The organism is Pseudomonas sp. LARHCG127, from assembly GCF_052871455.1.
Genome location: NZ_JBIXJT010000002.1, coordinates 82700 through 138556, shown reverse-complemented (window position 1 = coordinate 138556; position 55857 = coordinate 82700). Strand labels below are relative to the sequence as shown.

Annotated in this window: 53 protein-coding genes (2 of these 53 only partly in view); 29 read left to right on the top strand and 24 right to left on the bottom strand. The window is 62.3% G+C overall.

Features of this window, described 5'->3' with window-relative positions; genetic code table 11:
- Positions 1-13: the start of a type VII toxin-antitoxin system MntA family adenylyltransferase antitoxin gene (gene mntA / locus ACIPQ1_RS04040; RefSeq protein ID WP_446533637.1), read on the bottom strand. 383 nt of this gene lie to the left of the window's left edge; 13 of the gene's 396 nt are visible here — the first part of the coding sequence; the start codon lies at positions 11-13; its stop codon lies beyond the left edge, outside the window.
- Positions 14-347: 334 nt separating this feature from the next.
- On the opposite strand from mntA, the gene ACIPQ1_RS04035 reads away from it, so the two are divergent.
- The 7 genes from ACIPQ1_RS04035 (at position 348) to ACIPQ1_RS04005 (ending at position 5960) form a co-directional block, all read left to right on the top strand.
- Positions 348-986, top strand: a complete 639-nt coding sequence (locus ACIPQ1_RS04035; RefSeq protein ID WP_024617266.1) for a peroxiredoxin — start codon at positions 348-350, stop codon at positions 984-986.
- A 316-nt stretch (positions 987-1302) separates the two neighbouring features.
- Positions 1303-1896 carry an NADPH-dependent FMN reductase gene (gene ssuE / locus ACIPQ1_RS04030; RefSeq protein ID WP_446533636.1) on the top strand — a complete coding sequence of 198 codons (594 nt, stop codon included), beginning with the start codon at positions 1303-1305 and terminating at the stop codon, positions 1894-1896.
- A gap of 91 nt (positions 1897-1987) precedes the next feature.
- Positions 1988-2953: a sulfonate ABC transporter substrate-binding protein gene (locus tag ACIPQ1_RS04025; RefSeq protein WP_411385905.1), complete on the top strand. Its 966-nt coding sequence runs from the start codon at positions 1988-1990 to the stop codon at positions 2951-2953.
- 24 nt (positions 2954-2977) lie between these two features.
- Positions 2978-4126 (top strand): FMNH2-dependent alkanesulfonate monooxygenase, encoded by a 1149-nt coding sequence (gene ssuD / locus ACIPQ1_RS04020; protein ID WP_109752544.1) that lies wholly within the window; start codon positions 2978-2980, stop codon positions 4124-4126.
- A 7-nt stretch (positions 4127-4133) separates the two neighbouring features.
- On the top strand, positions 4134-4916 hold the full coding sequence (ssuC, locus tag ACIPQ1_RS04015; protein ID WP_411385904.1) for an aliphatic sulfonate ABC transporter permease SsuC: 783 nt from the start codon (positions 4134-4136) through the stop codon (positions 4914-4916).
- Entirely contained in the window at positions 4913-5719 is an 807-nt protein-coding gene (ssuB, locus tag ACIPQ1_RS04010; RefSeq protein WP_446533635.1) for an aliphatic sulfonates ABC transporter ATP-binding protein, read from the top strand. Before ssuC ends, ssuB begins: the two co-directional genes overlap by 4 nt.
- Positions 5720-5744: 25 nt before the next feature.
- Complete coding sequence (locus tag ACIPQ1_RS04005) at positions 5745-5960, top strand: TOBE domain-containing protein (RefSeq protein ID WP_003177394.1); 216 nt, start codon at positions 5745-5747, stop codon at positions 5958-5960.
- A gap of 135 nt (positions 5961-6095) precedes the next feature.
- Here ACIPQ1_RS04005 and ACIPQ1_RS04000 read toward each other — a convergent pair whose 3' ends face one another.
- Together ACIPQ1_RS04000 and ACIPQ1_RS03995 are read right to left on the bottom strand one after the other, a co-directional pair.
- On the bottom strand, positions 6096-6731 hold the full coding sequence (locus tag ACIPQ1_RS04000) for a TetR/AcrR family transcriptional regulator (protein ID WP_250965443.1): 636 nt from the start codon (positions 6729-6731) through the stop codon (positions 6096-6098).
- Positions 6732-7018: 287 nt separating this feature from the next.
- Positions 7019-8395, bottom strand: a complete 1377-nt coding sequence (locus ACIPQ1_RS03995) for a glutamine synthetase family protein (RefSeq protein WP_025216023.1) — start codon at positions 8393-8395, stop codon at positions 7019-7021.
- Positions 8396-8673: 278 nt separating this feature from the next.
- Here ACIPQ1_RS03995 and ACIPQ1_RS03990 point away from each other — a divergent pair, with 278 nt between their 5' ends.
- The 8 genes from ACIPQ1_RS03990 (at position 8674) to ACIPQ1_RS03955 (ending at position 17855) form a co-directional block, all read left to right on the top strand.
- Positions 8674-9450 carry a gamma-glutamyl-gamma-aminobutyrate hydrolase family protein gene (locus ACIPQ1_RS03990; RefSeq protein ID WP_250964360.1) on the top strand — a complete coding sequence of 259 codons (777 nt, stop codon included), beginning with the start codon at positions 8674-8676 and terminating at the stop codon, positions 9448-9450.
- A 40-nt stretch (positions 9451-9490) separates the two neighbouring features.
- A complete protein-coding gene (locus ACIPQ1_RS03985; protein WP_053126367.1) occupies positions 9491-10849 on the top strand; it encodes a glutamine synthetase family protein in 1359 nt (452 codons plus the stop codon).
- A gap of 58 nt (positions 10850-10907) precedes the next feature.
- Positions 10908-12272, top strand: a complete 1365-nt coding sequence (locus ACIPQ1_RS03980) for an aspartate aminotransferase family protein (protein ID WP_446533634.1) — start codon at positions 10908-10910, stop codon at positions 12270-12272.
- Positions 12273-12469: 197 nt separating this feature from the next.
- Complete coding sequence (locus ACIPQ1_RS03975; RefSeq protein ID WP_250964363.1) at positions 12470-13567, top strand: polyamine ABC transporter substrate-binding protein; 1098 nt, start codon at positions 12470-12472, stop codon at positions 13565-13567.
- Positions 13568-13753: 186 nt separating this feature from the next.
- A complete protein-coding gene (locus tag ACIPQ1_RS03970; RefSeq protein ID WP_411385900.1) occupies positions 13754-14851 on the top strand; it encodes a polyamine ABC transporter substrate-binding protein in 1098 nt (365 codons plus the stop codon).
- Positions 14852-14911: 60 nt separating this feature from the next.
- Positions 14912-16054 carry an ABC transporter ATP-binding protein gene (locus tag ACIPQ1_RS03965; RefSeq protein ID WP_122567462.1) on the top strand — a complete coding sequence of 381 codons (1143 nt, stop codon included), beginning with the start codon at positions 14912-14914 and terminating at the stop codon, positions 16052-16054.
- Positions 16051-16971, top strand: coding sequence for an ABC transporter permease subunit (locus ACIPQ1_RS03960; protein WP_411385899.1), 921 nt, complete (start codon positions 16051-16053; stop codon positions 16969-16971). Before ACIPQ1_RS03965 ends, ACIPQ1_RS03960 begins: the two co-directional genes overlap by 4 nt.
- Positions 16968-17855, top strand: coding sequence for an ABC transporter permease subunit (locus ACIPQ1_RS03955; protein ID WP_186707565.1), 888 nt, complete (start codon positions 16968-16970; stop codon positions 17853-17855). Before ACIPQ1_RS03960 ends, ACIPQ1_RS03955 begins: the two co-directional genes overlap by 4 nt.
- Before the next feature lie 487 nt (positions 17856-18342).
- On the opposite strand, the gene ACIPQ1_RS03950 is transcribed toward ACIPQ1_RS03955, so the two are convergent.
- From ACIPQ1_RS03950 to ACIPQ1_RS03940, 3 genes are all read right to left on the bottom strand, one after another.
- Positions 18343-18684: a carboxymuconolactone decarboxylase family protein gene (locus tag ACIPQ1_RS03950; protein ID WP_014340738.1), complete on the bottom strand. Its 342-nt coding sequence runs from the start codon at positions 18682-18684 to the stop codon at positions 18343-18345.
- Between the two features lie 103 nt (positions 18685-18787).
- Positions 18788-21193 carry a penicillin acylase family protein gene (locus ACIPQ1_RS03945; RefSeq protein WP_446533633.1) on the bottom strand — a complete coding sequence of 802 codons (2406 nt, stop codon included), beginning with the start codon at positions 21191-21193 and terminating at the stop codon, positions 18788-18790.
- A gap of 106 nt (positions 21194-21299) precedes the next feature.
- On the bottom strand, positions 21300-21887 hold the full coding sequence (locus ACIPQ1_RS03940; protein ID WP_411385897.1) for a DUF6436 domain-containing protein: 588 nt from the start codon (positions 21885-21887) through the stop codon (positions 21300-21302).
- A 108-nt stretch (positions 21888-21995) separates the two neighbouring features.
- On the opposite strand from ACIPQ1_RS03940, the gene ACIPQ1_RS03935 reads away from it, so the two are divergent.
- Positions 21996-22943 (top strand): alpha/beta hydrolase, encoded by a 948-nt coding sequence (locus tag ACIPQ1_RS03935; RefSeq protein WP_446533632.1) that lies wholly within the window; start codon positions 21996-21998, stop codon positions 22941-22943.
- 107 nt (positions 22944-23050) lie between these two features.
- On the opposite strand, the gene ACIPQ1_RS03930 is transcribed toward ACIPQ1_RS03935, so the two are convergent.
- The gene (locus tag ACIPQ1_RS03930; protein WP_411385896.1) at positions 23051-23794 is read right to left on the bottom strand and encodes a DUF2059 domain-containing protein; all 744 of its coding nucleotides are present in this window, start codon (positions 23792-23794) and stop codon (positions 23051-23053) included.
- Between the two features lie 152 nt (positions 23795-23946).
- On the opposite strand from ACIPQ1_RS03930, the gene ACIPQ1_RS03925 reads away from it, so the two are divergent.
- Both ACIPQ1_RS03925 and ACIPQ1_RS03920 read left to right on the top strand, forming a co-directional pair.
- Entirely contained in the window at positions 23947-24579 is a 633-nt protein-coding gene (locus ACIPQ1_RS03925) for a 2OG-Fe(II) oxygenase (RefSeq protein WP_446533631.1), read from the top strand.
- 2 nt (positions 24580-24581) lie between these two features.
- Positions 24582-25073, top strand: a complete 492-nt coding sequence (locus tag ACIPQ1_RS03920; protein ID WP_250964346.1) for a DUF523 domain-containing protein — start codon at positions 24582-24584, stop codon at positions 25071-25073.
- 227 nt (positions 25074-25300) lie between these two features.
- Here the strand turns inward: ACIPQ1_RS03920 and ACIPQ1_RS03915 are convergent, their stop codons facing one another.
- Both ACIPQ1_RS03915 and ACIPQ1_RS03910 read right to left on the bottom strand, forming a co-directional pair.
- Positions 25301-26674: a GTPase/DUF3482 domain-containing protein gene (locus tag ACIPQ1_RS03915; RefSeq protein ID WP_446533630.1), complete on the bottom strand. Its 1374-nt coding sequence runs from the start codon at positions 26672-26674 to the stop codon at positions 25301-25303.
- A complete protein-coding gene (locus ACIPQ1_RS03910; RefSeq protein WP_446533629.1) occupies positions 26667-28034 on the bottom strand; it encodes a DUF2868 domain-containing protein in 1368 nt (455 codons plus the stop codon). Before ACIPQ1_RS03910 ends, ACIPQ1_RS03915 begins: the two co-directional genes overlap by 8 nt.
- 86 nt (positions 28035-28120) lie before the next feature.
- Here ACIPQ1_RS03910 and ACIPQ1_RS03905 point away from each other — a divergent pair, with 86 nt between their 5' ends.
- Positions 28121-28633, top strand: a complete 513-nt coding sequence (locus tag ACIPQ1_RS03905) for a dihydrofolate reductase (RefSeq protein WP_446533628.1) — start codon at positions 28121-28123, stop codon at positions 28631-28633.
- Positions 28634-28752: 119 nt separating this feature from the next.
- Here ACIPQ1_RS03905 and ACIPQ1_RS03900 read toward each other — a convergent pair whose 3' ends face one another.
- A complete protein-coding gene (locus ACIPQ1_RS03900; protein ID WP_446533627.1) occupies positions 28753-30144 on the bottom strand; it encodes an L-cystine transporter in 1392 nt (463 codons plus the stop codon).
- Between the two features lie 242 nt (positions 30145-30386).
- Between ACIPQ1_RS03900 and ACIPQ1_RS03895 the strand changes: the two genes are divergently transcribed.
- Positions 30387-31442, top strand: coding sequence for a haloacid dehalogenase-like hydrolase (locus ACIPQ1_RS03895; RefSeq protein ID WP_250964341.1), 1056 nt, complete (start codon positions 30387-30389; stop codon positions 31440-31442).
- 358 nt (positions 31443-31800) lie between these two features.
- Here the strand turns inward: ACIPQ1_RS03895 and ilvD are convergent, their stop codons facing one another.
- From ilvD to ACIPQ1_RS03875, 4 genes are all read right to left on the bottom strand, one after another.
- Entirely contained in the window at positions 31801-33642 is a 1842-nt protein-coding gene (ilvD, locus tag ACIPQ1_RS03890; protein WP_053126275.1) for a dihydroxy-acid dehydratase, read from the bottom strand.
- A 266-nt stretch (positions 33643-33908) separates the two neighbouring features.
- Entirely contained in the window at positions 33909-35114 is a 1206-nt protein-coding gene (locus tag ACIPQ1_RS03885) for an MFS transporter (protein WP_446533626.1), read from the bottom strand.
- 207 nt (positions 35115-35321) lie between these two features.
- Positions 35322-36518, bottom strand: a complete 1197-nt coding sequence (locus ACIPQ1_RS03880) for a class I SAM-dependent rRNA methyltransferase (RefSeq protein ID WP_003206543.1) — start codon at positions 36516-36518, stop codon at positions 35322-35324.
- Positions 36519-36755: 237 nt separating this feature from the next.
- Positions 36756-37295 carry a type 1 glutamine amidotransferase domain-containing protein gene (locus ACIPQ1_RS03875; RefSeq protein ID WP_446533625.1) on the bottom strand — a complete coding sequence of 180 codons (540 nt, stop codon included), beginning with the start codon at positions 37293-37295 and terminating at the stop codon, positions 36756-36758.
- Positions 37296-37528: 233 nt separating this feature from the next.
- On the opposite strand from ACIPQ1_RS03875, the gene ACIPQ1_RS03870 reads away from it, so the two are divergent.
- From ACIPQ1_RS03870 to ACIPQ1_RS03860, 3 genes are read left to right on the top strand one after another with little or no spacing between them, the layout of a single operon-like run.
- Positions 37529-38344: an HDOD domain-containing protein gene (locus ACIPQ1_RS03870; RefSeq protein ID WP_186730240.1), complete on the top strand. Its 816-nt coding sequence runs from the start codon at positions 37529-37531 to the stop codon at positions 38342-38344.
- 30 nt (positions 38345-38374) lie between these two features.
- A complete protein-coding gene (gene mutM, locus ACIPQ1_RS03865; RefSeq protein ID WP_053188961.1) occupies positions 38375-39187 on the top strand; it encodes a bifunctional DNA-formamidopyrimidine glycosylase/DNA-(apurinic or apyrimidinic site) lyase in 813 nt (270 codons plus the stop codon).
- Between the two features lie 54 nt (positions 39188-39241).
- A complete protein-coding gene (locus ACIPQ1_RS03860) occupies positions 39242-39562 on the top strand; it encodes a multidrug transporter (protein WP_250964335.1) in 321 nt (106 codons plus the stop codon).
- A 163-nt stretch (positions 39563-39725) separates the two neighbouring features.
- On the opposite strand, the gene ACIPQ1_RS03855 is transcribed toward ACIPQ1_RS03860, so the two are convergent.
- The 5 genes from ACIPQ1_RS03855 to ACIPQ1_RS03835 form a co-directional block, all read right to left on the bottom strand.
- A complete protein-coding gene (locus ACIPQ1_RS03855; protein ID WP_003195146.1) occupies positions 39726-39977 on the bottom strand; it encodes a YfhL family 4Fe-4S dicluster ferredoxin in 252 nt (83 codons plus the stop codon).
- 133 nt (positions 39978-40110) lie between these two features.
- Positions 40111-40590 carry a pantetheine-phosphate adenylyltransferase gene (coaD, locus tag ACIPQ1_RS03850; protein ID WP_003177462.1) on the bottom strand — a complete coding sequence of 160 codons (480 nt, stop codon included), beginning with the start codon at positions 40588-40590 and terminating at the stop codon, positions 40111-40113.
- 239 nt (positions 40591-40829) lie between these two features.
- Entirely contained in the window at positions 40830-42425 is a 1596-nt protein-coding gene (locus tag ACIPQ1_RS03845) for a GMC family oxidoreductase N-terminal domain-containing protein (protein WP_446533624.1), read from the bottom strand.
- Between the two features lie 149 nt (positions 42426-42574).
- Positions 42575-43120, bottom strand: coding sequence for a twin-arginine translocation pathway signal protein (locus ACIPQ1_RS03840; RefSeq protein WP_250964332.1), 546 nt, complete (start codon positions 43118-43120; stop codon positions 42575-42577).
- 27 nt (positions 43121-43147) lie between these two features.
- The gene (locus ACIPQ1_RS03835; protein WP_250964331.1) at positions 43148-44578 is read right to left on the bottom strand and encodes a coniferyl aldehyde dehydrogenase; all 1431 of its coding nucleotides are present in this window, start codon (positions 44576-44578) and stop codon (positions 43148-43150) included.
- Positions 44579-44725: 147 nt separating this feature from the next.
- On the opposite strand from ACIPQ1_RS03835, the gene ACIPQ1_RS03830 reads away from it, so the two are divergent.
- Together ACIPQ1_RS03830 and ACIPQ1_RS03825 are read left to right on the top strand one after the other, a co-directional pair.
- The gene (locus ACIPQ1_RS03830) at positions 44726-45397 is read left to right on the top strand and encodes a TetR/AcrR family transcriptional regulator (protein WP_046063227.1); all 672 of its coding nucleotides are present in this window, start codon (positions 44726-44728) and stop codon (positions 45395-45397) included.
- Between the two features lie 34 nt (positions 45398-45431).
- Positions 45432-46286: a sulfurtransferase gene (locus tag ACIPQ1_RS03825; RefSeq protein ID WP_250964329.1), complete on the top strand. Its 855-nt coding sequence runs from the start codon at positions 45432-45434 to the stop codon at positions 46284-46286.
- Positions 46287-46447: 161 nt separating this feature from the next.
- On the opposite strand, the gene ACIPQ1_RS03820 is transcribed toward ACIPQ1_RS03825, so the two are convergent.
- From ACIPQ1_RS03820 to ACIPQ1_RS03805, 4 genes are read right to left on the bottom strand one after another with little or no spacing between them, the layout of a single operon-like run.
- Positions 46448-47446 carry a hydrolase gene (locus ACIPQ1_RS03820; protein WP_446533623.1) on the bottom strand — a complete coding sequence of 333 codons (999 nt, stop codon included), beginning with the start codon at positions 47444-47446 and terminating at the stop codon, positions 46448-46450.
- Positions 47447-47477: 31 nt separating this feature from the next.
- Positions 47478-48089, bottom strand: coding sequence for a 16S rRNA (guanine(966)-N(2))-methyltransferase RsmD (gene rsmD / locus ACIPQ1_RS03815; protein ID WP_122567412.1), 612 nt, complete (start codon positions 48087-48089; stop codon positions 47478-47480).
- A complete protein-coding gene (locus tag ACIPQ1_RS03810; RefSeq protein ID WP_250964327.1) occupies positions 48089-49579 on the bottom strand; it encodes a M16 family metallopeptidase in 1491 nt (496 codons plus the stop codon). The genes rsmD and ACIPQ1_RS03810 overlap by 1 nt, the downstream gene beginning before the upstream one ends.
- Positions 49572-50927 (bottom strand): M16 family metallopeptidase, encoded by a 1356-nt coding sequence (locus ACIPQ1_RS03805; RefSeq protein WP_446533622.1) that lies wholly within the window; start codon positions 50925-50927, stop codon positions 49572-49574. The genes ACIPQ1_RS03810 and ACIPQ1_RS03805 overlap by 8 nt, the downstream gene beginning before the upstream one ends.
- A gap of 344 nt (positions 50928-51271) precedes the next feature.
- Here ACIPQ1_RS03805 and ftsY point away from each other — a divergent pair, with 344 nt between their 5' ends.
- The 4 genes from ftsY to rpoH all read left to right on the top strand — a co-directional run bounded on the left by ftsY (position 51272) and on the right by rpoH (position 55365).
- Positions 51272-52711 (top strand): signal recognition particle-docking protein FtsY, encoded by a 1440-nt coding sequence (ftsY, locus tag ACIPQ1_RS03800; protein ID WP_411385885.1) that lies wholly within the window; start codon positions 51272-51274, stop codon positions 52709-52711.
- The gene (gene ftsE / locus ACIPQ1_RS03795; protein WP_060740190.1) at positions 52708-53379 is read left to right on the top strand and encodes a cell division ATP-binding protein FtsE; all 672 of its coding nucleotides are present in this window, start codon (positions 52708-52710) and stop codon (positions 53377-53379) included. The genes ftsY and ftsE overlap by 4 nt, the downstream gene beginning before the upstream one ends.
- Positions 53376-54398, top strand: coding sequence for a permease-like cell division protein FtsX (gene ftsX / locus ACIPQ1_RS03790; RefSeq protein ID WP_250964324.1), 1023 nt, complete (start codon positions 53376-53378; stop codon positions 54396-54398). The genes ftsE and ftsX overlap by 4 nt, the downstream gene beginning before the upstream one ends.
- 112 nt (positions 54399-54510) lie before the next feature.
- Complete coding sequence (gene rpoH / locus ACIPQ1_RS03785) at positions 54511-55365, top strand: RNA polymerase sigma factor RpoH (RefSeq protein ID WP_003177476.1); 855 nt, start codon at positions 54511-54513, stop codon at positions 55363-55365.
- Positions 55366-55560: 195 nt separating this feature from the next.
- Here the strand turns inward: rpoH and mtgA are convergent, their stop codons facing one another.
- Positions 55561-55857, bottom strand: the 3' end of a protein-coding gene (gene mtgA / locus ACIPQ1_RS03780; protein ID WP_411385884.1) for a monofunctional biosynthetic peptidoglycan transglycosylase. Its footprint extends 426 nt past the window's final position; only the last 297 of its 723 coding nucleotides appear in the window; its start codon lies off the right edge, out of view; the stop codon is at positions 55561-55563.

The following is a 55857-nucleotide window of genomic DNA, read 5'->3' as shown; positions in this document are numbered from 1 at the left end:
CTTGAGTGTTCATGCTGCCTATCCTAGCCGCTCGTCCTGAAATCGCGTCAATAATTTCCGTAGTGTGGGTACAAAACAAAAAAAGCCCCGCCCGGCAACACGCCGGGCGGGGCTTTGCGTTTTCGAGTCGGGCCCACCCCTGTAGCCTTCCTCGAATTTCTCCTCTTTTCAGCAAATCGAGGCCTTCTCGAACCTCGCTGGCGATCTTGTGCCGGTATGCGGAATGGCGCCAGTGAACAGTTTTTTATATTCACTAATGATCTAGATAAATGGATATTCATTCTTTTTAAAGCAATCGAAACCGGTGCAAAGTTTGGGCTCACAACAACTCATCCAGGAGCCGCACCATGAGCCTCAGACTCGGCGACATCGCCCCCGACTTCGAACAGGATTCCAGCGCCGGCAAGATTCGCTTCCACGAATGGCTCGGTGACAGCTGGGGTGTACTGTTTTCCCACCCGGCGGATTTCACGCCGGTATGCACCACCGAATTGGGCCTCACGGCCAAGCTCAAGGACGAGTTCGCCCAGCGTGGGGTCAAGGCCATTGCCCTCTCGGTGGACCCGGTGGACTCGCACCACAAGTGGATTGAGGACATCAACGAGACCCAGAACGCCGTGGTCAACTTTCCGATCCTGGCCGACGCCGACCGCAAGGTCTCTGACCTGTACGACCTGATCCACCCCAACGCCAGCGACACCTTGACCGTGCGCTCGTTGTTCGTGATCGACCCGAACAAGAAGATTCGCCTGACCATCACCTATCCGGCCAGCACTGGTCGCAATTTCAACGAGATCCTGCGGGTGATCGATTCCCTGCAACTGACCGACAACTACAAGGTCGCCACCCCGGCCAACTGGCAGGACGGCGATGAAGTGGTGATCGTGCCGTCGCTCAAGGATGAAGAGGAACTCAAGCAGCGCTTCCCCAAGGGCTACCGCGCGGTGAAGCCTTACCTGCGCCTCACACCGCAGCCTAACCGTTGACGCAACACCTGAACTGATCTGTAGGAGCGAGCTTGCTCGCGATGGCGGTATATCAGTCGACATGGATGCCGGCAGATCCAACGCTATCGCGAGCAAGCTCGCTCCCACAGGAGAGATGAGAACACGGTGCACCAAGGGTTTTGGCCGTTTCGACGGCCTTTTTTATTGCGCCAAGGAAAGTGAATTGCATATCCCTTAATCGCATAACCAAATGAACAAATATGATTTAAAGATATATAAATCCCCTGTTATGGTTTGCCCCATGCAGCGAGATCGCCCGCCGCGAATCGCAAGTGACAGTTAAGGAAGGGTAGGCATGTTGGTCGTCTCACTCGGTGGCAGTCCCAGCCAACGCTCCCGCTCCGGGGTGCTGCTGGAGCGCTCGCAACGTTGGTTGCAACAGCAAGGTGTGGAGGTGGTGAGCTATCAGGTGCGCGATTTCCCGGCCGAAGATCTGCTCCATGCCCGTTTCGACAGCCCGAAGGTTATCGACCTGCTCCAGCAGATCGAAAACGCTGACGGCCTGGTAATCGCCACGCCGGTGTACAAGGCGTCTTTTTCCGGCGCGCTGAAGACCGTGCTGGACCTGCTGCCTGAACGAGCCCTGGCTCACAAAGTGGTGTTGCCCATGGCCACCGGCGGCAGCATCGCCCATATGCTGGCGGTGGATTACGCCCTTAAACCGGTGTTGTCGGCGCTCAAGGCCCAGGAAATGCTCCATGGGATTTTTGCCGAAGACAGTCAGATCGCTTATGGCGAAGGCAGTGCCCAGGCGCAATTGACGCCGGCCCTGCAGCAGCGCCTGGACGAGGCGCTGGAACAGTTTTACAGCGCCATGGCCCGTCGGCCCAGGCCGTTGGACCCTCATGTATTGAACGAACGTTTGCTGAGTGCTCGCTGGAGCATTTGAACCCCGGACACCATTGATTCAACTCACCTTACTCAGCCGCTAACGGCCCAGCAGGTGCAGCCAAAACCCCACAGCAAAAAGGAGAGGCGCCATGCGCACTGTCATTTTGCGTCGCGGGCTGGTCGCTCTGTTTGCTGCGGCTGTGTCCCTCGGCGTCATCACCCAAGCTCAAGCCGAGACCTTGCGGATCGGTTATCAGAAATACGGCACCCTGGTGCTGCTCAAGGCCAAGGGCTCGTTGGAGAAGCGCCTCGCCGCCCAAGGCGTGGACGTGCAATGGACCGAATTCCCCGGAGGTCCGCAGTTGCTGGAAGGCTTGAACGTCGGTTCCATCGACTTTGGCGTGACCGGTGAAACGCCGCCGGTGTTTGCCCAGGCCGCGGGCGCCGACCTGCTCTATGTCGCCTACGAACCGCCGGCGCCCACCAGTGAAGCCATCCTCGTGCCCAAAGGGTCGGCGATCCAATCGGTGCAAGACCTCAAGGGCAAGAAAGTCGCGCTGAACAAAGGTTCCAACGTCCACTATCTGCTGGTGCGGGCGCTGGAAGACGCCGGCCTCAAGTATTCCGACATCCAGACGGTTTTCCTGCCGCCAGCCGATGCCCGTGCCGCGTTCGAACGGGGCAGCGTAGACGCCTGGGTGATCTGGGACCCGTACCAGGCGGCCGCCGAACAACAGTTGCAGGCCCGCACCCTGCGTGACGGCAAAGGCATTGTCGATAACCACCAGTTCTACCTCGCCACAAAACCTTATGCGCAAAAGAATCCCCAGGTCATTACCGCCCTGGTGGAAGAGGTGCGTGCCGTAGGGGAGTGGTCCAAGGCCAATCCTGAAGACGTGACCAAACAGGTGTCGCCGCTGCTCGGCCTGCCGGCGGACATCACCCTGACCTCGGTGAAACGCCAAGGCTACGGGGCGCTGTTCCTCACGCCGGAGGTGGTGGCGGCGCAGCAGAAAATCGCCGACAGCTTCTACCAGCTCAAATTGATTCCCAAGCCCTTGAGCATCAAGGACGTGATTTGGACGCCGCCGGCGGCCGTTGCGAACGCGCAGTAATTCGATCCCTTAGGAGACCACTCCATGAGCCTCAATATTTTCTGGTTCCTGCCTACCCACGGCGACGGCCATTACCTTGGCACTGCCGAAGGCGCCCGCGCCGTCGATCACGGATACTTGCAGCAGGTCGCCCAAGCGGCGGATCGACTGGGTTTTGGCGGTGTGTTGATCCCCACCGGGCGTTCCTGCGAGGACTCCTGGCTGGTGGCCGCTTCATTGATTCCCGTGACCCAGCGCCTGAAATTCCTCGTCGCCCTGCGCCCCGGGATCATTTCCCCGACGGTGGCGGCACGGCAGGCCGCGACCCTCGACCGGTTGTCCGGCGGGCGGGCGCTGTTCAACCTGGTGACCGGCGGCGACCCGGATGAATTGGCCGGTGACGGCCTGTTCCTTGACCACGAGCAACGCTACCAGGCCTCGGTGGAATTCACCCGGATCTGGCGCCGCGTGCTGGAAGGCGAGACCGTGGATTACGACGGTGAGCACATCAGTGTGAAGGGCGCCAAGCTGCTCTATCCGCCGATCCAGCAACCGCGTCCGCCGCTGTATTTCGGTGGTTCGTCGGAAGCCGCCCAGGACTTGGCGGCCGAGCAAGTGGAAATGGTGCTGACCTGGGGCGAGCCGCCGGCAGCCGTTGCGCAGAAAATCGAGCAGGTACGCGCCAAGGCCGCGAAGCTGGGCCGTACCGTACGCTTTGGCATCCGTCTGCATGTGATCGTGCGGGAAACCAACGCTGAAGCCTGGCAAGCGGCGGATCGGCTGATTTCCCACCTGGACGACGACACCATCGCCCGGGCCCAGGCTTCCCTGGCGCGCTTCGATTCGGTGGGCCAGCAACGCATGGCCGCCCTGCACGGTGGCAGTCGCGACAAACTGGAAGTCAGCCCCAATCTGTGGGCCGGTGTCGGCCTGGTACGCGGCGGTGCCGGCACGGCGCTGGTGGGCGATGGCCCGACCGTGGCGGCGCGGGTCAAGGAATACGCCGACCTAGGCATCGACACCTTTATATTTTCCGGTTATCCCCACCTGGAAGAGTCCTATCGCGTGGCGGAACTGCTGTTCCCACACTTGGACGTCGAGCGCCCGGAGCTACCGAAAAGCCAGGGCTATGTGAGCCCGTTCGGTGAAATGGTCGCCAACGACATCCTGCCCAAAGCCGCGTCCCAGAGCTGAGGCGGCCATGAAGAAAATCATCCACAACCTCGCGCCCTGGGCGGTGCCGCTGCTGTTGCTGGCGGTCTGGCAACTGTCAGTGTCGGCCGGTTGGTTGTCCACGCGGATCCTGCCAGCACCCGTGGCGGTAATCGAAGCCGGGGTCAGCCTGGTGCGCAGCGGCGAGATCTGGACGCACCTGGCCATTAGCGGTTGGCGCGCAGCGGTCGGTTTCTTGATCGGCGGCGGCATCGGCCTGGCCCTGGGCTTCATCACCGGCCTGTCAAAATGGGGCGAGCGCCTGTTGGACAGTTCGGTGCAGATGATCCGGAACGTCCCGCACCTCGCGCTGATTCCGCTGGTGATCCTGTGGTTCGGCATCGATGAGTCGGCGAAGATTTTCCTGGTGGCCCTGGGCACGCTGTTTCCGATCTACCTCAACACCTACCACGGTATCCGCAACGTCGACCCGGCGCTGGTGGAAATGTCCCGCAGCTACGGATTGTCCGGCTTCAGCCTGTTTCGCCAGGTGATCCTGCCGGGCGCCTTGCCTTCGATCCTGGTGGGCGTGCGCTTTGCCCTGGGTTTCATGTGGCTGACGCTGATCGTGGCGGAAACCATCTCGGCCAGCTCCGGTATCGGTTATCTGGCGATGAATGCCCGTGAGTTCCTGCAAACCGACGTGGTGGTGCTGGCGATTCTCCTGTACGCCGTGCTGGGCAAGTTGGCCGACCTGGCCGCCCGTGGGCTTGAGCGGGTCTGGCTGCGCTGGCATCCGGCGTACCAAGTGAACAAGGGAGGTGCCGCATGACCGCCCAACAACCTCCGCGCCTGCTACGTGGCATTCCGCTGGCGGTGCGCAACCTGCAAAAAACCTTTGGCACGCGCCAGGTATTGCGTGACATCGACCTGCATATCCCGGCCGGGCAGTTCGTGGCCGTGGTCGGTCGCAGCGGTTGCGGCAAAAGTACCTTGCTGCGGTTGCTGGCGGGCCTCGATCAGCCCACCGACGGCCAACTGCTGGCGGGCTCGGCGGCCTTGAGTGCGGCGCAACAGGACACGCGGTTGATGTTCCAGGAGGCGCGTCTGCTGCCCTGGAAAAAAGTCATCGACAACGTTGGCCTCGGGCTCAAGGGCGACTGGCGTCCGCAGGCCTTGCAGGCGCTGGAAGCCGTCGGCTTGGCCGACCGTGCCCATGAGTGGCCGGCGGCACTGTCCGGCGGCCAGAAACAACGGGTGGCCCTGGCCCGCGCGCTGATTCATCAGCCACGGCTGTTGTTGCTCGACGAACCCTTGGGCGCATTGGACGCCTTGACCCGTATCGAGATGCAGCAACTGATCGAAAACCTCTGGCAGCAGCACGGTTTCACCGTGTTGCTGGTAACCCACGACGTCAGCGAGGCGGTGGCGATTGCCGACCGGGTGATCCTGATCGAGGACGGCCAGATCGGCCTCGACCTGCCCATCGACCTGCCACGCCCACGGGTTCGCGGCTCTCATCGCCTGGCGAGCCTGGAAACCGAAGTCCTCAACCGTGTGCTGTCCTTGCCCGGCCAACCGCCGGAACCCGAACCCGTTTCACCCTTGCCTACGCAATTGCGTTGGGCGCAATAACTTCATCCAGACAGGAATCGACACCATGACCATCAAAGCCATCAACGTACGCAACCAGTTCAAAGGCACCATCAAGGAAATCGTCGAGGGCGACGTGCTGTCGGAGATCGACGTGCAGACCGCCTCCGGCATCGTCACGTCAGTCATCACCACCCGTTCGGTCAAGGAACTGGAACTGGCGATCGGCAGCGAAGTGATTGCCTTCGTCAAATCCACCGAGGTGTCTATCGCCAAGTTGTGAACGATGCTTGAGCCACAGCCCCGGACGGCGAGAGCCCTTCGGGGCTTTTGGGTTTTAAGGCAGCGCACGCATGCACTTTGTTGAGGTGAGGAGGGGGCCTTTGTGGCGAGGGGATAAATCCCCTCGCCACATGGATCAGGAAGCTTCGCGCTTGGGCAGGTACGGCGGCAGGTACAGCCCCAGGTACGCATCGAACACCCGCATGCCTTCTTCGGCCATGCGTGGGGTGATCTGGCCGTGTTGTTGGACCGACCGGGCGTAGACGCGGTCGCCCAGTTCCATGGCCAGGGCGAACACATCGACGTCGTCGGGCAGGGGCGGCAGGGCGAAATGGTGAGCGAAGACCTTGTGCAGCAAGTCGCTCAGCTCGAGGTCGTGCTGGCGGTCGGCCTGGGTGACTTCGGTCAGGCCGTGCTGGGCCAGGATCAACTGGCGAGCGGCGGCGTCCTGGCTGTAGATGGCGAGCATGCGTTGTTCCACCAGCCTGGACAGGTCGTGCCAATGGTTCAGCGCGGCATGATCGATCGGTGCTTGCAGGCCCGCGCGGAAGGCGGCGTGGACGTCGGCGGTCAGGGCTTCGAGCAGGGCCGGGACGCTGGCGAAGAAGTGGTACACGGAAGAGGGCGGGATCCCGGCGCGCTCGGCGACGCTGTAGATCGACAGGCTGGCCACGCCTTCGGCGGCAAGCAGCGTACGGGCGGCATCGAGAATGGTGTCGATCCGGGCCTGGCTGCGTGCGCGGGGTTTGCGGGGTGTGGCGATGCGCGTCATGGACGTCTCCTGCGGGGCTGCCGGGCATTGTACGCAGAGCGAGCGGATGGTCCATACCCGGACTTGTGAGCAGAGCAACTCCTGTGGCGAGGGAGCTTGCTCCCGCTGGGCTGCGAAGCAGCCCCGAAACCAGCCGCCGCCGTGGTTCAGGTTGACCGCTTCAGCATTTTTGGGGCTGCTGCGCAGCCCAGCGGGAGCAAGCTCCCTCGCCACAATGTTCGGCGGCAGACATAAAAAAAACGCCGCAGGCCATAAGGCCTGCGGCGTTTCTTTTTGACCGCAACCGCTTACACGGTATGCAGGTACCAGTTGTACTCAAGGTCGGAGATGGAGTGTTCGAACTCCTCCAGCTCGCTTTCCTTGCAGGCCACAAAGATATCGATGTATTTCGGGTCGATGTACTTGGCCATGACTTCGCTGTCGTCCAGCTCACGCAGGGCATCGCGCAAGTTGTTCGGCAGGCTTTGCTCGTTCTGCTCGTAGCTGTTGCCTTCCACCGGCGCACCGGGCTCGATCTTGTTGACCAGGCCATGGTGCACGCCCGCCAGCACGGCGGCCATCAGCAGGTAGGGGTTGGCATCGGCGCCGGCGACGCGGTGTTCCAGGCGTACGGCATCGGCCGAGCCGGTGGGTACGCGCAAGGCCACGGTGCGGTTGTCCAGGCCCCAGGTCGGCGAGTTCGGCACGTAGAACTGTGCGCCGAAACGACGGTAGGAGTTGACGTTCGGGCAGAGGAAAGCCATCTGCGCGGGCAGGGTCTCGAGCACACCGCCGATCGCGTGACGCAGTGCGGCGTTCTGCTCGGGATCCTCGCTGGCAAAGATATTCTTGCCGTCTTTATCCAGAATCGAAATGTGGACGTGCAAACCATTGCCTGCCTGGCCCGGATACGGCTTGGCCATGAAGGTGGTGTCCATTTCATGGTCGTAGGCGATGTTCTTGATCAGGCGCTTGAGCAGGACCGCGTAGTCGCACGCCTTGATCGGATCGGCCACGTGGTGCAGGTTCACTTCGAACTGCGCCGGGGCACTTTCCTTGACGATGGCGTCGGCGGGAATGCCTTGCTCCTTGGCCCCTTCCAGAATGTCCTGGAGGCAATCGACGTATTCGTCGAGGTCATCGATCAGGTAGACCTGGGTCGAATGCGGGCGTTTGCCGGAAATCGGCGAGCGGGGCGGTTGTGGGCGTCCATTCACGTTCTCCTGGTCGATCAGGTAGAACTCCAGCTCGAATGCGGCGCAGATGGTCAGGCCCAGTTCATCGAACTTGGTCACGACCTGGCGCAGGACTTCACGCGGGTCGGCGAAGAAAGGTTCGCCTTCGAGTTCGTGCATGGTCATCAACAGTTGCGCGGTAGGGCGCTTCTGCCAAGGCTCATTGCACAGGGTGTCAGGGATTGGATAGCAGATCCGGTCGGCATCACCGATGTCCAGGCCCAGGCCGGTGCTTTCCACCGTAGAGCCATTGATATCCAGAGCAAATAGAGAGGCCGGCAGGTTGATGCCTTTCTCGTAAACCTTGTGGAGGCTGGTGCGTTCTATGCGCTTGCCGCGCACCACACCATTCATATCCGCAATCAGAAGGTCAACGTACAGAACCTCAGGATGTTCCTTAAGGAACGCGTTCGCTTCGTTAAGCTGAACGGCACGCGGGGGTACCGACATGATGCAACACCTTTGTTGTTAAAAATATCAATCATTGATCTCTTCGAAAGCCAGTCAACCCGAACGGCATGCCGAAGTCAAGCAGGGCCTTTTTTGCCCTAAAAAAGCACCTGCGAGGCTTTTTTGGGGCAATTTAGGGCGTTTTTTTCCCTTTAGGGGCCTTGGCGCCCGCAGGCTTGAGCGGGCCGTGTTGTATTTTTTACGGGGGTGTTGTGTAAAAAAATGAACAAGGCTAAGCTCGATTCAAACCCATAACAGCAATAATACCGGGGTGCTTCATGTCTCGCCTGCCGTTAATCGGCGTCACCACCTGCTCCAAGCAGATCGGTCTGCATGCTTATCACACCAGTGGCGATAAATATTCCCGGGCTGTCGCGACAGCCGCCAAGGGCTTGCCAGTGCTGCTTCCGTCCTTGGCGGATCTGTTCCAACCGTCCGATATTCTGGACGCCCTGGACGGTATTCTCTTTACCGGCTCTCCTTCCAATGTAGAACCTTTTCACTACCAGGGCCCAGCCAGTGCGCCAGGCACTGCCCATGATCCTGCACGGGACGCCACTACCCTGCCGCTGATCCGCGCCGCTGTCGAGGCGGGCATCCCGGTGCTGGGCATTTGCCGTGGTTTCCAGGAGATGAACGTAGCCTTTGGCGGCAGCCTGCATCAGAAAGTTCATGAAGTCGGAACCTTCATCGATCATCGTGAAGACGAGACTCAAGCGGTGGAGGTCCAATACGGTCCTGCCCATGCCGTGCATATCCAGCCCGGCGGTGTACTGGCAGGCCTGGGATTGCCTCAATCGATAGAGGTCAACTCGATCCACAGCCAGGGTATCGAGCGCCTGGCGCCAGGGCTGCGGGCCGAAGCAGTGGCGCCGGATGGCTTGATCGAGGCGGTTTCGGTGTCAGAAGGCAAGGCTTTTGCTTTAGGTGTGCAATGGCACCCCGAATGGGAGGTAAGCTCTAACCCGTACTACCTTGCGATTTTCCAGGCATTTGGCGATGCCTGCCGAGCAAGGGCAACACAACGCGACGCGGATGCGTCAAACAACGCCTGACGATTAATAGCAGTCAGGAAACTCACGCCTAGAGGCATTTATGAGTAACAACCTCGACCAGCTCACCGATTGGTTGAAAGACCACAAGATCACAGAAGTCGAATGCATGATTGGCGACCTGACCGGTATCACCCGGGGCAAGATCTCGCCGACCAACAAGTTCATCGCCGAAAAAGGCATGCGCCTGCCCGAGAGCGTGCTGCTCCAGACCGTGACGGGCGACTATGTCGAAGACGACATCTATTACGAACTGCTCGACCCGGCTGACATCGACATGATCTGCCGCCCGGACGAGAACGCCGTGTTCCTTGTGCCTTGGGCCATCGAGCCCACCGCCCAGGTCATCCACGACGCCTACGACAAGCAGGGCAACCCCATCGAGCTGTCACCGCGCAATGTGCTCAAGAAAGTGCTCAAGCTCTACGCCGACAAAGGCTGGCAGCCCATCGTCGCGCCGGAAATGGAGTTCTACCTGACCAAGCGCAGCGACGACCCGGACTTCCCGCTGCAGCCGCCCATTGGCCGCTCCGGCCGCCCGGAGACCGGTCGCCAGTCCTTCTCGATCGAAGCGGCCAACGAATTCGACCCACTGTTCGAAGACGTCTACGACTGGTGCGAATTGCAGGAGCTGGACCTCGATACCCTGATCCACGAGGACGGCACGGCGCAGATGGAAATCAACTTCCGTCACGGCGATGCCCTGTCCCTGGCCGACCAGATCCTGGTGTTCAAGCGCACCATGCGCGAGGCGGCACTCAAGCACGACGTGGCCGCCACCTTCATGGCCAAGCCCATGACCGGCGAGCCGGGCAGTGCGATGCACCTGCACCAGAGCATCATCGACAAGGAAACCGGCAAGAACGTCTTCTCCAATGAAGACGGGACCATGAGCGATCTGTTCCTGCACCACATCGGTGGCCTGCAGAAATTCATCCCCGAGCTGTTGCCGCTGTTCGCTCCCAACGTCAACTCGTTCCGCCGCTTCCTGCCGGATACGTCGGCGCCGGTGAACGTGGAGTGGGGCGAAGAGAACCGCACCGTGGGCCTGCGCGTGCCAGATGCCGGGCCGCAGAACCGTCGGGTGGAAAACCGCTTGCCGGGCGCCGACGCCAACCCGTACCTGGCGATTGCCGCCAGCCTGCTGTGTGGCTTCATCGGCATGGTCGAAGGCATCAGCCCGAGCGCGCCGGTGGTGGGCCGCGGCTACGAACGCCGCAACCTGCGTTTGCCGTTGACCATCGAAGACGCCCTGGAACGCATGGAAAACAGCACCACTATCGAGAAATACCTGGGCAAGAAATTCATCACAGGCTACGTCGCGGTCAAGCGGGCCGAGCATGAAAACTTCAAGCGCGTCATCAGTTCGTGGGAGCGGGAATTCCTGCTCTTTGCCGTCTGAAGCGCCGGGCGGGGCTGCTTCAGGCAGCTTCGCCCTCACCGATTACAGGAGAATTCGCATGACCCGCAATAACCCGCAAACCCGTGAATGGCAGGCCCTGAGCAACGATCATCACCTGGCGCCGTTCAGCGACTTCAAGCAGCTCAAAGAGAAAGGCCCGCGCATCATCACCCACGCCAAGGGCGTCTACCTTTGGGACAGTGAAGGCAACAAGATCCTCGACGGCATGGCTGGCCTCTGGTGCGTGGCCGTCGGTTACGGTCGCGAGGAGCTGGCCGATGCCGCCAGCCAACAGATGCGCGAACTGCCGTACTACAACCTGTTCTTCCAGACGGCCCACCCGCCGGTGCTGGAACTGTCCAAAGCCATCGCCGACATCGCCCCTGAAGGCATGAACCACGTGTTCTTCACCGGCTCCGGCTCCGAGGGCAACGACACCATGTTGCGAATGGTCCGCCACTATTGGGCGATCAAGGGCCAGCCGAACAAAAAAGTCATCATCAGCCGCAAGAACGGTTATCACGGCTCGACCGTCGCGGGCGCGAGCCTGGGCGGCATGACCTATATGCATGAGCAGGGCGACCTGCCGATCCCGGGCATTGTCCACATCGCCCAGCCTTACTGGTTCGGTGAAGGCGGCGACATGAGCCCCGAAGAGTTCGGCGTGTGGGCGGCCAACCAGTTGGAAGAAAAGATCCTGGAGATCGGCGTGGACAACGTCGGTGCGTTCATCGCCGAACCGATCCAGGGCGCCGGTGGCGTGATCGTGCCGCCGGACAGCTACTGGCCACGCATGAAGGAAATCCTCGCCAAGTACGACATCCTGTTCGTGGCCGACGAAGTGATCTGTGGCTTCGGCCGTACCGGTGAGTGGTTCGGTACCGACCATTACGGGTTGAAACCGCACATGATGACCATCGCCAAGGGCCTGACCTCCGGCTACATCCCCATGGGTGGGCTGATCGTGCGCGACGACGTGGTTGCGGTGCTCAACGAAGGCGGCGACTTCAACCACGGCTTTACCTACTCCGGTCACCCGGTGGCCGCGGCGGTGGCCCTGGAAAACATCCGCATCCTGCGCGACGAGAAGATCATCGAGCGTGTCCACAGCGAAACGGCACCCTATTTGCAACAACGCTTACGGGAACTGAACGATCATCCGTTGGTGGGTGAAGTACGTGGGGTCGGTTTGCTGGGGGCGATCGAACTGGTCCAGGACAAGGCCACGCGCAAGCGCTACGAAGGCAAGGGCGTGGGCATGATCTGCCGGCAGTTCTGCTTCGATAACGGGCTGATCATGCGCGCGGTGGGCGACACCATGATCATTGCGCCGCCGCTGGTGATCAGCAAGGCCGAGATCGATGAGTTGGTGAGCAAGGCGCGGCAGTGCCTGGACCTGACCCTCAGTGCGTTGCAAGGCTAAGTGCTAGGCTCTGAGCGAGGTGCCTGCGAGGGCCTCGCCCAGCGTGAACAAAAGGCTGGGCTTGTGTTGAAAGCCTGGCCTGTAACTTGCCAGACTACCGCCTGTTCAAGTTGCCAGAGAGCCGGCTACTGAACTGTGGCTAAGAAGAATAACTGGAGCACTTTTTCATGAAGGCATTAGGCATGAAGACATTAGGTATGAAGATAGCTGGCAAGACCCTCCTCGCCATGTCCCTGATGGGCATGATGGCGGGCGCCGTCCAGGCGGACGACAAAGTGCTGCACGTCTATAACTGGTCCGACTACATTGCGCCGGACACCGTTGCCAAGTTCGAGAAGGAAACGGGGATCAAAGTTGTCTACGACGTGTTCGACAGCAACGAAACCCTGGAAGCCAAGTTGCTGGCTGGCAAATCCGGTTATGACATCGTGGTGCCGTCGAACAACTTCCTGGCCAAGCAGATCAAGGCCGGCGTCTACCAGGAGCTGGACAAGTCCAAGCTGCCGAACTGGAAGAACCTGGACACCGACCTGCTCAAGGCCGTCGGCGATGCCAGCGACCAGGGCAACAAACATGCCTTCCCCTACATGTGGGGCACCATCGGCATCGGTTATAACCCCGAGAAGGTCAAGGCCGCATTGGGCGTCGACAAGATCGATTCCTGGGACGTCCTGCTCAAGCCCGAGAACATCGCCAAGCTCAAGAGCTGCGGCGTGAGCTTCCTCGATTCGCCAACCGAAATGATTCCGGTGGCCCTGCATTACCTCGGTTATCCGACCGACAGCCAAGACAAGAAGCAACTGGCCGAGGCCGAGGCGCTGTTCCTCAAGTTGCGTCCATCGATCGGTTACTTCCACTCGTCCAAGTACATTTCCGACCTGGCCAACGGCAACATCTGCGTCGCCGTGGGTTACTCGGGTGATATCGAGCAATCCAAGAGCCGCGCTGCCGAAGCTGGCGGCAAAGTGAAGGTGGCCTACACCATTCCGAAGGAAGGTGCCGGTTCGTTCTATGACATGGTCGCCATTCCCAAGGATGCCGAAAACGTCGAGGCCGCTTATAAGTGGATGAACTTCATCATGCAGCCGGAAGTCATGGCGGAGATCACCGACAACGTGCGTTTCCCTAACGGCAACAAGGCCGCCACCGCTCTGGTGGACAAGGAAATCTCCGGTGACCCGAGCATCTATCCATCGGACGAAGTGAAGGCCAAGCTGTACGCCATCGCCGACCTGCCAGCCGCGACCCAGCGGATCCTGACCCGCAGCTGGACCAAGATCAAATCCGGTAAATAAGCCGGCCTGAAGCACCCTCCTGTTGTCGCGGCCAGCGCGGCGGCGGCAACAGGAACCCATAAATAACTAAAAGTTTTGCGGGATCGGTTTATCGAGGGTAAGTTGCGCGCCGGTTTTGTTGCAGGGCCCCAGCAAGGGTCACGTAACGGGGGCAACTTGGGCCCAACTATTTAAGAGGACCTCCACGTGCCAGTCTTTTCTTTGTTACGCAACGCCTTGCTGGTGGGCGCCGGCCTGACGCTCGCCGTCAGTGCCCAGGCTGCCTCCACTGTGCATATTTATAATTGGTCGGACTACATCGGCGGGACCACCCTGGCGGATTTCGAAAAAGCCACGGGCATCAAGCCGGTGTATGACGTGTTTGACTCCAACGAAACCCTGGAAGGCAAGTTGCTGGCCGGGCGCACCGGTTACGACGTGGTCGTGCCGTCCAACCACTTCCTCGGCAAGCAGATCAAGGCCGGGGCGTTCCAGAAGCTCGACAAGACGCAGTTGCCCAACTACGCCAACCTCGACCCGGTGCTGCTCAAGCGCCTGGAAAAGAACGACCCGGGCAACCAGTACGCGGTGCCTTACCTGTGGGGCACCAACGGCATCGGCTATAACGTCGAGAAAATCAAGGCAGTCCTGGGTGTCGACAAGATCGATTCGTGGGCCATGCTGTTCGAACCGGAAAACATCAAGAAGCTGTCCAGCTGCGGCGTTTCGTTCCTCGACTCGGGTGACGAGATGATCCCGGCGATGCTCAACTACCTGGGCTTGAACCCCAACAGCGAAGACCCTGAAGACTACAAGAAGGCCGAGGCTCAACTCCTCAAGATCCGGCCTTACGTGACCTACTTCAATTCCTCCAAATACATCTCCGACCTGGCCAACGGCGAGATCTGCGTGGCCGCCGGTTTTTCCGGGGACATCTTCCAGGCCCGCGAACGTGCCAGCGAAGCCGGCAAGGGCGTCGACATCGCCTACGTGATTCCCAAGGAAGGCGGCAACCTCTGGTTCGACATGCTGGCGATTCCCCGTGATGCCGGCAACGTCAAGCAAGCCCATGCCTTCATCAACTATGTGCTCAAGCCTGAGGTCATCGCCCAGGTCAGCGACGTTGTCGGTTATGCCAACCCGAACCCCAAGGCTGGCGAACTGATGGACCAGAAAGTACGCACCGATGAAGCGGTTTATCCACCGCAAGCGGTCGTCGACAAGCTCTACGTCAACTCCGAGTTGCCGCCCAAGATCCAACGACTCATGACCCGCAGCTGGACCAAGGTCAAGTCGGGTAAATAAACGTCAACACTCTTGTTCGCCTCCGTGGGGCGAACTGCAAATTCTGTGGGAGTTTCGTAAATGGCAGTTGCCTCCGGCGCCTATAAGAAAGCCCTCGAGGGCGACCAGACACCCAAGCAGGTGCTGGTCAAAATCGACCGGGTCACGAAGAAGTTCGACGAGACGATTGCCGTGGACGATGTGTCCCTGGAAATCAAGAAAGGCGAGATCTTCGCCTTGCTCGGCGGTTCGGGATCGGGCAAATCCACTTTGCTGCGCATGCTGGCCGGTTTCGAGCGGCCCACCGAGGGGCGGATTTTCCTCGACGGCGTGGACATCACCGACATGCCGCCCTACGAGCGGCCGATCAACATGATGTTCCAGTCCTACGCCTTGTTCCCCCACATGACCGTGGCGCAGAACATCGCCTTCGGCCTGCAACAGGACAAGATTCCGAAAGCCGAGATCGATGCCCGCGTGGCGGAGATGCTCAAGCTGGTGCAGATGAGCCAGTACGCCAAGCGCAAGCCGCACCAACTGTCCGGCGGCCAGCGCCAGCGGGTGGCCTTGGCCCGTTCCCTGGCCAAGCGGCCCAAGCTGTTGCTGCTCGACGAGCCGATGGGCGCCCTGGACAAGAAGCTGCGTTCGCAAATGCAGCTTGAGTTGGTGGAGATCATCGAGCGGGTCGGCGTGACCTGCGTCATGGTGACCCACGACCAGGAAGAGGCCATGACCATGGCCGAGCGCATTGCGATCATGCACTTGGGCTGGATCGCCCAGATCGGCAGCCCGATCGACATCTACGAAACCCCGACCAGCCGGCTGGTCTGCGAGTTCATCGGCAACGTCAACATCTTCGAGACCGAAGTGGTGGACGACGCCGAAGGCCATGCGGTGCTGACCTGCAAGGACCTGGACCGCAACATCTACGTGGGCCACGGCATCAGCACCTCGGTGCAGGACAAGTCCGTGACCTACGCCATTCGCCCGGAAAAACTGCTGGTCACCTCCGAGCAGCCGACCTGCGAGCACAACTGGTCCAGCGGCAAGGTCCATGACATCGCCTATTTGGGCGGTCACTCGGTGTTCTATGTCGAGCTGCCGAGCGGCAAGCTCGTGCAATCCTTCGTCGCCAACGCCGAACGCCGTGGCCAGCGCCCGACCTGGGGCGACCAGGTGTTCGTCTGGTGGGAAGACGACAGCGGCGTGGTGCTTCGCTCATGAACATGCGCAAACTCAAACGCCGACTCGATCGAATAACGCCCGGTGGCCGCCAACTGGTCATCGGGGTGCCTTTCATCTGGCTGTTCCTGTTCTTCATGCTGCCGTTCTTCATCGTCCTGAAGATCAGCTTCGCCGAAGCCGACGTGGCCATTCCGCCCTACACCGAGATCTACAGCTACGTCGACCAGAAGCTGCAGGTGCTGCTCAACCTCGCCAACTACGTGATGCTGAGCGAGGACGAGTTGTACATCGCCGCCTACCTCGGCTCGCTGAAGATGGCCTTGATCAGCACGGTCCTGTGCCTGCTGATCGGTTACCCGATGGCCTACGGCATCGCCAATGCCCGCAAAGAGATGCAGACGGTGCTGGTGCTGCTGATCATGATGCCGACCTGGACCGCGATCCTGATCCGCGTCTATGCGTGGATGGGCATCCTCAGCAACAACGGCTTGCTCAACGGCTTTCTGATGAGCATGGGTTGGATCAGCGAGCCTCTGCAGATCCTCAACACCAACCTGGCGGTGTATATCGGGGTCGTCTACTCCTATCTGCCGTTCATGATCCTGCCGTTGTACGCCAACCTGGTCAAACACGACCAAAGCCTGCTGGAGGCCGCCTCCGACCTGGGTTCGAGCACCTTCAACAGCTTCTGGAAAATCACCGTGCCGCTGTCCAAGAACGGCATCATCGCCGGCTGCATGCTGGTGTTCATCCCCGTGGTGGGTGAGTTCGTGATCCCGGAACTGCTGGGTGGCCCGGAAACCCTGATGATCGGCAAAGTGCTGTGGCAGGAATTCTTCAATAACCGAGACTGGCCGGTGGCGTCCGCCCTGGCGGTGGTGATGCTGGCGATCCTGATCGTGCCCATCATCCTGTTCAACCGCAGTCAGGCCAAAGAAATGGAGGGCAAGGAATGAAGCGCTTCAGTTTTTCAAGCCTGATGCTGGTGCTGGGTTTGCTGTTCATCTACGCGCCGATGCTGATTTTGGTGATCTACTCGTTCAACGCCTCGAAACTGGTGACGGTGTGGGGCGGCTGGTCGGTCAAGTGGTACGTCGGTCTGCTGGACAACAGCCAGTTGATGGGCTCGGTAATGCGCTCGCTGGAAATCGCCTGCTACACGGCGATTGCCGCGGTGGCCCTGGGGACGCTGGCGGCCTTCGTGCTGACCCGCATCACCCACTTCAAGGGCCGCACGCTGTTCGGCGGCCTGGTCACCGCGCCGCTGGTGATGCCGGAAGTGATCACCGGCCTGTCGCTGTTGCTGCTGTTCGTGGCCATGGCGCAGATGATCGGCTGGCCCCAGGAGCGTGGCATTGTCACGATCTGGATCGCCCACACCACGTTCTGCGCGGCCTATGTGGCGGTGGTGGTTTCGGCACGCTTGCGTGAGCTGGACCTGTCCATCGAAGAGGCGGCCATGGACCTCGGTGCGCGGCCGTGGAAGGTATTCTTCCTGATCACCATCCCGATGATCGCGCCGTCACTGGCGGCGGGGGGCATGATGTCCTTTGCGTTGTCCCTGGACGACCTGGTGCTGGCGAGCTTCGTTTCCGGTCCGGGTTCGACGACCTTGCCGATGGAAGTGTTCTCGGCCGTGCGCCTGGGGGTGAAACCGGAAATCAACGCCGTGGCGAGCCTGATCCTGCTGGCGGTGTCGCTGGTGACTTTCCTGGTCTGGTACTTCAGCCGCCGCGCCGAAGAAAATCGCAAGCGCGCGATCCAGCAAGCCATCGAAGAAAGCGCCGCCGATTCCTGGAAACAACCGGAAGTCCGCCGGGCCGAGACCGCGCCGGTCTGACCCGACGCTGGGCCTGCATGTGGGAGCGAGCCTGCTCGCGAAAGCGGTGTGACAGCCAGCGAAGATGCTGAATGTCAGATCGCCATCGCGAGCAGGCTCGCTCCCACAGGTGTTTTTGTCGCCTGCAAATCCATGGTCAAACGCAGTTCCCCTTGTGGGAGCGAGCCTGCTCGCGAAGACGGCAGTACATTCAACACTTATGTTGGCTGATACACCGCCATCGCGAGCAAGCTCGCTCCCACAGGTGTTTTTTGTCGCCTGCAAACCGTGGTCGAACGCAGTTCCCATTGTGGGAGCGAGCCTGCTCGCGAAGACGGCAGTACATTCAACACTTATGTTGGCTGATACACCGCTTTCGCGAGCAAGCTCGCTCCCACAGGTGTTTTTTGTCGCTTGCAGAACCGTGGATCGAACACAGATCCCTTGTGGGAGCGAGCTTGCTCCGGGCGGCGATCCGACGATAGCGGACTGTGCGGTTATTCGTCCGTCACTTCTTCAACGCGTCATGAGCCTCCAGCGCTCGCAGGGAGTAGATGTACGCCGCGCCCGCGTTCAGGGACACCGCGGTGGCCAGGGTGGCGGCGATTTCTTCGCGGGTGGCGCCGGCCTTGATGGCGGCGTCGGTGTGTACGCCGATGCAGCCGTCACAGCGGGTGGTGATGGCCACGGCGATGGAGATCAGTTCCCGGGTCTTGGCATCGAGCACATTGTTCTCGGCCGCGGCTTCGTCCAAGGCCATGTAGGCCTTGACCATCTTCGGATTGCTTTTGCCCAGGGCACCAAAGGCGCTCTTGATGGTGGGCAGCAGCTCGGACCAGTTGTTGAACATAGCGTTGACTCCTGTGGAAGAGACGGGCAAGTGTGCCCCTGTAGTCTTGACCATCCATGACGATCAAGCCCGGTTAACGATAAAAAAGTCCTGCACGCCCGATTCAGGGCGCCCGGGCCGGCAACAGCTTCAAGGTGCCATGGGTGTTGGCCGTCACTTCCTCCTCTGCCAGATGCGCCTGGTGATACAGCCCCTCGATGTACGCCTCGGCCTGATCCTCGTAATGCTTGTCGAACGGCACGCCGCTCTGGCCAACGGGATTGATGGTGACACTGTGGCTCGGGTCGGCGAAGTCGATGATGCGCCGAGTCGAAGGCCCGTAGGTCACCGGCCACGGCGCCGGTCCGATCCGGGCGGAGAGATTGTTGGGCACTTCGTGGGTGCCGGGCGCGGCGAACGGGCCGACGTTGAAGATCCGGTCCAGCGGCTTTTGCAGGCCCAGCGGGTGGCCGTGGGTCAGGGTGTGGGCCTTGCCCCATTGCCATTGCGTGGCGTCTTCGCCGAGGGTGGCCTTCAGATGGGCGAGGCTCTTGTCCCAGGCCTTTTTAACGGTGTCGGCACGGGTCTCGGTGCCGAGTGTCGTGCGGTCATCCCACCACGGTGAGTCTTCGGAGGCTGCCAGGCGTGGCAGGGCCGCGTCGATCACCCGGGTCGACAGGGCCGTTTCGAAGAACCCGTCGCCCAGTTCATCGTGCAGGGCGGCATCGGCCAGGTTGAACAGGAACTGGTTGAACAGCGTGGCGCTGATGGAGTCCAGGGGGTAATCGCCCGGCCATTGGGCCAATTGTTCCACCCATTTGCGTTGCTGCGGGTCACTGACCACCTCACGCAGCACCGGCAACAGCGGCGCAAGTAGGCGAGGGCCGTAGGCGGTGGTGGTGCCCAACTGCAGTTTCTGGGTGCTTTCCAGATCCCACTTCGCCTGCTTGTCGCTGAGCTGGTGGTTGAGTTGCTGGCCACGGTCGGCAAGGTTGTAGTAGCCGGGGATCTCGATGCCGCTGGCCGGCACCGGTTGGAAATTGGCCGAGACGATGTAACCCCGCGCCGGATTTTCTTCCTGCGGGTTGCTGCTGAACGGATAAAAACCTTCCTTTTCCGCCTCCGGGCTGCTGCCATCGAGAATGAAGCCTGGCTTCACGCCGGCGGGGCGCTTGGGCAATTGCGCGGCGGCCCACCAGCCGATATCCCCCTTGGCATTGGCCCAGACCACGTTCAGCCCCGGTGCGTGGATCTTGGCCGAAGCGCCGCGGGCCTTGGCGAGGGTGTCGGCGCGGTTGAGCTGGTAGAAGGCGTCGAGGATCGGATTGCGACTTTCCAGGAACCCCCACCACATGGCGACCGGGGTCTTGCCGGCGTTGGCGCCGAGGGCATCGTTGACGATCGGACCGTGGGGCGACTGGCGCAGCACCAGCGTCACCGGCGCCTGGCCCTTGACCGCGATCTGCTGCTCGCTGCGGGTCATGTCCACCCATTTATCGCGATACCAGACCTGCTCGGGATTGTCCGGGTTGACCTTCTCGGCGATCAGGTCCAGGTCGTCGTTCTGGAACATGGTGACGCTCCAGCCGAAATCCTTGTTCATGCCCAGCGTCGCAAACGGCATCAGTGCCTGGTAATGCCCGTAGAGCTCGAAGCCGGGAGCCGACAAGTGTGCCTCGTACCACACCGACGGCGTGGAAAAACGAATGTGCGGGTCGCCCGCCAGCAACGGCTTGCCGCTGCGGGTACGGCTGCCGGCGACCGCCCAGGCGTTACTGCCTTCGAACTGCGGCAAGCCATTGTCGGCCAGGGCTTGCTCGCTCAGGCGGGCCAGGGCGTTGAGGTCTTTCCAGTCGGCGGCGGCCAGGGGCAGGCCAGCCTTGCGTCCTTCAGCCAGCACGCCCTGGGGCTGCCAGTCGAGGTCGAAAATATTCAGGTAGTTGGCACCCAGCACATCGCGCACATAGGTCAGCAGGGGTTCGGTGCGAAAGGCCGCGGCGAAGCTGTAGGCCATGTAGCCGGTGATGCTCACGGTGTCTTCGACGGTGAACGGGCGCTTGGGAATGCCCAGCACGTCGAACTCCACGGGACGGGTGTGGCTGTCCTGGTAGGCGTTGATCCCGTCCAGGTAAGCCTGCATGGCGACCCAGGCCGGGGATTGCGGGTCCTGCTCGGTGATGTAGGTCGCGGCACGCTCGCGGATACGCAGGCTGCGCATCAGCTTGTCGGTGTCCAGCAGCTTCGGCCCCAGCACCTCGGCCAGCTCGCCCCGGGCGAGGCGGCGCATGATCTCCATCTGGAACAGCCGGTCCTGGGCATGGACATAACCGAGGGCGCGGTGCAGGTCGGCTTCGTTCTCGGCGCGAATATGCGGCACACCGCGTTCGTCGTAGCGCACCGTCACCGAGCCCAGCAGCCCTTGCACCTGCATCGTGCCTTGGCGGGTGGGCTGCTTGCTGTAGAGATAGCCGCCCGCGACGATGATCGCGGTGACGATCAATGAGAGGAAGGCGATGAGGGTGCGTTTCATGGTGAGTCCTTATTCTGGTGACAGCGCTGCCATGGCCTCGCTGTTCGTTCCCTGTTTAACATGCCGCTGCGCGACTTCGCATCGCTCCTCGGGAGGATTTCCCGTCTTATTCCTTGCCTGATGTGTCCTGGGCCCAAGGACAATAGCAACCCACCGCCATCGTATGCGTCGCATTGACCGCCCGACCGCTGCTCAACGCTTCAAGAATCGGCTCGATGAAGCTGTTGCTCGAATTACAGGTCAGGCCTTCGCTGTAGGGGCCGAAATACGCGAGCTGACCGCTGCGATCCCAGATCGCCACAGCCGGGCTGGCGGGGATCTGGCTGGAGCCGGGCAGGCTTGGGAGCGGCTTGAGGTTGTTCAGGGTGGCCGGTAACTGACCCTGGCTGCCGGGCTTTTGTACCGCATAGAACTCGACGCCTTGCGGTACGTATTTATCCACCAGTTCGGAAAGGTGCTGCTGATTGCCGACGTTGCACGGGCACGCCGGGTCCCAGAAATGCACCAGGCGGATCGCGCCGGGGCCGGCCAGGTCGGCGGGCAGGCGCAGAGGGTCGCCGGAAAATATCGCGGTGTGTTGGCTGAAGGCCCGCAGGAAACGGCCCTGGAACCAGTCGTAGGCCACCCACAATACGACGGCGCATCCGAGGGCGAGCAGGCTGGCAAGCAAGGTCGTGCGGTGGGGCGGGCGCATGGAGTCGATCCTCTGAAGCCGCGTAGCTTGCCATGCTTGCCGCGACAGATGAATATCGCAGGCCTGTAAAGTCTGTTTCGCGCGCTGCGCCCATGCCTGGAAATCTTGATGCCTGCCACTTTCGATCCCGATCACCTGCGTGCCAGCCTGCAACCGTTGGCCCAGTGGCAAGCCCTGTCCGAGCAGGCCCAGGCCTACCAGCGGTTCTATGGGCTGGATTTCCCCCAGCGCAGTGTGCGCAAGGGATTAGGGCGCTTCGAGGTGGGCGGGTATGAAGTGGTCAGCCAGGTCTGGTGGCCGGAAAAAGCCGTGGCGACGTTGTTTGTGTTCCACGGTTACTACGATCACATGGGGCTGTACCGGTACTTGATCGAGTGGGCTCTGGAGCAGCAATTCGCGGTGATTGCTTGCGACTTGCCGGGCCACGGCCTGTCCAGCGGCGAACGCGCCAGCATCGGGGATTTCGCCGAGTACCAGGCCACCTTGCAGGGCCTGTTGGCCGAGGCCGCGACGCTGGACCTGCCGCATCCCTGGCACTTGTGTGGGCAAAGCACTGGCGGCGCCATCGTGGTCGATCATGTGCTCAACCACGGCGCGCAGAGCCCGGCCCAGGGTCAGGTCATCCTGCTGTCGCCCCTGGTGCGGCCGCGGGCCTGGGGCTGGTCGCGCCTGAGTTATTACCTGCTCAAGCCCTTCGTGACCGGCATCGCCCGGCGTTTCAGCGAGAACTCCACCGACCCGCAGTTCCTGCCTTTCTTGCAAGCCGACCCGTTGCAACCGCTGCGCCTGCCCACCGCCTGGGTGGGGGCATTGGGGCAATGGATCAAGCGTATCGAAGCCGCCCCGAGCAGCCCGCGCCAGCCCTTGATCGTGCAGGGGCAGGCGGACATGACGGTGGACTGGGTGCACAACCTGAACGTGCTGCGCAGCAAGTTCGACCGGCCGCAGGTGTTGATGTTGCCTGAGGGGCGGCATCACTTGGCGAACGAGGCGCTGGCGATGCGGCAGGAGATGTTTGGGTTCTTGACGAAGCGGATGAGCAGAGTCAGGCGGTGACTGGGCTATTGCTATCGCGAGCAAGCTCGCTCCCACACAGGATCTTCGGCGATCACAAAACCTGAGTTCACTGTGGGAGCGAGCTTGCTCGCGATAGCGGTGCCGAACTACTGCCCCAGCGTTTGCCCTACCGCCAACCCTGCCCGAATCGCCGCCAGGGCCGCCTGATAATAAGCCTGGCCCTCGGTCGATTCGGCGAAGGTGGCGAATTCTTCCAGCTCGGTATCCGTCAGGTCACGGTAGACGTACAGCAGCGTGTTGTTCAGGTCCGAGCCAATCTGTTCCATCAGTCGCTGGCGCTGGCCGTTGAGCATGCCCTGGGCCTGGCCGGCACCCAAGAGTCCCGGGATCATCGAACTCAGGCTGTCGGCCGCCACGCCGGCGATCGCCAGGCTGACTTCGGCGCCGGCTTCGCGGGCGGGGAGGGCCTGGGCCAGGTGGCCGATGATCAACAGGCGGTTGTCGCTGGCTTGCATCTTAGGCAGGCCCTTGGCGTTTTTCGCCAATTGGTCGCGCCGGGTCGCCAGCAATTCGGCCGCCACGACCTTGCGGCCCAGGGGCGACTGGAAAAAGGCCAGGGCCGGGTTCGGGTCGCGAAGCTTGCTGCGTATTTGCGCCTCGGCCCGCTGGTCCATGGCCTGGGGGGCGAAACGTTGATTGCTGTTGTTCACCAGCGCCTGGAACACCGCCGGCGGCAGGCTGCTCTGGTAGCGTTGCTGGGCGGCGCTCAAGGCATCATTGAAATGCGCCCGCTGTTCCGGCCAGCCGGCGACCTTGTACAACTGGTCGTAGCTGTCTGCCCAGGCGGGCAAAACGCAGAACATCAACAGTGAGAAAAGCAAACGGCGCATAGGGACTCCTGTCAGCAGCCGACTATTCTCCGTGGGGTGTGGAGTCTTGTCGAGAATTCGTATCAAGTTCGTACGGCGGTGCTCTTGGAGGTAAAGAACCGACGCAGCGAACCGCTGCGTGGCGCTGTCGGTTTTGCAGGCGCCGGCATACTATGCGCGCCATGCAAATACCTTCTGATCACCCGCTGCTGTTACGTATCGTCGACGACCTGGCCGAGCGCGGCTGGTCGCAGCAGAACCTCTTCCTGCCGGACGCGCTGACCCGCGCCCTGGCGGCCGAATGCCGCCAGCGTGCCGCCGAGGGTGAGTTGGCCCCGGCGGCGGTCGGACGCGGGCCGTTCTCGGAGATTCGCGAAGGGATCCGGGGTGATCGCATCCAGTGGATCGAGCCCGGCCAGGCGCAAGCCTGCGACCAATACCTGACGCTGATGGACAGCCTGCGAGAGGCGATGAATCGCGGGTTGTTCCTGGGCCTGGAAGACTTCGAAAGTCACTTTGCCCTGTATCCACCCGGCGCGTTCTACCTCAAGCATGTCGACCGCTTTCGCGACGACGACCGGCGAATGGTGTCGGCGGTGCTTTATCTCAACGACGATTGGTGGCCGGAACACGGCGGCCAGTTGCGCATGTACCTGGAGGACGGCGTGGAGCGTGACGTGGTGCCCATCGGCGGTTGCCTGGTGGTGTTCCTGTCGGGAGACATCCCCCACGAAGTGCTGCCGGCCACGCGGGATCGCCTGTCTTTGACCGGTTGGTTCCGCCGTCGCGGCAACGAGTTGTTCTGAATATGGAAAAAATCCTGGTCAGCCGCTGCCTGCTCGGCCATCGCGTGCGCTACGACGGCGGTGCCAGCGGGCCGTTCGATCAACTCCAGCAGTGGCTTGATCAAGGCCGGGTCGTACCGCTGTGCCCGGAAGTCGCTGGCGGCTTGCCCACCCCGCGTGCGGCAGCGGAGATTCCTGGGGGGCAGGGCGGGCAAGTGCTTGACGGTCAGGCCGCGGTGATCACCACCGATGGCGAAGATGTGAGCGCGCAATTTCTGTCAGGCGCGTATCAAGCGCTGGAACAGGTGCGAGTACATGGCATCCGCATCGCGGTGCTCAAGGCCAACAGCCCGTCGTGCGGCAACCTGCTGACCTATGACGGGACGTTCAGCGGTGTGAAAGTCAGCGGCGAAGGGGTGACGGCGGCGTTGCTCAAGCGCCATGGCGTGCGGGTGTTCAATGAGTTGGAGTTGCCTGAAGCGGCGGCGGCCCTGAAGGCCTTGAGCAACGACTGATTGCCCAGGCGTTGATTGCTTTTGTGGCGAGGGAGCTTGCTCCCGCTGGGCCGCGAAGCGGTCCTGAAACCTGACACCCCGGTGTGTCAGGCCAATCGCGTTCCGGCATTTTGGGGCCGCTTCGCAGCCCAGCGGGAGCAAGCTCCCTCGCCACAGGTGTTAACCATGTCCTCGGACCAAACAGTTTTGTGTACTGCCAAAGGGTACTTGGCCAGACCTTGTGTCGCTCAGAGCTGCTCGGCCAACTGCTCTATCTGCTCCTGCCGCTCCGCCTGGCTCAACCGCGGCTGGGGATTGAGGGATGACCATTGCGGATGCGCCCGGGCCTTGTTCAGGGCTTCGGGCAGCTTGCCCTCTCGCCAGGTCTTGTCCTGGGGCGTGGCGATGCGGATGCTGTCCAGCGCCGCGTGGCCGCGCAGGTTGAGGGCTTGCAGCAACTGTCCTTGGCGCAGGGCCAGCAGGCGCAGCACGCTGTCGTCGACCGTCAGCTCCCGTTGCCCCTTGAGTTTGCCCATCAGCCGGTTGCCGTAGCTGCGGGCGGTTTGCAGGGTGCCGCCGACAATCGCCCCAGCCAGGGCGGCGGCGCCTAGGGTCAGGCCACCTACCAGCAAGTCCACCCCGGCACCGGCCGCCGCGCCCGCCGCGATCCCGCCGCCGACGCGTACACCCAGTTGCTTGAGGGTTTCGGGGTTGAACAGGTCATCGCCCCAGCGCCCGTCGAGCAGCGGCAGGTCGCTGGCGGCGGCGTCCTGGGGGCGGAACGCGTAGAGCTTGAGCAGGGCTTCGACACAACGCTGTTCGCGTTGACGCACCGCGTTGCGCAACTCGCCAATGGCCTGGCGTTCCAGTTCGGTATCGCTGGCGACGCTGCGTCGGCAGGCGGCGCAGTCGATCAGCAGTTCGGCGATCAAGCGCGCCGCGCTCTGCTGGCGGGCCAGGCGTTGGGCCTGTTGGTCGGCGACCAGTCGCTCCAGTTGCCCACGGGCGCTTTCCAGCAACAACGCGAGGCTTTCATACAGGCGTCGCTCGCCGTCCTCGGGCGGGGCGACGCTGTCAAAGCGTACCAGGGCGTGCAACCCCAATCGCGCCAGGGCTTCGCGCCAGTCGGGTTCGCGATGCTGGGCGCTGCTGACGAAATTCAGCACCGGCAGCAGCGGTTTGCCACAACTGGCGAGGACTTCCAATTCATCGCGGTACTTGGCCAGCACCGGTTCCCGGGCATCGATCACATACAAACCGGCGTCGCTGGCGAGCAATTGCCGCAGCACCTTGGCTTCCTGTTCGAAGCGTTGTCGCGCCTCGCTACCCTCGAGGAAGCGAGCCAGGCGCGCCGGGCCGTCGAGGCGTTCGCCAGGACGCTCCAGGCGCTCGAGGTAATCGAGCAGGGCGATGGCGTCTTCCAGGCCCGGCGTGTCGTACAGCTCCAGCAACGCTTCACCGTCCACCGACAGGCGCGCACCTTCGACATGCCGGGTGGTGCTTGGGCGGTGGGACACCTCGCCGAAGCCGACGTCGCGGGTCAAGGTCCGCAGCAACGAGGTCTTGCCCACGTTGGTGTGGCCGACCACGGCCAGTTTCAGCGGCTTCACGGGGTCAGTCATGACCGCTCTCCAGCCAGTTCAAGGGCATGCAATCGGCAAAGGGCAACTGCAGCTGTTGCAGCGCGGTGTGCCAGTCGCCCAGGCGCTCGGCGTCCAGCGCTTCGCCGGGCGGCGCCTGCAACAGCCAGACGCGGGTGGCGTTGGCGCTGCGGGCCAGCTCGGCGATCAGCGCCAGGCTGCCACGGTCCGGCGAGCGACGTGGGTCGCAGGCAATCGCCAGGCGTGCCGGCGGAAAACGCGACAGCTGTTCGAGGAGTTTGTGGCGTGACTCGCGGCTGTCGAGGATGCCGGCGCTCTTCACGGTCTCGGGCAGCTTGGGCGGCCAGGGCCGATCATCCAGTTCGATCGCCACCAACAGCGCGCCGTCGCTGTCCATCGCACTGACGGCACTTTCGACTCGATGCAAATGCGCGGGAGCGGCGTCGTTGACGCCCAGGCGTTCGCTGCTGGGCATTAAGCGCTCACGTAGCTGTGCGTAGCCGGGCAGGTTCAAGTCCAGGCGCAGCGTGGCGCGACCGCGTCGCCAGCGCCATAGGCACAGCAACGCCAGGCCCAGGCGCGGCAGCACGCCATAGGCCAGCAGCACGCCGACCAGCCAGGCGGCCCAGGCCTGGCGGGCGCTTTCGATGTTCAGCGCGGCGTCGCCACTGGCGCGGATCATGTCCTCGGTCGGCACGCTGAAGCCCAGCAGTGCCGGCAGCGTGCCGAGGGCCTGGGTCATGGCGACGAAGGTTTCGCTGCCCAGCAGGGTGGTTTCCCAGACGAAGCCATAGCGCCGGGTCGCCATCAGCAGCAGGACGATGACCAGCGCGCTGAGCATCGCCAGCAGCCACAGGCCATTGACCAACACACCGAGGGCCCAGCGATTGAGTTTGTGCCGTTGCAACAACAGCAGCAGGGCTGGCGCCAGTTGGGCGGCCTTGGCGTCGCGGGCGAGTTTTTCGCTGAGCCACAGCCACAGGCGTCCCAGTGCGGCACCTTGCTCACCGGCAAAGACCAGGCCCATGGCCCAAGCGATGAGCAGCACCAGATTCAACCCCAACAGGCTGCCCAAGGCCCAGAACACATTGACCGGTGCCTGGCCGTCACCGAGGGCGGCCAACCCGAGGCCGGCGCCGCTGATGACGGCGAGCAGCGCCAAGGCGATCAGCGCCAGGCGCGCCCCTTGCAGCCAATGGCGCAGGGCTTGCGTGAGGCCATCGCGCTCGGCCAGCCAACGGGCGCGCTGATGGATGCGGGCGGATAGATCGCCGCCTGACGCACGGGCCAGGCGATTGGCTTCCTGGTCTTGGAGCGGGCCGGCGTGCTCTTCACGCAGGCGGATCGTCTCGGTCAACCAGAGGTTCTGCAGTACTGTCACGGGGGCTTCCGTTGCTCGAATGAGGGTTGAGCATAACCGCTGTGATGCCTGTCGGGGTACGCCGGGCCTCTGGTATCCTCGCGGCCATGAACAAAACTCTCCCCCTAAGCCTGATCGCAGCCCTCGGTGAAAACCGTGTGATCGGCGTCGACAACAGCATGCCCTGGCACCTGCCGGGGGATTTCAAATACTTCAAGGCCACCACCTTGGGCAAGCCGATCATCATGGGGCGCAAGACCTGGGATTCCCTCGGTCGACCGCTGCCGGGGCGGCTGAACATCGTCGTCAGTCGCCAGCCGGGTCTGGTGCTGGAAGGTGCCGAGGTGTTTTCCACCTTGGAAGCAGCCGTGGCGCGGGCCGAGGCCTGGGCGCTGGAGCAGGGTGTCGACGAATTGATGTTGATCGGCGGCGCCCAGCTCTATGCCCAGGCCCTGGAGCAGGCGGATCGACTGTACCTGACCCGCGTGGCGCTGAGCCCTGAGGGAGATGCGTGGTTTCCTGAGTTCGATTCGAGCCAGTGGCAGCGGGTCTCGAACCAGCCGAACCCGGCTGAAGGCGACAAGCCGGCCTACAGCTTTGAGGTGTGGGAAAAGCGTTAAAAGCATCGCGAGCAAGCTCGCTCCCACAATGGATTTCTGGCGAACACAGAATCTGTGATCACTGCCGATCCCTGTGGGAGCGAGCTTGCTCGCGATAGCTATCCATCAGGCGCCACCCATCAAGCGTGCACCAACTCCCCATGCTCCTGGGCATCAAGCAATGCCTTGTCCGTCTGCTGCATCACCTGGCTGGTGATCGCCCCGGCGGTGATCGAGCCGCTGACGTTCAACGCCGTACGGCCCATGTCGATCAAGGGCTCGACGGAAATCAGCAAGGCCACCAGCGACACCGGCAAGCCCATGGCCGGTAGCACGATCAGCGCGGCGAACGTCGCGCCGCCACCGACCCCGGCCACCCCGGCCGAACTTAACGTCACGATCGCCACCAGTGTCGCGATCCAGACCGGGTCCAGCGGGTTGATGCCTACGGTCGGTGCGACCATCACCGCCAGCATGGCCGGGTAAAGGCCGGCACAACCGTTCTGGCCGATGGTGGCGCCGAACGAGGCGCTGAAGCTGGCAATCGCCCGGGGAATGCCGAGGCGGCTGGTCTGGGCTTCGATGCTCAACGGGATGGTGGCCGCGCTGGAGCGGCTGGTGAAAGCGAAGGTCAACACTGGCCAGATCTTGCGGAAGAAGCGCAATGGGTTGATGCCGGCAGCGGACACCAGTAGGCCATGGATCACGAACATCAGGCCCAGCCCCAGGTATGACACCACGACAAAGCTGCCGAGCTTGATGATGTCCTGCAGGTTGGAGCCGGCCACGACTTTGGTCATCAGCGCCAGCACACCGTATGGCGTCAGCTTCATCACCAGGCGCACCAGGCGCGTCACCCAGCTTTGCAGGGTGTCGATCGCGTTGATCACTTTCTGGCCTTTCTCCACGTCATCCTTGAGCAACTGCAACGCCGCGACGCCGAGGAACGCGGCGAAGATCACCACGCTGATGATCGACGTCGGCTTGGCCCGCGCCAGGTCGGCAAAGGGGTTTTGCGGAATGAACGAAAGCAGCAGTTGCGGGATGTTCAGGTCGGCGACCTTGCCGGCGTAGTCGTTCTGGATCACTTGCAGGCGCGCCAGCTCCTGGGTTCCGGCCACCAAGCCTTCGGCGGTGAGGCCGAACAGGTTGGTCAGGCCGATGCCGATCAGCGCGGCGATGGCGGTGGTGAACAGCAGCGTGCCAATGGTCAGGAAGCTGATCTTGCCCAGGGACGAGGCGTTATGCAGGCGGGCCACGGCGCTGAGGATTGAGGCGAAGACCAGTGGGATCACGATCATCTGCAGCAACTGCACGTAACCGTTGCCCACCAGGTCGAACCAGCCGATAGAGGCCTTGAGCACCGGATTGCCGGTGCCATAAATCGTGTGCAGGGCGATACCGAACATCACGCCCAGCACCAGCGCCAGCAGCACTTTCTTGGCCAGGCTCCAGGTGCGGTGACGGGTTTGCGCCAGGCCGAACAGCAAGGCGAGGAACACCAGCAGGTTGAGGATCAGCGGCAGATTCATCAAAAGAGACTCCGATAAGACGTGCCAGTCGCCCGAAGCCGCGACTGTGAGCCGGGAAGCCTAACAGCCTGATATCTAATGAATTAATACTAAAAAGGCATGTTGATTGTCGTTTATGGAATAAGGACTTGGCGTTTGCGGGTATGTCGCTGGCGTGATCAGGACGCAAGCGGTCGCGGCTGGGCGAGGACTGTCATACGCATTTGTTAGCGTCGAGTTCTTTGATCCCGGGAGAAATACCGATGAAGCTCGCACCTCGTTTTCTCGCTGTCGCCTTGAGTCTTGGCCTCGTCGGCCAGGCACTTGCCACCGAACTCAAGCACTGGCCAGCGGAGCAGGCCAAGGCCTTGGACGCGATGATCGCCGCCAACGCCAACAAGGGTAACTACGCGGTGTTCGACATGGACAACACCAGTTACCGCTACGACCTTGAGGAATCGTTGCTGCCGTTCATGGAGAACAAGGGCCTCATCACCCGGGAAACCCTTGACCCGTCCTTGAAGCTGATGCCGTTCAAGGACACGGCCGACCATAAGGAAAGCCTGTTCAGCTATTACTACCGTTTGTGCGAAGTGGACGACATGGTCTGTTACCCGTGGGTGGCCCAGGTGTTCTCGGGCTTCACGCTCAAGGAGCTCAAGGGCTATGTCGATGAGCTGATGGCGTCCGGCAAGCCGGTGCCGACCACTTATTACGATGGCGATAAGGTGGTCCAGTACAACGTCAATCCACCGAAGATCTTCACCGGCCAGGCCGAGCTGTACAACAAGCTGATGGAAAACGGCATCGAGGTCTATGTCATGACCGCCGCTTCCGAAGAACTGGTGCGCATGGTCGCCGCGGACCCGAAATACGGCTACAACCTCAAGCCGCAGAACGTGATCGGCGTGACCACGCTGCTCAAGGACCGCAAGACCGGCGAGCTGACTACCGCGCGCAAGCAGATCACCAACGGCAAATATGACGAGAAAGCCAACCTTGGCCTGGAGTACACGCCGTACCTGTGGACCCCGGCAACCTGGATGGCCGGCAAGCACGCGGCGATCCTGACGTACATCGACGAATGGAAAAAACCGGTGCTGGTGGCGGGTGACACACCGACCAGTGACGGCTACATGCTGTTCCACGATGTGGACGTGGCCAAGGGCGGGATTCATCTGTGGGTCAACCGCAAGGACAAGTACATGACCCAGATCAACGGCATGATGGCCAAGCACGCCGCGGCCCAAGCCAAGGAAGGGTTGCCAGTGACGGCGGACAAGAACTGGGTGATCGTCAAGCCTGAAGACATCCAGTAATCCCCCAGGTTCTGGAAAAATGCACAAACCTGTGGGAGCGAGCCTGCTCGCGATTGCGGTGTGTCAGCCAGCAAAAATGTTGCTGATCCGCCGCTATCGCGAGCAAGCTCGCTCCCACAGGGATCATCAGAGATTCGAAAGGGGATGAACCCGTGGCGAGGGAGCTTGCTCCCGCTGGGCTGCGCAGCAGCCCCAAGGTCGTCAGCCCACGCATTGAGGTGAGGGACGAATTATGGGGGCCGCTTCGCGACCCAGCGGGAGCAAGCTCCCTCGCCACAAAAGATGACTTGGCTCAAAGGGTCGAACTGAAGCCCAAAAAAATGCCCCGCACTTGGCGGGGCTTTTTTATGGGTAGCGTTTACAGGCCGTCAAGCATCGCCTTGTTACGCACCGCGCCCTTGTCGGCGCTGGTGGCGAGCAGGGCGTAGGCCTTGAGGGCCGTGGTGACTTTGCGTGGACGCACTTCCACCGGTTTCCAGCCCTTGTTGTCTTGTTCGATGCGGCGCCCGGCCAGTTCTTCGTCGCTGATCAACAGGTTGATCGAGCGGTTCGGAATGTCGATCAGGACCTTGTCGCCATCGCGCACCAGGCCGATGGCGCCGCCCGCCGCCGCTTCCGGCGAAGCGTGGCCGATGGACAGGCCCGAGGTGCCGCCGGAGAAGCGGCCATCGGTCAGCAAGGCGCAGGCTTTGCCCAGGCCCTTGGATTTCAGGTAGGACGTTGGGTAGAGCATTTCCTGCATGCCCGGGCCGCCTTTCGGGCCTTCGTAGCGAATGATCACGATGTCGCCGGCCTTCACTTCGTCAGCGAGGATGCCGCGCACGGCGCTGTCCTGGCTTTCGAAAATCTTCGCGTTGCCTTCGAACACATGGATCGACTCGTCGACGCCGGCGGTCTTCACCACGCAGCCGTCCAGGGCGATGTTGCCGTACAGCACGGCCAGGCCGCCTTCCTGGGAGTAGGCATGCTCGACGCTGCGGATGCAGCCGTTTTCACGGTCGTCGTCCAGGGTTTCCCAACGGGTCGACTGGCTGAACGCGGTTTGCGTCGGGATGCCCGCCGGGCCGGCCTTGAAGAAGTGATGCACGGCCTCGTCGGTGGTCTGGGTGATGTCCCACTTGGCGATGGCCTCGGCCATGCTCTTGCTGTGCACGGTCGGCAGGTCGGTGTGCAGCAGGCCGCCACGAGCCAGGGAGCCGAGGATGCTGAAGATCCCGCCGGCACGGTGCACGTCTTCCATGTGGTACTTCTGGATGTTCGGCGCGACCTTGCACAGCTGCGGTACGTGACGGGACAGACGGTCGATGTCGCGCAGGTCGAAATCGATCTCGGCTTCCTGGGCCGCGGCCAGCAAGTGCAGGATGGTGTTGGTGGAACCGCCCATGGCGATGTCCAGGGTCATGGCGTTTTCGAACGCCTTGAAGTTTGCGATGTTGCGCGGCAACACCGACTCGTCGTTCTCGCCGTAGTAGCGCTTGCACAGCTCGACGATGGTCCGGCCGGCCTGCAGGAACAACTGTTCGCGGTCGCTGTGGGTGGCCAGGGTCGAACCGTTGCCCGGCAATGCCAAGCCCAAGGCTTCGGTCAGGCAGTTCATCGAGTTGGCGGTGAACATGCCGGAGCACGAACCGCAGGTCGGACAAGCGCTGCGCTCGTACTCGGCAACCTTCTCGTCAGAGGCGCTGGAGTCGGCGGCGATCACCATGGCGTCGACCAGGTCCAGGCCGTGGCTGGCGAGCTTGGTCTTGCCGGCTTCCATCGGACCGCCGGAGACGAAGATCACAGGGATGTTCAGACGCAGGGCGGCCATGAGCATGCCGGGGGTGATCTTGTCGCAGTTGGAAATGCACACGATGGCATCGGCACAGTGGGCGTTGACCATGTACTCGACCGAGTCGGCGATGATCTCGCGGCTCGGCAGCGAATAAAGCATGCCGTCGTGGCCCATGGCGATGCCGTCGTCCACGGCGATGGTGTTGAATTCCTTGGCAACGCCGCCGACGCGTTCGATTTCCCGGGCAACCAGTTGGCCGAGGTCCTTGAGGTGGACGTGGCCCGGTACGAACTGGGTGAAGGAGTTGGCAATGGCGATGATCGGCTTCTTGAAGTCGTCATCCTTCATCCCCGTGGCGCGCCACAAGGCACGGGCGCCGGCCATGTTGCGGCCATGGGTGGATGTTTTCGAGCGGTAATCAGGCATGGAGCACTCCGGGCGGCTAATCAGGTACTTATCAGGTATCAATGGGAGTGAGCTTCTGTCGACGTCTGGAGCACCCGGGTTTGGCCGTGTGTCCGGAAGTGGCCGATGACTTTGCAGGATCGCTGCGCGCCTCGGCATGAGCTCATAAACCCGCCGGGGATGAATGGCGATGAATGCCACGATTCTACACCGCTGGCGCCAGGATGAAATGACGCAAAGCGCTGATCGGGCGCCAATGTCGTGCGCGGGATGACGACTGGCAGGGTTCAGCCGGCTAACAGCCCCCTATCGCGCTGCCGGACCAGGCCATTGAGTGCCAGCCCCAGCAGGCTGAGCAGGATCAGGCAGAGGGCCAGGGCCAGCTGTAAGTCCAGCGGGGTGAGGCTGATCACGGCACTGGTTAGCCCGCCGACAATAAAGATCAGTACGCTACCGGCCGAGGCGGACGTGCCGGCCTGCGCCGGAAATAGCGTCATGGCTTGGTTGTTGGCTGCCGCCCTGGCAATGGTCGTTCCGGCGGTGCAAACGATCATGGGCGCTAACAGAGTAGTGATCGACAAGCCTAGGTAATTGGCGAGCCCCAGCATCAGGAGGCCTGCGGCAAGGATCAGGCCCAGACCCGTGACAATTTGCGCCTGTGGATCGATTCGATTGCTCAGCACGGACGCCACCGCGCCCCCGCCGATATAGGCCAGGCCATAGCCCAGCAGTACCAGCGAAAAAGCCTCGGGCGATAAGTGCAACTGGTCGATCAGGGCCAGCGGTGAAATGACGATGAACGAAAAGTGGCAGGAAAAAGCCAGCGCCGAGGTTAACCAATAAGCGACGAAACTGAAGTCACCGAAGACCTTTCGATAGGATGCGATGATATTGAAACGCCTGGGTTGACTGCCGGCTGGGGAGTGCTCAAGCAAATGACAGGCGCTTGCGAATACGCCAACTGCCAGGGCAATGAACACCAGGAAGCTGCCGCGCCAGCCCATCCAGCTTTGCAGTCCGGTGCCAGCCAGGGGCGAAACGGAAATGAAAATCCCGCCGCAGGTGACCAGCAAGACTCGCAATCGCTGCTGTTCCTGTCCGGTGAACAGGTCTTGGATCAGCGCTTGGGACAGCACGAAACAACCGCACCCCAAGGCCTGGACGACACGGAAGAAGAGAAAGGACCAGTAACTGTCGGCGAGTACGCAACCTGTTGCTCCAACCGCTGAAACGGCGATCCCGATCAACAGCAGGTTTTTTCGTCCCATAACGTCGGAAAGCGGACCGATCAGCAGTTGCGAAAGGGCGATGCCCACTGCGAACAGGCTGACAGACAGGGCGATATCTGATGATGGGCTCTGAAAGTGTTCGGACAGTGCAGGGAACGAGGGCAGCACGACATCGATTGGAAAGACGCCGAGCAGTGTCAGCGTCAGCAACAAGCCGACGGTGGCCGGTTTGCGGGCTGCCAAGCGGTTTTGCGGATCAGTCATGAGGCGTTCCAAGGCGTACCTGAGGGTCGCTTTCAATCCTAATGCGTCATGTCCGCCAGTCACGGGGAGATTGAGTAGGACGGTTCTGGAAATTGCGTGGGGGGGCTCCTACAGACTTATTCAGGCGCGCAAAAAAAATCGCAGCCAAGGCTGCGATCTGGGTGCCATTAGGGGTGCACAGCGCTACGGCACTGGCCCCGCCAGGCCTCAGCTGTTGGGCAACAACCGGCAGGTGATGCTCTTGATGTAGCGGGTTTCGGCGATGGCCGGGTGTACCGGGTGGTCGGGGCCCTGGCCGCCGCGTTCGAGCAGTTGGATGTTGCGGTCCAGGTGACGGGCGCTGGTCAGCAGGATGTTTTGCAGGTCGTCTTCGGGCAGGTGCATCGAGCACGATGCGCTGACCAGGATGCCGTCCTTGCTGAGCAGGCGCATGGCCTGCTCGTTGAGGCGGCGATAGGCGCCTTCGCCGTTCTTCAGGTCTTTCTTGCGCTTGATGAAGGCCGGTGGGTCGGCGACGATCACGTCGAAACGCTCTTCGCTGGCCTTGAGTTCCTTCAGGGCTTCGAAGACGTCGCCTTCGATGCAGGTCAGCTTTTCTGCGAAGCCGTTCAGCGCGGCGTTGCGCTCGACACCATCGAGGGCGAAGGCCGAGGCGTCGACGCAGAACACTTCGCTGGCGCCGAACGCCGCGGCTTGCACGCCCCAGCCGCCGATGTAGCTGAACAGGTCCAGCACGCGCTTGCCCTTGGCGTACGGGGCCAGGCGTGCGCGGTTCATGCGGTGGTCGTAGAACCAGCCGGTTTTCTGGCCTTCCATCACGGGCGCTTCGAACTTCACGCCGTTCTCTTCCAGGGCCACCCACTCCGGCACCAAGCCGAACACGGTCTCGACGTAGCGGTTCAGACCTTCGGCGTCACGAGCGGCGGAGTCGTTCTTGAACAGGATGCCGCTGGGCTTGAGCACTTGGGTCAGGGCGGCGATCACGTCGTCCTTGTGGGCTTCCATGGTGGCCGAGGCGATCTGCACCACCAGGATGTCGCCGAAACGGTCGACCACCAGGCCTGGCAACAGGTCGGAGTCGCCGTAGACCAGGCGATAGAACGGCTTGTCGAACAGCCGCTCGCGCAGGGACAACGCCACGTTGAGGCGATGTACCAGCAGGGATTTGTCCAGCGGCAGCTTCACGTCACGGGACAGCAGCCGGGCGCAGATCAGGTTGTTGGGGCTCATCGCAACGATGCCCAACGGCTTGCCGCCGGCGGCTTCGAGGATGGCCTGGTCGCCGGCCTTGAAGCCGTGCAGGGGCGTGGCGGCTACATCGATTTCGTTGCTGTAGACCCACAGGTGGCCGGCGCGCAGGCGACGGTCGGCGTTGGCTTTGAGGCGCAGGCTAGGCAGGGACATGACGTCGCTCCGGAAAAAAGAGCGGGAGTATACCGTGTTGCAACCTTGGCGGGGCTTGCGGTGGACATGTGGTGAGCAAGCACACTCTCGCTTGGCCGTAGGAGCTGTGTAGGAGCTGTCGAGTGCAACGAGGCTGCGATCTTTCCACTGCCCATTGGATCGCGAGCGAAAGATCAAGATCAAGATCAAAAGATCGCAGGCTTCGCCAGCTCCTACAGAGCGAGAGCGCAGCAGGCTTCAAGCGGACAACGCGCTGAGCAACTCGCGGTTGAACGCCGGGATGTCATCAGGCTGGCGGCTGCTGATCAACGTGCCGTCCTTGACCACTTCCTGATCGACCCAGTTCGCCCCGGCGTTGACCAGGTCATCCTTGAGGGTCTTGTAGCTGGTCATGGTCTTGCCCTTGACCAGCCCGCTCGACGCCAGCAACCAGCCGCCATGGCAGATCACCGCGATGGGCTTGCCCGCCGCCTCGAAGCCCTTGACCAGTTTCTGGGCGTCGGGGTCGATGCGGATGGTATCGGAGTTCTGCACGCCACCGGGCAGCACCACGGCGTCGTACTGCTCGACATTGGCGGCCTTGAAGGTCAGGTCGATCGGGAAATCGTCGGCCGGCTGGTCATGGTTCCAGCCTTTGACCTGGCCTTCACGGGCCGAAACGATGTCCACCTTGACGCCGGCCTGTTCCAGCGCCTGTTGGGGGCCGGTCAGTTCGGCCTGTTCAAAACCGTCGGTCACCAGGATGGCGACACGTTTGTTGTTCAGGGAGCCAGTCATGAAAAAATCTCCTCAAGCTGAGTGGCTGGGTTGCCGACTAAAGCCTGTATGCAGGCTCGGCTGTCGGCCCTGTAAAGTCCGAAGCCGATGCCTGAAGGAAAGTTCCGCCGATCTTCCTTGCGGTGTATCGGATCCATCTTTAAGGGTTAGAATCCCCGCCTGACCCAGAGTGTGTACTCATGTCCAAAGAGCTTACTGCCGAACAGATCCAACAGTCCTTGCAAGGCATCAGCGTGCCGCCCCAGCCGCAGATCATGGTGGATCTGCAGATGGAGCAGTACATGCCCGACCCGGACCTGGAGACCATCGCCAAACTGATTTCCCAGGACCCGGGCCTTTCCGGGGCCTTGCTCAAGATCGTCAACTCGCCGTATTACGGCCTGCGCAACAAGATCACCTCGATCCAGCGCGCGGTGAACCTGCTGGGCAGCCGTTCGATCATCAACCTGATCAATGCGCAGTCGATCAAGGGCGAGCTGCACGATGATGCCATCGTCACCCTGAACCGCTTCTGGGATACGGCCCAGGACGTGGCGATGACCTGCCTGACCCTGGCCAAGCGCGTTGGCCTGGAAAACGGTGACGAGGCTTATGCCTTGGGGCTGTTCCACGATTGTGGCGTGCCGTTGATGCTCAAGCAGTTTCCCAACTACATGAGCGTGCTGGAAGAGGCCTACGCCAGTGCCAGCGCCGAGTGCCGGGTGGTAGACACCGAGAACCGCGTGTTCAACACCAACCATGCGGTGGTCGGTTACTACACGTCCAAATCCTGGCGCCTGCCGGATCACGTCAGCCAGGCCATTGCCAACCACCACAATGCCCTGGCGGTGTTCAGCGACGAGTCTTCACGCAACAACAGTCCGCTGAAAAACCTGCTGGCGATCCTGAAGATGTCCGAGAACATCTGTGCCTCCCACCGGGTACTCGGCAACCAGGCCGAAGACCACGAGTGGGAGAGCGTCGGGGGCCTGGTGCTCGACTACATCGGTTTGTCGGAATACGACTTCCAGACCCAGAAACAGGAAATTCGCGACCTCGCCTCTCGTTGAGCGCGCGGCGTCGCCTGATGCGAGAACACCATGCCAGAACTGCCGGAAGTCGAAACCACCCGCCGCGGCATCGCGCCCCATCTTGAAGGCCAGCGGGTCAGTCGCGTGGTGGTCCGTGACCGCCGCCTGCGCTGGCCGATCCCGGAAGATCTCGACGTGCGGCTCTCGGGCCAGCGCATCGTGCAGGTGGAGCGGCGGGCCAAGTACCTGTTGATCAACGCCGAGGTCGGCACGTTGATCAGCCACCTGGGCATGTCCGGCAACTTGCGCCTGGTGGAGGTCGGCATGCCCGCCCTCAAGCATGAGCACGTGGACATCGAGCTGGAGTCCGGCTTGGCCTTGCGCTACACCGACCCCCGGCGTTTTGGCGCGATGCTCTGGAGCCTCGACCCGCTCAATCACGAGCTGTTGATTCGCCTCGGTCCCGAGCCGTTGACCGACCTGTTCGATGGCGAGCGGTTGTTCCAGCTTTCGCGAGGGCGCTCCATGGCGGTCAAGCCGTTCATCATGGACAACGCGGTGGTGGTGGGCGTGGGCAATATCTACGCGACCGAGGCGCTGTTCGCCGCCGGAATCGACCCGCGCCGGGCCGCCGGAGGCATTTCCCGGGCGCGTTACCTGAAGCTGGCGATCGAGATCAAGCGCATCCTCGCCCATGCCATCGAGCGCGGCGGCACCACGTTGCGGGATTTCATCGGTGGGGACGGCCAGCCCGGCTATTTCCAGCAGGAACTGTTTGTCTATGGCCGGGGCGGGGAGCTGTGCAAGGTCTGCGGCACGGGGCTGCGGGAAATTCGCCTGGGCCAGCGCGCCAGCGTCTGGTGCCCTCGCTGCCAGAGCTGATCGGTCCTACGGTCTATAGTCAGTATTCATACTGTTTTAGCCGAAGGATCGACCATGAATCTGCTTCGACCTGTCGTTCTCGCGCTGCTGCTGAGTGTCGGTTTGCCTGCCCAGGCCAACAGCGGCAGCGGCGACCCGCGCTACACCATCCAGAATCCGCCGGCCTTCGCCATGATCGGCGACCTGCTGATCGCCCGCCCACTGCTGCTCGCCGCCACGGTGATCGGGGCGGGGGCGTTCGTGGTGTCGTTGCCCTTTACCGCGCTGGGCGGTGGGGTCGGCGATGCGGGGAAGGCGCTGGTGGTGGACCCGGCGAAAGCCACGTTTGTGCGATGCCTGGGGTGTGTGGGGGAGGGGTTTGAGCGGCAGGAGTAATTGTCAGCATCTGCATTTGTGGTGTGGCTGCTGGCCCTTTCGCGAGCAGGCTCGCTCCCACAGGGATCTATTGAGTTCACACAATCTGTGTCCTAAGCAAATCCCTTGTGGGAGCGAGCCTGCTCGCGAAGAGGCCGGCAAAGACGCCACAAAACCACCTGGCTCAAGCCTTGCCAGTGATCTTGCGATATTTCTCCATCAACTGCTCTTCCGTCTCCGGATGAGCCTCGTCCAGCGGGATGCAATCCACTGGGCAAACCTGCTGGCACTGGGGTTCGTCGTAATGGCCGACGCACTGGGTGCACAGGTTCGGGTCGATGACGTAGATTTCCTCGCCTTGGGAAATGGCGGCGTTCGGGCACTCGGGTTCGCAGACGTCGCAATTGATGCAGTCGTCGGTGATGATCAGGGACATGCAGGCTCCTGCCGGGGCGTTGGGCCCGGGCATCTGAAAACGTATGGGCGCAATTGTGCCGCATTGACGAGCGCAGTGCACGCGGGCGCGATGGACTGCGCTGTGCTGCGAGGCGGCTCGCAGCATCCGCCAGCTATTTCTTGAAGCGCAGGGTCAGCGCATCGGCCACGGCCGGGTGGACGAACTTGGTGATATCACCGCCCAACGCCGCAATTTCCCGCACCAGGGTCGAGGAAATGAACGAGTAGCGCTCCGACGGCGTCAGGAATAGGCTTTCGACGTCCGGTGCCAATTGGCGGTTCATGTTGGCCAATTGGAACTCGTACTCGAAGTCCGAGACCGCGCGCAGGCCGCGCAGGAACACGTTGGCGTTCTTTTCCTTGGCAAAGTGGGCCAGAAGCGTCGAGAAGCCGACCACTTCCACGTTGGGCAAGTGTTTGGTGACCTCGCGGGCCAGTTCCACACGTTGTTCCAGCGGGAACAGCGGGTTTTTCTTCGGGCTGGCAGCCACGGCAATGATCACATGGTCGAACAGGCGCGCGGCGCGTTCGACCAGATCGCCATGGCCCTTGGTAATAGGGTCGAAGGTACCTGGGTACAACACTCGGTTCATCGCGTCGTCCTGGCGGGAGTCCGTTGGGGAGTCGGATGGTATCGCAGCCTTCTCGGTCGGCCAAGTCGGCTGTTGCGTAAGAAAGCACTATAGACGCTGCGAATAACCCGGATATTCAGACGTTCGGTAACCCTGTGGCGCGGGAGCTTGCTCCCGCTGGGCTGCGCAGCAGACCCATTTTGTGAGCGCTTCGCGCTCAAGCGGGAGCAAGCTCCCTCGCCACGGTTTCAATACAGGGTTCATGGGTTTTCCAGGCGTTCGGCCAGGGCCGTCGCCAGTTGTGCGGTCAGCCCGTACACCGACAACTGCGGGTTGGCGCCGATGCTGGTGGGGAACAGCGAGCCGTCATGGATCGACAGGTTGCCCAGTTGGTGATGGCGGCCCAGGCTGTCGGCGACGGCGGTTTTCGGGTCTTCGCCCATGGCGCAGCCACCCATCACGTGGGCACTGCCCAGGCGCGTGCGATACAAGGCCAGGTCGAGCCCGTCGATCAACGCGCGGGCTTCGGCCAGGGTCTTCACGTAGTGGGCATCGCTATGGGCGGGCATGACCGCCTTGGCGCCGCCGGCGAATTGTATTTCGGCCATGCTGTGGAAAGCCCGGCGCAGGCCATCCCAGGTATATGGCGAAACGGGGTAGTCGAGCACGGGCGTGCCGTCGCTGCGCAACTCGACGCTGCCGCCGGGACTGTCCGGGTGAAAACCGTCGCGCAACAGCGCCAGCATGGCGTGGGTATGGGGCAGTTGGGACATGTGCACGGCGTTCTCAGCGCCGAACCCGCCCAATAACGTGGTGGCGAGGGCCGGGTGCAGGGGCGGGACTTCGAGCTTGTAGGCCATCTTGCCGGTGGTCCCGTCCTGCCATTGGAAATGGTCCGAATAAATCGATTGCGGCGCGCCGTAGAACGGATTGATGACCTCGTCGAATTGCCCGACGGACATGTTCACCAAGTGCAGGAAGGTACGCTTGCCCACGCGTTCGTGCGGGTCTGGCGCCTCGGAGCGCAGCAGCAGGCCCGGGCTGTTGATGCCACCACCCGCCAGCACGTAGTGCCGCGCCTTGACGGTGATGCGCCGCCCGGTCGGCGCCACGCAACGTTCGTCCATGGCTTGGCATTCGAGACCGACGACGGCGTCGTTCTTGATCGTCAGGCGCTCGGCCCGCGCCAGGTAAAGCAGCGCGCCGCCCTTGTCCAGCGTGGCCGGGATGGTGGTGACCAGCATCGACTGCTTGGCGTTGGTCGGGCAGCCCATGCCGCAATAACCCAGGTTCCAGCAACCGCGGACGTTGCGCGGGATGACGTGCCAGGCGTAGCCCAGTTGTTCACAGCCTTTGCGGATCACGTCGTTGTTGGCGTTGGGCGGAACGAGCCACGGCGCCACGCCCAGGCGTTGTTCCATCTGCGCAAACCAGGGTGCCATGTCAGCGCGGCCGTGGCCCTTGACGTTGTGCTCGGCGGCCCAATGGTCGAGGGTCTGGTCGGGCGTGCGGAAGCTGGAGGTCCAATTGATCAGCGTCGTGCCACCGACGGCCCGGCCCTGGAGAATGATAATGGCGCCGTCCTTGCTCATGCGCCCGAGGCCTTCCTGGTACAGGCTGCTGTAGGCCTGGTCTTCGAGCAGCTTGAAATCATGGCTGGTCTTGAGCGGCCCTTCCTCGATCAGCAACACACGGTAGCCGGCGGCACTGAGGATTTCCGCCGTGGTCCCGCCACCGGCACCGCTGCCGACGATGGCCACGTCCGCTTCCAGGGTCAGGTCTTCGGTCAGATGCGCGCCGTTGTAGGTGGTCCAGCCACGGGCGAGGCCTTCGCGGAAGGGATCGGGTACGGGCATGTTCGGGGCTCTCTTATTGTTATGTGTCGACGATGAGGAACCCTGTGGGAGCGAGCTTGCTCGCGATTGCGGTGTGTCAGTCGACAAAAATGCTGCTGATCCGACGCCATCGCGAGCAAGCTCGCTCCCACAGGGTGCAACTTGGTTTTTCAGACCGTTGGCGGTCCTGGGTACCCGCAACGCGCCCAGGACTCGGGGCGGCTGTACCAGGCCATCATCACCAGTTGCAGCAATGAACTGTGGCCTTGTCTCAGCAGGTCCAGTGAACTGTTTTCCCACCGGGCGAGGAACTGGCGGATGTCATCGGCGCTGGCGTTCTCCCATGAGCCCCAGACCCCAGTCAGTGGTCCACGGGTAATGCCCAGGGTGAGCACATCGAACAGCTGATGCGTGAGCTTGAGCATGGCGGGGGACAAGTGGGCCAGGCCGTTGTCCAGGCTTTTCAGGGTTTCGTCAGTGGCGGCAGGGACTTGTTCGACGGTCACTGCGCCCTCCAGCATCACGGGGATGACGCTGCGTAGAAATGGCAGGTCGCTGTCGCGCAGGGCGATCAAGCCCGCGGCCGGTTGGCTTGGCGAGCAACCGCTCAGGCTGATGCCGAGCCCGACGGTGGCCAGGAAGGCGCTGGCGCCGAGGCTGAATTTCAGCAGGCCGCGCCGTGACAGCGCGGGGGTATCGATGAGGCTTGGGTTCATTATTGTTATTACCCGGCAAGAGACGCGTCAGCGGACAAACAGCTTCTGGATCAGTTTCTGCAACGGCTTGCCATAGGGTGGATAAATCAGCTTCGCCGCGTTGAATCGCTGTTTGGTCAGCACGCCCTTGGCCTTGCTGAAGGTCAGGAAACCCTCATGCCCGTGGTAGTGCCCCATTCCCGAGGGCCCGATGCCGCCGAATGGCATGTCATCCTGGGCGACATGCAGCAACGTGTCGTTCAGGCAGACGCCGCCGGAATGGGTTTCGTGGAGCACGCGATGCTGTTCGGCCTTGTTGTAGCCGAAGTAGTAGAGCGCCAGCGGGCGGGGTCGCTGATTGATGTAGGCAAACGCCTGGTCCAGATTGTCATAGGGCACGATGGGCAGCAGCGGGCCGAAGATCTCGTCCTGCATGACGGTCATCTCATCGTTGACGTTGAGCAGCAGGCTGTGGGCCATGCGGCGACCCTGGCCTTGCTCGAACAGCTCGATCAGCAACGCGCCTTTGCTGGTGGCGTCGCCGATGTAGCCGTTGAGCCGCGCCAGTTGTCGTTCGTTGATGACGGCGGTGTAGTCCGGGTTGTCCGCCAGGGTCGGATAAAACCCTCGAACCGCCTCGCGATAAGCCTCGACGAACTCGCCGACGCGGTTCTGCGGCACTAGCACATAGTCCGGGGCGACACAGGTTTGCCCGGCATTCAGGGTTTTGCCGAAGGCAATGCGTTCGGCGGCGTCCTTGATCGGCACATCGACCGACACGATGGCCGGCGATTTCCCACCCAGCTCAAGGGTGACCGGCGTCAGGTTTTCCGCCGCGGCGCGCATGACATGCTTGCCAATGCTGGTGGCGCCGGTGAACAACAGGTGATCGAAGGGCAACTTGGAAAACGCCATGCCCACCTCCGCCTCGCCCAGCACCACGCACACCAGGTCCTGGGGGAAGACCCGGGCCAGCAATTGCTTGAGCAGCAAACCGGTCGCCGGTGTCGATTCGCTGAGCTTGAGCATCACCCGGTTGCCCGCCGCCAATGCCCCTACCAGCGGCCCGATGGCGAGGAACAGTGGGTAATTCCACGGGACGATGACCCCGACCACGCCCAACGGCTGATAGATCACTTTGGCGGACGCCGGTTGAAAGGCCATACCCACTTTGCGCCGGGAGGGTTTCATCCAGCCCTGGAGATGACGGCTGGCGTAATGAATGCCATGCAGGCTCGGCATCAGCTCGGCCAACAGTGTTTCGTCGGCGCTGCGGTGGCTGAAATCCTGGCTGATGGCGTCGATCAAGGCTTGGCGTTCGTTGCTTAATACCTCCCGCAGTGCCTTGAGCCATTGGCGGCGCTGTACGGCCGGTGGCATCGGGTGGGCGGCGTAGGCCTGGCGCTGGGCATCGAAGCGCGACCGCAGCTCGTCCAGTTGTTGTTGAGACTCGTGCAGGTAGGCCACGTCGGCAGGCATCGTCAGGCACCAGATATTATTAGAGTGGATGTTTTTTAGAGCTTGTACTCTAGAAAGTCAATGGCATCCTTAGCGGCTTTGGGTTTTTCCTGTGGCGGATAGGTCGTAAGATGCGTTCAATGCCTTCGTCGAATTAAAGCCCAAACCATGGCCCCACGAATGAAAACCAGCGAGCGCATCGTGCAAAACAGCCTCGAGCTGTTCAACCAGCAAGGCGAGCGCAGCGTCAGCACCAACCACATCGCCGCCCATATGGACATGTCCCCGGGCAATCTCTATTACCACTTCCCCAACAAGCAGGCGATCATCGCCGTGCTGTTCAGTGAGTATGAGAACCTGGTGGACAGTTTCCTGCGACCGCCCCAGGGCCGGGCGGCCACAGTGGATGACAAACGCTTTTACCTGCAGGAACTGCTGGCGGCCATGTGGCGGTATCGCTTCCTGCACCGGGACCTGGAGCATCTGCTCGATAGCGATCCTGACCTGGCGGCCCGCTATCGTCGGTTTTCCCAGCGCTGCCTGATCCACGGCACCGCGATCTACGAGGGATTCGTTGCCGCCGGTATCCTGAAGATGGACCGGGTGCAGATCGAATCCCTGACCCTCAACGCCTGGATCATCCTCACGTCCTGGGTGCGGTTCTTGTGCACCACGCGGGAAAATTTCAGCCACCTGAGCGAGCAGGCCATCAAGCGCGGCGTCTATCAGGTGCTGGTGCTGGAGGCCGGTTTCGTGACCGACCAGGCCCGCGAGGAGGTGGATGCACTGTTCAAGGAATATTACGTCCCGCTGGCCCAGACCCTGGAGGAAGGGCAGTAGGAATCGATCCCCGATTCAGTCACAGGAGCTCACCATGCCCATCGCGCAACTCATCAGCCCCCAAGCCCTCGAACAGCGGCGATCCCAGCCCGGGCTGGTGATCCTCGATTGCCGTTTCGCCCTGGAAGACCCGGATTACGGTCAGCGCAGTTATGCCGAGGGCCACATTGCCGGGGCGTCGTTCGCAGACCTTGAGCGCGACTTGAGTGGAACGGTGACCAAGGGCGTGACCGGGCGTCATCCGTTGCCCGAGCCCGAGGCGTTGATCGAGCGTCTCAAGACTTGGGGGCTGGATAACGACAGCGAGGTCGTGCTGTACGACGACGGTCCCGGCGCCTATGCCGCGCGGGCCTGGTGGTTGCTGGCCTGGCTGGGCAAGCGCGACGGCGTGTACATCCTCGACGGTGGGCTCAAGGCCTGGCATGCCGCGGGCTTGCCCCTGAGTCTTGATCCGCCGCAGAACGGTCGTGGGACCTTCAGCGGTGCACTGGACGCGAGTTTGTTGATCGATGCGCAAGCCCTGCAACAACGCCTTGGCGAGCCGGCCATGACCTTGCTGGATGCCCGGGCATTGCCGCGCTTCAAGGGCGAAGTCGAGCCAATCGACCCGATAGCCGGGCATATCCCGGGCGCCCAGTGCGCAGCGTTCACCGACAACCTGGGCGCCGATGGCCGCTTCCTGCCGGCCGAACAGCTCAAGCAACGCTTCGCCGAAAAACTGGGCGAGCGTTCGCCCACCGAACTGGTGGCGTACTGCGGCTCCGGCGTGACGGCGTGTCATAACCTGTTTGCCTTGTGCCTGGCAGGCTATCCCTTGGGACGGCTGTACGCCGGCTCGTGGAGTGAATGGATCAATGATCCCCAGCGGGGCGTGGCGAAGGGCGAATAACAGACACCTGGAATCAATAGGGGTGACCCCCCCAAAAACTGTGGGAGCGAGCTTGCTCGCGATTGCGGTGTATCAGTCAACTTCAATGTCGCTGATCCACCGCTATCGCGAGCAAGCTCGCTCCCACAGGGGATTTGTGTGGGCTACAAACCTTGCCACGTTCAGCCGCGCTCCAGGCTGGCCAGCCAATGGGGAATCCGCCGCTCCAGGTAATACCCGGGGCGTCGCAAGGTTCCGTCGACAAACCCCACATGCCCACCCCGGGCATGCAATTCAATCCGGGTCGAGGCCGATAATTCGCCCGGTTCGGGCAGGCTGTGGGGGAATACAAAAGGATCGTCGGCGGCCTGGATGACCAGGGTCGGCGTGCTGATACCTGCCATGAAATAGCGGCTGGAGGCGCGGCGGTAGTAATCCGCTGCGTCGGAGAACCCATGCAGCGGCGCCGTTACCCGGCCGTCAAAGTCCCAGAAGGTGCGCATGTTCTCCAGCGGACCCAGCGCCGCCAGGGTCGCCAGGCCTTCGTGACGCCCGTCGTGCTGGAACTGGCGTTGCTTGTTGCGCACATAGGCCACCAGTTGCCGCATGAAATGGGCCTGGTAGAGCTTGGAAAAACCCTGGCCGATGCGATCGGCGCACTGGTCGAGGCGAAACGGTACCGAGACCGCCACCGCCCCTTGCAACTGGCTGTCGCCGGCGGTTTCTCCCAGGTGCTTGAGCAACACATTGCCGCCCAACGAATAGCCCACCGCAAACAGCGGCGCCAAGGGCCGTCGGGCGCGCAAGTGGGCGATGGCGGCGGCCAGGTCTTCACTGGCGCCCGAGTGATAGCTGCGGGGCAACAGGTTCGGCTCCCCCGAGCAGCCGCGCCAGTTCAACGCCGCACTGGCCCAGCCCTGGCGACCGAGCGCCTGCTGCAACCCGACCACGTAGGGCGAATTGGAAGAGCCGGTCAGCCCGTGCAGCACCAGCACCAAGGGGGCCTCGGCGCTGTGGGGGCCATGCCAGTCGAGGTCGAGGAAATCACCGTCTTCCAACCACAAGCGCTCGCGTTGGCGCGCGATGTGGGTGGTCGGGCGCCACAAGGGGCCCCACAAGGTTTGCAGGTGCGGATTGCCAAGGCCCGTAGCAGGGACGAAACGTTCAGGTGCGGCGGACATCATTATTATTCTCGATGTACGGGTCAGCCGTTCAGCCCATGTCCTTTGTCAAACGCTGCCACAACGCGTAATACACCCGTCCGGATTTCTGCTCGCGGTGCAAGCGCCAGTTGCCCGGCAAGCCCAGGGTGGACGGGGCGGTCTCGCTTTCAGTGTAGACCCAGGCATCCTCGGCCAGCCACTGGCGTTCTTCGAGCAAGGCGCAGACCGTCGGCAACAGGTTCTGGTTGAACGGCGGGTCGAGGAATACCAGGTCGAAAGGTGTTGCCGGTTGGCTGTCGAGGTAGCGCAGCGCATCGGCGGTTTGCACCTGGCCGACGGTGCAGCGCAGGGTGCCCAGGTGCTCCTTCAGGCTGGAGACCGCCAGATTGCTGGCGTCCAGGGCCTGGCCCATGGCGGCGCCGCGGGACAAGGCTTCGAGGAACAGCGCGCCGCTGCCGGCGAACGGGTCGAGCACCCGGGCACCCGCCACGTAGGGCGCGAGCCAGTTGAACAGGGTTTCCCGCACGCGGTCCGGGGTCGGGCGCAAGCCCGGGGCATCCGGGAAGCTCAGGCGCCGGCTGCGCCATTCGCCGCCGATGATGCGCAACTGGTTCACACCGTTGTGCACGGGTTTCTTGCTGGAATTGGATGGGCGGGCCATTAGTGCTCCGGAACCCCGAGCGGCTGCTCGGCAGGTTTGTCAGTGGGGGGCGGCAACGGCTTTTGCGGCACGCTCGGGCCGGCGGTGACGATAACCATCTTGTCGGTGCTCAGGTGTTTGTTCAGCGCGGCCTTGACCTGCTCGACGGTCAGTTCCTGGGACTGGCGCATGAAGTCCTCCAGGTAGCTCAGCGGCAAGTCGTAGAACCCCATGGCGCCGAGCTGGCCGACGATGTCGGCGTTGCTGGCGGTGGACAGCGGGAAGCTACCGGCCAGCTCGCGCTTGGCGTCATCGAGTTCTTTTTGGGTCGGACCGTTCTTGAGGTAGTCGGCGAACACGTCCTGCACCAGTTTCAAAGTGCCTTCGCTCATCTCTGCACGGGTTTGCAAATTGATCATGAACGGGCCGCGGGCCTGCATCGCCGTGAAACCGGAGTACACGCCGTAGGTCAGGCCGCGCTTTTCGCGAACTTCGGTCATCAACCGCGTGCCGAAGCCACCGCCGCCGAGGATCTGGTTGCCCAGGGACACGGCGGCATAGTCCGGATCGTCGCGGTCGATGCCCAGTTGCGCGAGCATCAGGTTGGTCTGCTTGGACGGAAACTCGATGTGACCGATGCTCGCCTTCGGCTCCACCGGTGGCGGGGTTTTCGCCAGGGCCGGGCCTTTGGGCAGCGCGGTGGAAACCTGGTTGGCAATCGCTTCTGCTTCGGCGCGGGACAAGTCCCCCACCAGTGCGATCACGGCGTTGCCGGCGGCATAGGCCTTGGCGTGGAACGCCCGGGCCTGGGCCAGGGTGATCGGTGGAATGCTCTCGGCGGTGCCGTCGCTGGAGTGGGCATAAGGATGCTCGCCGTACAGGCGTTTCATCAGTTCCAGGCCCGCCAGTTTGCCGGGGTTCTGCTTCTGGTACTCGAAGCCGGCCAGCATCTGATTCTTGATACGGGCAAAGGAGTCGGCGGGGAAGGTCGGTTTGCCGACGACTTCGGCGAACAGCTTCAAGGCAGGCTCACGTTTGTCGACCACGCTGAGGCTGCGCAGGGACGCCACGGCCATGTCCCGGTAGGCACCGTTGCCGAAGTCCGCGCCGAGGCTTTCGAAGCCTTGGGCGATGGCGCTGACATCCTTGCCGGCCACGCCTTCGTTGAGCATGGCGTTGGTCAGCAGGGCGAGGCCAGGGGCGTCGCCGTCCTGGCTGCTGCCGGCGGCGAAGGTCAGGCGCAGGTCGAACATCGGCAATTCCCGGGCTTCGACGAACAGCACCTTGGCGCCGTCGGCGGTTTGCCAGGTTTGCACGTCGAGCTGGCGCCGGCTGGGCGCCTTGTCGTTCAGTTCAGCCAAGGATTGCAGCTTGTTGCCGGACTTGGCCTTGTCCAAGGCCTGGCTGGCGTTGGAGTCGCTGGACGGCGTCAGGTAAAAGGCCAGGGCGCAGGCCAGGGCGATCGACACCAGGCCGATCGGCACCAGGCGCGATGATTTGCGCTCACTCATGAGCTTTCTCCTCGGGCAGGATGTGCGCAACGCTTAGACGCGAGCGGGTGAAATACAGCTGGGCTGCCTTCTGGATGTCCTGCGGGGTCACGCTTTGCAGTTCGGCGAGTTCGGTGTCCATCAGCTTCCAGGACAAACCGACGGTTTCCAGCTGGCCGATGGCGGTGGCCTGGCTGGTGATCGAATCGCGCTCATACACCAGGCCGGCGATGACCTGGGCGCGCACGCGTTCCAGTTCCTCGGCGGTCGGGGCGGTGGTTTTCAACTGTTCGAGCAAGCGCCACAGGCCGGCTTCGGCCTGGGCCAGGGTTTTGTTTTTCTGCGTGTTGGGCGTTGCCGACAAGGTGAACAGCGTGTCGCCACGGGTGAAGGCGTCGTAGCTCGACGAACCGCCGGACACCAATTCTTCGCCGCGCTCCAGCTGGGTCGGGATCCGACCGCTGTAGCCGCCGTCCAGCAAGGCCGAAATCAGCCGCAGGGCGTTGACCGACGCCTTGTCTGTCGCGGTGGCGATGCTGGGCACATTGAAAGCCAGCATCACGCTGGGCAGTTGGGTCTGCACATGCAGGGTGATCTGGCGCTCGCCGGGTTCGGCCAGCTCCAGGGGGATTTTCGCGACCGGCACCGCGCGCCGGGCAATCGGGCCGAAATAACGCTGGGCCAGGGACTTGACCTCATCCGGCGTGACGTCGCCAACCACCACCAGGGTCGCGTTGTTCGGGGTGTACCAGGATTGGTACCAGTGACGCAGCTCTTCGACGGTCATCCGGTCCAGGTCTGCCATCCAGCCGATGGTCGGCGTGTGGTAGCCGCTGGCCGGGTAAGCCATGGCCTTGAAGCGCTCGTAGGCCTTGGACATGGGCTTGTCGTCGGTGCGCATGCGCCGCTCTTCCTTGATCACCTCGATCTCGCGGCTGAATTCCTCCGGCGGCAGGCGCAGGCTGGCCATGCGATCGGCTTCCAATTCGAAGGCCACGCCCAGGCGGTCACGGGCCAGCACCTGGTAGTAGGCGGTGAAGTCATCGCTGGTAAAGGCGTTCTCTTCGGCGCCCAGGTCGCGCAGGATCAGCGACGCTTCGCCGGGGCCGACTTTTTCACTGCCCTTGAACATCATGTGTTCGAGGGCGTGGGACAAACCGGTCTGGCCTGGCGTTTCGTAGCTCGAGCCCACCTTGTACCAGACCTGGGACACCACCACCGGCGCGCGATGGTCTTCGCGCACGACGACCTTCAGGCCGTTGTCGAGGGTGAATTCATGGGTGGGTTGTGGGTCGGCAGCCAAGGCTGAAAAGGGCAGACAAACTGTGCTGAGCAGCAGGCCTGCGGCGCGGCGGGCAAGAGCATTCATTCGTGTTTAAACCTGTTGGGTTGCCCGCTAGGTCTTAGCGTCGGCGGGCGAGAGGGTGCTAGGATACTGATCCGTTTTACTGGCGGCCACGCCTATCGGGCCTTTTATCGGCCCGGGGTTGTCTGGGTTCTACGGAGAAACGCTGGGTTTGCTCGTTGATCCCGGCGTTTTCGCCGATGATGCCGTACCAGTCCTTCGAAAAAATCGACTTTGAGGCGTCCTGGGGACGCTTCGACAAAATGTTGCGCGTGAACAAGCTGGATGAAACGCAGTCTGTTCAGCATCGAATATTTATCACCGAGGCGCCCTCGTGGCGCGTCGCTACCGTGAGATAGCCGTCCTCCATGTTTGGTTCCAACGACGACAAGAAGACCCCAGCTGCGGCTGGCGAGAAAAAAAGCCTGTTCGGATGGCTGCGCAAGAAGCCGCAGGAAACCGTCGTCGAACAGCCAGAAGCGCTGCCTGAGCCCGCCGCCGAGACAGTGGCCGAAGAGGCCGCGCCCATCGTCCTGCCGATCGCCGAGCCGGTGCTGCAGCCGGTCGAGCCTGAGCCTGAAGCCGCGCCTGAGCCAGTGGCCGAACAGCCGCTGACCCCGCCGGCCGGGCAAACCCCTTGGCTGACCTTGCCGGTGGCGGAAGAACCGGTTGCGCTGGTCGAGGGCGAGGCTGCGCATACCCCGCCACCGATTCCGGCAACGATGCAACCTGTCGAGAAGCCGGTCGAGACGCCGGTTGCCGAAGCGCCAGTGTCCGTCATTACGCCCGCCGCGCCTCAACCCGTTCCTGAGCCAGAGCCTGCTCCGGCTGTGGTTCCGACTCCGGCCGAGCCGCCACGCACGGCCGAAGAAAACAAGGTCGGCTTCTTCGCCCGCCTCAAGCAGGGCCTGTCCAAGACCAGCGCCAGCATCGGCGAAGGCATGGCCAGCCTGTTCCTGGGCAAGAAAGTCATCGATGACGAATTGCTGGAAGACATCGAAACCCGCCTGCTGACCGCCGATGTCGGTGTCGAGGCCACGTCGGTGATCATCCAGAGCCTGACCCAGAAGGTCGCGCGCAAGCAGTTGACCGATGCCGATGCCCTGTACAAATCCCTGCAAGGCGAACTGACCAGCCTGCTCAAGCCGGTGGAAAAACCCCTGGTCGTTGCCTCGCAGAACAAGCCGTTCGTGATCCTGGTCGTTGGCGTCAACGGCGCCGGCAAGACCACCACCATCGGCAAGCTGGCCAAGAAGCTGCAGCTCGAAGGCAAGAAAGTCATGCTGGCCGCGGGCGACACCTTCCGCGCCGCCGCGGTCGAACAGCTGCAAGTGTGGGGCGAGCGCAACAAGATCCCGGTGATCGCCCAGCACACCGGTGCCGACTCCGCCTCGGTGATCTTTGACGCCGTACAAGCGGCCAAGGCCCGTGGCATCGATGTGCTGATCGCCGACACTGCCGGTCGCTTGCACACCAAAGACAACCTGATGGAAGAATTGAAAAAGGTGCGCCGGGTGATCGGCAAGCTCGACGCCGACGCGCCCCACGAAGTGCTGCTGGTGCTGGACGCCGGTACCGGCCAGAACGCCATCAACCAGGCCAAGCAATTCAACCAGACCGTCGAACTGACCGGGCTGGCCCTGACCAAGCTCGACGGCACGGCCAAGGGCGGGGTGATCTTCGCCCTGGCCAAGCAGTTCGGCCTGCCCATTCGCTACATCGGCGTGGGCGAAGGCATCGACGATTTGCGCACCTTTGAAGCCGAGCCCTTTGTCCAGGCACTGTTTGCCGAGCGGGAGCATTCATGATTCGTTTCGAACAGGTCGGTAAACGCTATCCGAACGGTCACGTCGGCTTGCATGAGCTGAGCTTTCGGGTCCGTCGGGGCGAGTTTCTGTTTGTCACCGGCCATTCCGGCGCCGGTAAAAGTACCCTGCTGCGCCTGTTGCTGGCGATGGAACGACCGTCCACTGGCAAACTGCTGCTGGCCGGCCAGGACCTGAGCACCATCAGCAATGCCCAGATCCCCTATCTGCGGCGGCAGATCGGCGTGGTGTTCCAGAATCACCAATTACTGTTCGACCGCACGGTGTTCAACAACGTGGCGTTGCCGTTGCAGATCCTCGGCTTGTCCAAGGCCGAGATCATCAAACGCGTGGATTCGGCCCTGGAGCGCGTGGCCCTGTCGGACAAGACCGACCTGTACCCAGGCGACCTGTCCACCGGCCAGCAACAGCGCGTCGGCATCGCCCGCGCCATCGTCCATCGCCCGGCCTTGCTGCTGGCGGACGAACCCACCGGTAACCTCGATCCGCGCCTGGCGGCGGAAATCATGGGTGTGTTCGAAGACATCAACCGCCTGGGCACCAGCGTGCTGATCGCCAGTCACGACCTGGCCCTGATCGCACGCATGCGTCACCGCATGCTCACCTTGCAACGCGGTCGACTGATCGGTGACGGGGAGGCCGGCGCATGAGTGCTACTCGCAGCCCGAAAGTGGCCGAACGCGTGGCCCCGAAGGCCTCCGATCCGCAGCCGCAAAAGAAAAAGCGCGACGATGACGACGGCCCGGACTTCGCCACGCTGCTGCGCGCCTGGATCGAAAGCCATCGCGCCAGTTTGCTGGACAGCCTGCGGCGCCTGGGCAAGCAGCCCATCGGCAGCTTCTTTACCTGCATGGTGATGGCGGTTGCCTTGAGCCTGCCCATGGGGCTGTCATTATTGCTAAATAATGTGGAGCGCCTCGGCGGTTCCTGGCAGCGCGCCGCTCAGGTTTCCCTGTACCTGCAGATGGACGCCAGCCCTGGTGAAGGCCAGGCGTTGCGTGAGCAAATCAAGGCCATGCCAGGCGTGTCCGATGCCGAATACATCGGGCGCGAGCAGGCGCTTGAAGAGTTCCAACAGCAGTCCGGCCTGGGCGATGCCCTCAAGGAATTGCCGGAGAATCCGCTGCCAGGCGTGGTGCTGGTGACGCCGAACGAGGTCGACAAGCCGGCCCTTGAAGCATTAAGACAAAGACTTTCCGAGTTGCCGAAGGTACAACAGGCGCAACTTGATCTAGTCTGGGTCGAGCGTCTGGCGGCGATCCTCAAGCTGGGCGACCGGTTTGTCTTCGGTCTGACAGTGCTGCTGGTTTCTGCATTACTTTTGGTGATAGGCAATACCATTCGTCTTCATATTGAAAACCGCCGCACCGAGATAGAAGTGATTAAACTCGTCGGCGGTACGGACAGTTATGTACGCAGGCCCTTCCTTTATATGGGGGCGCTGTATGGCTTCGGTGCCGGCATTCTGTCTTGGGGCGTATTGGCGTTTGGCCTGGACTGGCTGAACGATGCGGTAGTGGGGCTGGCCGGTTTGTACGGCAGTGATTTCTCGCTGGCCGGAGTGCCAGTCGCCGACGGTCTGTCGCTCTTGCTTGGCGCGGTGCTGTTGGGTTATATCGGTGCATGGATTGCGGTCGCACGCCACTTGCGTGAGCTTGCGCCAAAATAGTGTTTTTTGCGCGTATTGACCTTTCGGTTTTTGTGGGAACTTGTCCTACGGTTCCCGGTCAATTTTCGCAGTGCTGAACTGCACGAGTTATGTAAGTTGGAGGTTTTTTCGTATGACCACTTCTTTGCAACCTGCTTATGCTCTGGTCCCGGGTGCGAACCTGGAGGCCTATGTGCACACGGTCAACAGCATCCCGCTGCTGACCCCCGAGCAGGAGCGTGAACTGGCCGAGAGTCTCTACTATGAGCAGGATCTTGAGGCGGCTCGGCAGATGGTGCTCGCCCACCTGCGTTTTGTCGTACATATCGCCCGCAGCTATTCCGGCTACGGGCTGGCCCAGGCCGACCTGATCCAGGAAGGCAACGTTGGCCTGATGAAGGCGGTCAAGCGTTTCAACCCGGAAATGGGTGTACGCCTGGTGTCGTTTGCCGTGCACTGGATCAAGGCGGAAATCCACGAGTTCATCTTGCGTAACTGGCGCATCGTGAAAGTCGCGACCACCAAGGCCCAGCGCAAACTGTTCTTCAACCTGCGCAGCCAGAAGAAGCGTCTGGCCTGGCTGAACAACGAGGAAGTCCATCGCGTTGCCGAAAGCCTGGGCGTGGAGCCTCGGGAAGTGCGCGAGATGGAAAGCCGCCTGACCGGCCATGACATGGCCTTCGACCCGGCCGCTGAAGCGGACGACGACAGCGCTTTCCAATCGCCGGCCAACTACCTGGAAGACCACCGCTACGACCCGGCGCGTCAACTGGAAGACGCCGACTGGAGCGACAACTCCAACACCAACCTGCACGAAGCACTGGAAGTGCTGGACGAGCGCAGCCGCGACATCCTCTACCAGCGCTGGCTGGCCGAGGAAAAAGCCACGCTGCACGACCTGGCGCAGAAGTACAACGTGTCGGCCGAGCGGATTCGCCAGCTTGAGAAGAGCGCGATGAACAAGCTCAAGGTCTCGATCGCGGCTTGACCTGCGATAGCGACAATAAAAAACGCCCCGATCAGTGATGATCGGGGCGTTTTTGTTTGTGCGCGGTGTTGGATTCGACCCGGGTCCCTTGTGGGAGCGAGCTTGCTCGCGATGGCGGTGGGTCAGTCGACATCTCTGCTGAGTGCTCAATTGTCATCGCGAGCAAGCTCGCTGCCACAGGGGTATTCAGTGCTGCTACTGCGCCCAAGGCGCCCGCCGCGCCCGATCGAGCTCCAGCAAATAACCGGCGCCCCCCAACTGGCTCATCTGCTGGCGAATCCAACCCGCCCGCCGTAGCACGTAGGGGCTCGGCCGGCTTGCGCTCCATTTGCGCGGGTTGGGCAACACCGCCGCCAACAGGCTGGCCTGTTGCCGGGACAATGCCCCCGCGCCCACGCGAAAATGATGCCGCGCCGCCGCTTCCGCTCCAAACACGCCGTCGTCCCACTCCACGCTATTGAGGTACACCTCGAGGATCCGCTGCTTGGGCCA

Coding starts and splice junctions, on each gene's coding strand:
- ACIPQ1_RS04025 (WP_411385905.1), top strand. CDS start 1,988: ATGCGCACTGTCATTTTGCGTCGCGGGCTGGTCGCTCTGTTTGCTGCG.
- ssuD (WP_109752544.1), top strand. CDS start 2,978: ATGAGCCTCAATATTTTCTGGTTCCTGCCTACCCACGGCGACGGCCAT.
- ACIPQ1_RS03845 (WP_446533624.1), bottom strand. CDS start 42,425: ATGCCCGTACCCGATCCCTTCCGCGAAGGCCTCGCCCGTGGCTGGACC.
- ilvD (WP_053126275.1), bottom strand. CDS start 33,642: ATGCCTGATTACCGCTCGAAAACATCCACCCATGGCCGCAACATGGCC.
- ACIPQ1_RS03980 (WP_446533634.1), top strand. CDS start 10,908: ATGACCCGCAATAACCCGCAAACCCGTGAATGGCAGGCCCTGAGCAAC.
- ACIPQ1_RS03830 (WP_046063227.1), top strand. CDS start 44,726: ATGGCCCCACGAATGAAAACCAGCGAGCGCATCGTGCAAAACAGCCTC.
- ACIPQ1_RS03895 (WP_250964341.1), top strand. CDS start 30,387: ATGAAGCTCGCACCTCGTTTTCTCGCTGTCGCCTTGAGTCTTGGCCTC.
- ACIPQ1_RS04035 (WP_024617266.1), top strand. CDS start 348: ATGAGCCTCAGACTCGGCGACATCGCCCCCGACTTCGAACAGGATTCC.
- ACIPQ1_RS03835 (WP_250964331.1), bottom strand. CDS start 44,578: ATGCCTGCCGACGTGGCCTACCTGCACGAGTCTCAACAACAACTGGAC.
- ACIPQ1_RS03820 (WP_446533623.1), bottom strand. CDS start 47,446: ATGTCCGCCGCACCTGAACGTTTCGTCCCTGCTACGGGCCTTGGCAAT.
- ssuB (WP_446533635.1), top strand. CDS start 4,913: ATGACCGCCCAACAACCTCCGCGCCTGCTACGTGGCATTCCGCTGGCG.
- ACIPQ1_RS04005 (WP_003177394.1), top strand. CDS start 5,745: ATGACCATCAAAGCCATCAACGTACGCAACCAGTTCAAAGGCACCATC.
- ACIPQ1_RS03805 (WP_446533622.1), bottom strand. CDS start 50,927: ATGAATGCTCTTGCCCGCCGCGCCGCAGGCCTGCTGCTCAGCACAGTT.
- ACIPQ1_RS03875 (WP_446533625.1), bottom strand. CDS start 37,295: ATGACTGGCTCCCTGAACAACAAACGTGTCGCCATCCTGGTGACCGAC.
- ACIPQ1_RS03975 (WP_250964363.1), top strand. CDS start 12,470: ATGAAGATAGCTGGCAAGACCCTCCTCGCCATGTCCCTGATGGGCATG.
- ACIPQ1_RS03990 (WP_250964360.1), top strand. CDS start 8,674: ATGTCTCGCCTGCCGTTAATCGGCGTCACCACCTGCTCCAAGCAGATC.
- ftsY (WP_411385885.1), top strand. CDS start 51,272: ATGTTTGGTTCCAACGACGACAAGAAGACCCCAGCTGCGGCTGGCGAG.
- ACIPQ1_RS03880 (WP_003206543.1), bottom strand. CDS start 36,518: ATGTCCCTGCCTAGCCTGCGCCTCAAAGCCAACGCCGACCGTCGCCTG.
- ACIPQ1_RS03840 (WP_250964332.1), bottom strand. CDS start 43,120: ATGAACCCAAGCCTCATCGATACCCCCGCGCTGTCACGGCGCGGCCTG.
- ACIPQ1_RS03930 (WP_411385896.1), bottom strand. CDS start 23,794: ATGCGCCGTTTGCTTTTCTCACTGTTGATGTTCTGCGTTTTGCCCGCC.
- ACIPQ1_RS03885 (WP_446533626.1), bottom strand. CDS start 35,114: ATGACTGATCCGCAAAACCGCTTGGCAGCCCGCAAACCGGCCACCGTC.
- ACIPQ1_RS03940 (WP_411385897.1), bottom strand. CDS start 21,887: ATGCGCCCGCCCCACCGCACGACCTTGCTTGCCAGCCTGCTCGCCCTC.
- ACIPQ1_RS03955 (WP_186707565.1), top strand. CDS start 16,968: ATGAAGCGCTTCAGTTTTTCAAGCCTGATGCTGGTGCTGGGTTTGCTG.
- ACIPQ1_RS03950 (WP_014340738.1), bottom strand. CDS start 18,684: ATGTTCAACAACTGGTCCGAGCTGCTGCCCACCATCAAGAGCGCCTTT.
- ACIPQ1_RS03825 (WP_250964329.1), top strand. CDS start 45,432: ATGCCCATCGCGCAACTCATCAGCCCCCAAGCCCTCGAACAGCGGCGA.
- ssuC (WP_411385904.1), top strand. CDS start 4,134: ATGAAGAAAATCATCCACAACCTCGCGCCCTGGGCGGTGCCGCTGCTG.
- ACIPQ1_RS03960 (WP_411385899.1), top strand. CDS start 16,051: ATGAACATGCGCAAACTCAAACGCCGACTCGATCGAATAACGCCCGGT.
- ACIPQ1_RS04000 (WP_250965443.1), bottom strand. CDS start 6,731: ATGACGCGCATCGCCACACCCCGCAAACCCCGCGCACGCAGCCAGGCC.
- ACIPQ1_RS03995 (WP_025216023.1), bottom strand. CDS start 8,395: ATGTCGGTACCCCCGCGTGCCGTTCAGCTTAACGAAGCGAACGCGTTC.
- ftsX (WP_250964324.1), top strand. CDS start 53,376: ATGAGTGCTACTCGCAGCCCGAAAGTGGCCGAACGCGTGGCCCCGAAG.
- coaD (WP_003177462.1), bottom strand. CDS start 40,590: ATGAACCGAGTGTTGTACCCAGGTACCTTCGACCCTATTACCAAGGGC.
- rsmD (WP_122567412.1), bottom strand. CDS start 48,089: ATGGCCCGCCCATCCAATTCCAGCAAGAAACCCGTGCACAACGGTGTG.
- ACIPQ1_RS03935 (WP_446533632.1), top strand. CDS start 21,996: ATGCCTGCCACTTTCGATCCCGATCACCTGCGTGCCAGCCTGCAACCG.
- ACIPQ1_RS03905 (WP_446533628.1), top strand. CDS start 28,121: ATGAACAAAACTCTCCCCCTAAGCCTGATCGCAGCCCTCGGTGAAAAC.
- ACIPQ1_RS03920 (WP_250964346.1), top strand. CDS start 24,582: ATGGAAAAAATCCTGGTCAGCCGCTGCCTGCTCGGCCATCGCGTGCGC.
- ACIPQ1_RS03855 (WP_003195146.1), bottom strand. CDS start 39,977: ATGTCCCTGATCATCACCGACGACTGCATCAATTGCGACGTCTGCGAA.
- ACIPQ1_RS03900 (WP_446533627.1), bottom strand. CDS start 30,144: ATGAATCTGCCGCTGATCCTCAACCTGCTGGTGTTCCTCGCCTTGCTG.
- ACIPQ1_RS03945 (WP_446533633.1), bottom strand. CDS start 21,193: ATGAAACGCACCCTCATCGCCTTCCTCTCATTGATCGTCACCGCGATC.
- ACIPQ1_RS03860 (WP_250964335.1), top strand. CDS start 39,242: ATGAATCTGCTTCGACCTGTCGTTCTCGCGCTGCTGCTGAGTGTCGGT.
- ACIPQ1_RS03985 (WP_053126367.1), top strand. CDS start 9,491: ATGAGTAACAACCTCGACCAGCTCACCGATTGGTTGAAAGACCACAAG.
- rpoH (WP_003177476.1), top strand. CDS start 54,511: ATGACCACTTCTTTGCAACCTGCTTATGCTCTGGTCCCGGGTGCGAAC.
- ssuE (WP_446533636.1), top strand. CDS start 1,303: ATGTTGGTCGTCTCACTCGGTGGCAGTCCCAGCCAACGCTCCCGCTCC.
- ACIPQ1_RS03925 (WP_446533631.1), top strand. CDS start 23,947: ATGCGCGCCATGCAAATACCTTCTGATCACCCGCTGCTGTTACGTATC.
- ACIPQ1_RS03810 (WP_250964327.1), bottom strand. CDS start 49,579: ATGAGTGAGCGCAAATCATCGCGCCTGGTGCCGATCGGCCTGGTGTCG.
- mutM (WP_053188961.1), top strand. CDS start 38,375: ATGCCAGAACTGCCGGAAGTCGAAACCACCCGCCGCGGCATCGCGCCC.
- ACIPQ1_RS03965 (WP_122567462.1), top strand. CDS start 14,912: ATGGCAGTTGCCTCCGGCGCCTATAAGAAAGCCCTCGAGGGCGACCAG.
- ACIPQ1_RS03915 (WP_446533630.1), bottom strand. CDS start 26,674: ATGACTGACCCCGTGAAGCCGCTGAAACTGGCCGTGGTCGGCCACACC.
- ftsE (WP_060740190.1), top strand. CDS start 52,708: ATGATTCGTTTCGAACAGGTCGGTAAACGCTATCCGAACGGTCACGTC.